This is a genomic window from Cohnella lupini (genome assembly GCF_003386205.1).
Classification (GTDB): Bacteria; Bacillota; Bacilli; order Paenibacillales; family Paenibacillaceae; genus Cohnella; species Cohnella lupini.
Window position 1 is genome coordinate 1 of sequence record NZ_QRDY01000006.1, and the last position, 57671, is coordinate 57671.

The window sequence follows — 57671 nt, forward strand, 5'->3', positions numbered from 1 at the left end:
TCACCCTCTCAGGTCGGCTACGCATCGTCGCCTTGGTGAGCCATTACCCCACCAACTAGCTAATGCGCCGCAGGCCCATCCACAAGCCACAGCTTACACCGTGTTTCCCAAGCTCGCCATGCGGCAAACTTGTGCATCCGGTCTTAGCATTCGTTTCCGAATGTTATCCCGATCTTGTGGGCAGGTTGCCTACGTGTTACTCACCCGTCCGCCACTAACCAAAGCTAGAAGCTAACTTCTATGTAAAGTCCGTTCGACTTGCATGTATTAGGCACGCCGCCAGCGTTCGTCCTGAGCCAGGATCAAACTCTCCATAATAGAGCGCCGTCGACAAATCGACTTTGCTTATAATAGAGCCTTTTGAGGCTCAATCTGTAGTGCTGGTTTGCCTTCCGCAGACTCGAAAGTCCGCCTCAGACGTTTGTTGTTTCTTACGCTCAATGTTCAGTTTTCAAAGAACAATTCGTGTTTCGTTTGTGTTTCCCGCTCGCCTCGTCGTCCGAAGCAAGAAACCTATCATACCCCGAATTATACCTAAGCGCAACAAGTAAAATATTCCAGTCGCCGAAAATCGACAAGCATGCAAAACGCCTTCGCGAGCCTCCCGACAAACCACTCGGAGACGCGAAGACGTTTTACATCATAAATACTTAGATAACAGATTCTCGTAAGCGGATTTCGGCCGCAGACCGATCAGCTTCTCTACCGGTTCCCCGTTATGAAACACGAGCACGGTAGGCATCGACATGATGCCATATTCCGAAGCGACGTGAGGCGATTCGTCGCAATCGACCTCGAGTACAGTAATCTTCTCGCCGTAGTCTCCGCCAAGCTCGTCCAAGATGGGCTTAAGCACCTTGCACGGAGGGCACCACGTTGCGCCGAAATCGACCAATGTCACTCCTTGCTGCCTAACGTTATTGCGAAAGGTCACGTCGTTCACCGCGAGCATAATTCGAACCACTCCTTCTGTAAATAGATTACCGTTCCTCCTGTATCGACCGGATGCGATCCTGCAAGTTCGTCTTAATCTGGCTAAGCAACAGAAGCTGTCCGTCTATTTCCTTCAGTTTTTGCTCGAATATCGGGAGAACTTCTTCGCAGAAGGCCTCCTTGTTCTTAAGCACGCAAGTCAGGAAACTGGCGATTTGCTCCGTCGTCAAGCCTAACGATAGATAGAATTGGATCGTCCGAACTTGCTCTTCGGCAAGAGGAGAAAATTCCCGATACCCGTTGTCCATCCGAACGGAGGTCAGCAATCCCTGTTCTTCGTAATAGCGTAGCGAGCGGATACTGACTCCCGTCATACTGGATAACTCTCCGATTTTCATTGGATATCCTCCCCCCGTCGATCGATACAAAACAAGTATAAACCCTGACATTAATGTCAGGGTCAAGCGGAAATCTAATCTCTTTCGTAGATGGAGCCCGAACGGCTCGCGAAAAATTCGGCATACACTTTCTCGGCGTATGCATCCGTCATCCCCGAGATGTAATCGGCCGCCAGCCTCTCCCAGGTCCACTTTTCCTTCTGTGCTTCGTAGCTCTCCAGCCAATCCGGGGGAATAATGAGCCGGCCGTTCTCGTAATTCTTGAAGCTTCCCCACAACCGCTCGATCATCACTTCGCTTCTTTTATGAAGCCGCTGAACGCGAAAATCCTTGATCAAGGTCACCCAAGCCAGCTTTTTCAGAATTTCCATCGTGCGAAGCAGCTCCAGATTTTGCTTTCCTTCCCGTACCAAGGTTACTTTCTTCCAACCCGCGTCCGAGTCATCGATGATACCGACTTCATTAGCGAACTTCCGCACCCAGCGAGCTTTCATCTCGCGCCTCGTCCGCGAAGGCTCGCGATCGCACTCGGCATAGATTTCTTCCCATTGCTGCAAGTAATGAATCAGAACATGTTTAACCATAGCCGCCTGGTCGACGTTCACCCAGTTCTCTTCGGAATAGCTCGGATCCTCCGTGATTTCGTGAATGACGTGCGCGACAAGCCGATCGTCCTCGAAGAATCCGCGATCCATCTGAATTTTTCCAGCGCGTATCCCGTCCTCCAAATCATGCGTGGAGTAGGCGATATCGTCGCAGAGATCCATGAGCTGGGCTTCCAACGTCGCCGAGTGTCCGGGCATCCCCCAAGCTTTGCGAAGGAAATCGATTCCTTCCCATTCCTTGCTGTACACGCCCTTTAACCGACCCGGTTCATCGATGCAAAAAGGATACTTGTTGATGGCTAACAGTACCGAAGCCGTTAGATCCAAGCCGCTTCCGCTTCCGGCGCGTTTCTCGAGGAACATCAGGATACGAAAATTCTGAGCATTCCCCTCGTATTTCAACCCGTGCTCTTCCAATAGAAGACGATTCAGCACTTCTTCGCCTTTATGACCGAACGGGGGATGGCCGAGATCGTGGGCGAGCGAAGCGCATTCCACGACTTCGGGATCGATCATCAAGCCGGGGTGCTCCTTGCGCGACAAAGATTCGTATTGCTTCACCAACCGGCGCGCGACCTCGCGGGCGATCTGCGACACCTCGAGCGAGTGGGTCAGGCGCGTCCTATAATAATCACCGGAGCCCGCGCCGAACACTTGGGATTTCCCCTGCAGCCTGCGAAAAGCCGGAGACTGAATGAGCCTGGCGTAATCCTTCTCGTATTCGTCGCGGTCTTCTCCAGAATGGATGTTCTCCGTATCGTACAGCCTCATCTTCCTCACGTTCATGCGGCAACCTCTTTTCTGCGAAGCTAAATCCCGAAAATATTCGTCTTTTTCTCCATAAACTGATCCTGAATAAGATAAGTCCACGTTCTGGACGGACCTTTAAGCCCTTCCTTCTCCCAATCGACTTGCTCCTTGGACCCGTTCGTTCCGAGCTTCTTCAATGTTTTCGCCGTTTCCGACTCAATTTTCTCCGGCAATTGCTCGAACGCATGGATGATCCGGTTGTGGAATTCGTCTACGGGATTCCGATTCGCCAAGCTTTCCAGATGAATTCCTTCCCGTATATAGGATACATATGCCAGATGATCCGACCAGGTGCGGTCCATGTGATAAAGTCTGACGTATCTTTCCGTCGAGCTTAGGGAGTCTTTGTTCGTCAGTACCTCTTCGCGCTTTTCCTGTTGAATACGGCGCTGTTCTTCGACCATATCGGAGTATTTGTTCAACGTTTTACGCATTTCGAAGTTTTGCCCCATCACGACGCGCTGGATGTGCTCCATCTTCTTATTGAACACAGAGGCTTCAAGAGGCTCGTCCTGCTTTAAATTCCGATGAGCCGAGGGCAGAGCTTTCTCGATGCCGAAACGGTTGATCAGCTCGTCTTCCAAGCATACGTAGAAACGGGAAGATCCCGGATCCCCTTGCCTGCCCGCACGGCCGCGCAATTGATTGTCGATTCGGGCGCTCTCGTTCATATGCGTGCCTATAACATAGAGTCCCCCGAGCTTAGCGACTTGATCGGCTTGCACCGGGTCGCCGCCTCCCAAGCGAATGTCGACTCCGCGTCCGGCCATGTTCGTAGAAACCGTCACCGCGCCGAGTTCCCCCGCTTTCGCAATGACTTCGGCTTCCTTCTCGTCGTTCTTCGCGTTTAAGACGTGACAAGTCACGCCGGCTTTGCGCAATTCAACGGCCAACAGATCCGATTCTTCGACGCTGCTCGTTCCGATCAAGATCGGACGATTCGTCGCATGGACTTGCGCGATTTCTTGAACCAATGCTTTCAGCTTGGCTTCCTTGTGGGTGAAAATACGGCTATCGTGATCGATGCGAATTCGAGGACGGTTAGGCGGAATCTCGACGACGCTCAAGCCGTAGGTTTCCTCGAACTCTTCCGCGGAATCCTGCGCGGTAGCCGTCATTCCGCTCACTTTCGGATACAGGCTCAAGAGATGTTGTAACGTGATGGTTCCGAGAATTTTGCCCGAAGACTTGGAAGTCATGCCTTCTTTGGCCTCGACCGCCGCTTGCAACCCGTCCGGCCAATGCCGATTTTCCGCTACGCGGCCGGTGTACAAATCGATCAGCTCGAGCTTGCCGTCCCGAATCATATAGTCTACGTCCCTCTTCAGTAGGGACTCCGCGTGCAAGGCACAATTTAACGACGTTAACAAATGACTATTATGGGACTCGTACAAGTTGCCGCTTCTCAATATTTGCTCGGCTTTCTCCGCGCCGGCTTCCGTTAAGAATACGTTTCTCTTGTTTTCGTCGAAGTCGTAATCTTCGCCGAGCTTCAGCTCGCGCGCGAGATTAGCCATTCGGCTTCCGTCGCCGCCGGTCGAAGCCACTTCTCCGGCAATGACGAGCGGAACCCGGGCTTCGTCGATGAGCAGGGAATCCGCTTCGTCCACGATCGCATAATGAAACGGACGATGAACGATGTCGCTCTCTTTCATCGCGATCGTATCGCGCAAATAATCGAAGCCGGCTTCTTTGGCCGTCACGTAAGTGATATCCGCGGAATAAGCTTCTTGGCGCTCGGCGGTAGACATGCCGTCCTTGACGAAACCGACTCTCAGCCCTAGAAAGCGGTAGACGGGACCCATCCATTCGGCATCCCGGCCGGCCAAGTAATCGTTAAACGTGAGCACATGTACGCCTTTGCCTTGCAATGCGTTCAAATATGCGGGCATAACCGCGGCCAACGTCTTTCCTTCGCCGGTCTGCATCTCGACCAAATTACCCTCATGCAGCGCCGTGCCCGCCATGTATTGAACGTCGAAGGGACGCATGCCGAGCACGCGGCTCGCCGCTTCGCCTGCAATGGCATAGGCTTCTACAAGAATATCGTCCAAGGAAACGCCGCCGCGGACTCTTTCTTTAAGCTTTAACGACTCGGCTTTCAACCGATTATCGTCCCAAGCTTTCAGATCGACGAGTCCGATCTCCGTTAATTTATCCATATAGTACTTAAGCTTATGTTGAACGAATCGAGCTTTAACCTTCTGAACAAGCTTGCTAGCGAAATTCATCGGTAAAATCCTCTCTTTAAAAATCCATAATGATTCTATTATAGGGATTACGAACGAGAAATCATAGTTGTTTCATCCTCTGGCACGTTGAAGGATGCGGCCTCGTTTTCCAGCCAAATGTTTTTGAAGTCCATCCAGCCGAGTTGATTCAATCCGACTCCCTTGACGGTTTCATGGACGTAAGCGTTTTGCTTGCGATGAGTGAGGAACAAGACGTGAGACTGTTCGCGAAGCCGCTCCTCGATTCCGTTCAAGAGCGTACGCCGTCGTTGCGCGCTGTCGCTGGCAAGCGTCGAGCTTACTTGCTCCATAGCCCATTCGCGGACTTCCGGATGCAGATGCTCCCTCAGAAAATTACCTGCCTGCTCGTAATTCTCGATCTCGCACACCTCTTCCACCGCGAACACTACGCAGAACAGGATCCCGTCAATTTCGCTTAACAAATCCGGAGCCCGAACGGATAAAGTCGTCTCCCGGCGAATCCGAATGTTGATCCCGAACTCCGAACAACGCTTTTGGATCCAGTCGGCGTCCGCTAGAAGGCTGCCCTTCGAGCAGATAACGATTTCTTCGCCCGCATAACCGGATTCGCGAAGAAGTCGACGGGCTTCTTCGATATCCATCTCCTCTTCCAGGAACGGGGTTTGTTTGGTTGGACGGAATCCCCGAGAAGGGTAAATCCTGTCTTCGCCTAGTTCGCGGATCATCTTCTGGCGATTGATTAACAACTCCATCGCCTTGCGAACGCCGTATTTCTGATGCGCGCCTTCTTTGCCCATATTCCAGGTGATCAGCGAAGTGCCGTGGCTCAAAGCTTCGTGGGTATTCCAGGTTTCGACCTTATTAAGACCGATAAGCTCTTCATCACGGATCATTTGTTGCCACGGCGCGTCTTCCCCTAGTTGGGCGGTCTCTGCCGGCATAAAAGCAATCACGATGCGATCCAGATGCGCGCGCCCTTGAAAATAATCGGGGTTCGCCACTAAGTCGCAACAATCCGCCGTCCAATTCGAGATTCGAAAAGGCCCCGTCCCCGCGGGTTGGCGCCAGTAAGCCGTTTCGTCCGCGGCGATCAAGTCGTGGGGAACGATGGACATTCCCGCCGAGCTCGCAAAACGAAGAAAAATATAGTTCGGTTCGTTCAAGAGGATGCGAACGGTACGGGCACTGATGCACTGAACCTCCTTAAGCGACCTGACGAGCCAGCTATGGGCTTTGTCTCCCCGCATTCTCTCCAGCGTGAACCGAACGTCCTCGGATTGCAATTCTCTTCCGTTCGGGAACCGGATTCCCTTGCGAAGATGGAAGGTCCATATCGTCGCGCTGGCATTCGATTCCCAGGAATGCGCCAGACTAGGAACGATTTCGCAAGTACGAGGATCGTATTCCACGAGACGATCGAACACTTGTCTGATCATGTGCGCATCGAACGCGCAATACACTTGCGATGGATCCATCGTTATGATCGGAACGTAGACGGGGAATCTCAACGTATCGGCAGATTCGACTCCGCTCGTCGCTTCGGCTTGGTAACCGAAATGGTCGTTCAGCCAATGAGCGAATCGATCCGTCAACGCCGTCCCGTAACTATTGCGCTGAAGCAGCTCGAATGCTTGTTTGTAATCGCCTTTACGCGCCATCTCTTGCGCCCAAACCAATAGAAGCGAATCCTTATCCGCTAAGAAAGTCAGCTTCGATACGTGGCCCCGACCTCTGCCGGAATGCCACGAGATTAAGCCTTCTTCCACGAGTTTGTGCGTGATGAGCTTCGCGTTGCGTGTGGAACAGTACCAGGCGAGCGCTAGTTCGTCCGTGGAGACTACTATTTCGGAGCCTTTTTCGGCGAGCGGCCCGAATTTGCTTAATAGCATTAAATATTTCTCAGCCGTGGCATTCATTGCGTCCCTGCCTCCTCGAACATTGTGATAAGGGGTTTTTGTGTAAAAGGGGAAGTGGAAAAAATAAACTATTCACTTTTTTACCTCTTTTATCTACAGCATAATAAAACTCATAGCAGATGACAAGGAGGCACGACAAAATGTTAAATCATGATCATGATCTGAAAAATTTATCCAAACAGCGCCAAGCGGAGTGGGAACAGCGCATTACTAATGAAGCGGAGGTTATCAATCGCCCGTCTTCATCGCGTTGGTATCAACGTCTTATGAGGAAGTCGTCGCAAAAAAAGAAGGGATGCGAGATCCCCTCTATTCTCGAGTCGATTTCCCGACCTTAATGGCGGCAACTCCCACACTCGGCTTATACCCGATACCCTCCGCTCACCCATTTTCAATCCGCGCTATTTTTACCCTGAAAATGCTCCAGGACGCGTCCTTCGATCGCATCCTTAAATTTCATTAGCTCTTCATAGAAGGGGTCGTCATTGGAGTTATCGGCTTTGGGAATATCCTTGGCCGCACGAAGGACGAACTCTACGTATTCTTTCGTCAATTCCCCCGTATAAGTATCCGGAAATGAAGCTATCAATGCGTTGTAAGACGCCTGAATCTTGGGTTCCAGCTCTCTTTCCGGATTATACATGTTGCTATTGCTCGCACCCATAAAAAAGCTCGATATAACGCTTAAGTATTCACCCTTTACACGGTCGTATCTCGGGGACATTGGATATTCATTTAAATACTCCTCGATATTCAAAGCGCGTTTCCCCAGTTGCTCCCAGGGTATAATAATGCTTCCATCGCCGCGTGCGGGATTGTCAGATTCGATAGCCATCAACTCCAAATACTCTCCCATGGCAGGTGTTAAATAAGCTTTATATTCCACCAACGCTCGGTAATCCAACATCGGAACGATGACGCCCTCTCCTGCTACGAACTTATACTTACCCGCGATCGCATCCGTTACAGCCTTCTTAACGCCTTCATCCGCAAAGCCGGAAATGGATTCGAGCGACACCGGATTGCGCAACGTACCGAACGTATTCGCCTCGTTCGCTTCCGATAAAGCTTCTTCCACCTCCTCTCTATTCGCGCGACAATAGTCTTCAAGCTCCATTAGTATCCTATCCAATTGATCAGGCGAGAGGATTGGCAGATTACTTTCGAATATAGCTACGGCTTCCTTAGCGGATGCAGCGGCCTGTATCGCGGCCGGCAGGGTTTCCATATAATCTTCGGTAACGGCAGAAGTCTCCTTTTGTACCGATGGTTCATCCCTTGTTTTCGCCTCTGGCGAGCATCCTGTTGCTATAAGAAAGGCAATGAAAAGTATAATCATCTTCCTCATTTAGCACCTCGCTGCTTGCGTTTTATTTTCCTATATGATTATTAGATTCACTTAAGTATAGCTTTCATTCACGTTGAATTGGAATAAAATAGGACAATACGTGCACGCCGAAGACGAAAAAAGCCTAGCAACGGATTAACTCCATTACTAAGCTTTCATACGCTGATTTCTTCTACTTCTCATATATACTTCGTCAAAATGTTCTCTACGTGCTGAAGATGCTGCTTCATCCTCTGGGCTGCCAGCTCGGAGTCTTGAAGCCGAACCGCCTCGAATATAGCCAGATGCTCCGAATACAACCGCTCCGCAACCGTTTGATTGGCATAAAGCTCCACTCTGCGAATTTCGCGAATCGCCGTCTCCAACTGGTTAGCGATGGATTCGAACAGTCGCACCATGATGGAATTGTGGGTGGCCTTGGCCAACGTAAGATGGAAGAAGAGATCCGTCCTCTCTCCTTCGATGTCCTGCCCTACGGAACGCTCCATCGTGGAGATTAATGCCTGGAACTCCGCGATATCCGCGTCCGTTCTCTTCGCCGCAGCGATAGAGGCGTTAGATACTTCCAACGATTGTCTCGCTTCGAGCAATTCCAATAAGGTCGCTCTGTTCATCCGAAGAGAGTCCAACTCGGGAATGGCGATATCCGCGGGTATGTTCCGTATGACCCGACAGCCGCCTCCTTGGCGGATCTCGATCAGTCCCATCGCCTTCAGCGCGCTGAGCGCTTCTCTCGTCGTGGAACGTCCGACGCCGAAGCTCTCCGACATCTCCTTCGTCGAAGGCAGCTTGTCGCCGACCTTAAGCCTGCCGTCCATGATCATCGCTTGAAGCTGATCCTTGATTTCCTCGTAATGGTTACGCTTCGTTAAACGGGTCATCTCCATCGCTTGCACGCTCTCTTTCATCCTAACCGACAATCAAAGCATAGACGACGCCGGGTCCGTGAACGCCTATCGTCAAGTCGTTCTCGATGTCCGCGGAACGGCTCGGACCCGAGATGAAATGAATGCCCGCCGGAAGACTCTCGCGGCCGCCTTCGTCGAAATGCACCATGATTTCGCCAAGCCTCGTTACCAAGCGTTCTACGGGGATGATCGCCATAAGCACCGTTGGCAGCAAACTTACGGAACGCCCCTTATCCTTGGAAGACAGCACGGTGATCGAACCCGTGTAGGCTGCCGCATAATCCGCCATCACGACTCCGAAATCCGCTTCGGCCGCGCGCGCTTTCCAGTATTGCTCGGGGTCGCTGTTCCATACCGATATTCGCGCTTCCGGTATCGCTCCTTCCAGATCTAAATCATCCAATTCCGGTTGATTCTGGCGGATGACGTACTTAGCGCCGAGTTCCTTCGCCTTATCCGCGATAAAACGTTGAACGTCGGACATAGAAGCAAGTCTTTCCACGTGTCCGCCTACGCTCTTGAAGTTAGAGGTAAAGCGTTCGATCCGCTCTTGCTCGCCCCACTCGTAAGCATTCCAGAAGTCAGGCGCTCCGCGATAGGGATGGCGAGGAGGCTCGGTGACCATCGGGCGTCTCAGCTTTGCGGAAATGCCGTTAATGAACCTTGTTTGCTTGGAGCGGGATTCCGCTTCCATCTCGATCAGCCATTCTTGGTGCGCTCTAACCGTGTCCATGTCCATGACCTCCACCTTTCGCCCGATCTTTCACGATTTGTTCCATACGCGCCCTCGCTTCGGGAGCGATTTCTTGCAGACCGTGCCTGAGTTCGGCCTCTAGCGTTCCCCATCCGTCCCGGAACGATTTCTTCGGCAGGCTCGGCGTAACCCGATAACTATTCCAGCCCTTGAGCGGCCCGACTTTGATGCGAATCTCGCCATTGCGGGCGACTAGCTTCTGCCCAAGCTTTCCTAGCTTCAGAACGGTCTTGAATCGGCCCGATTTCGACATGATGGCCGCGAATCCCTTCATCCCCGCCGCCTCGACCTTATCTCCGTGCCCCTGCTCGATCTTGCGTCTGCGCAAGTAGATCAGCATGTCATGCAACGGAATCTTGACCGGACACGCTTCGTAACATGCTCCGCACAAGCTGGATGCGTTCGCGATATCGTCCCACTCGGCTACGTTTTTCTGCAACGACGGCTTGAGCACGGCCCCGATAGGTCCGCTATAGGTTCCGCCGTAGGCGTGTCCTCCGATATGACGGTACACCGGGCAGGCGTTCAAGCAAGCTCCGCAGCGAATGCAATTGAGCAATTCCTGGAACTCGGGATCCCCCAGTTGCAATGAGCGTCCGTTATCGACGATAATAATGTGCATTTCGTCCGGTCCGTCCGCATCCTCGCTACGGCGAGGCCCCGTAATACCGGACATGTACACGGTTAGCTTCTGACCCGTCGCCGAGCGCGGCAGCAACGTCGCCATCACTTCCAGATCCGCCCAAGAAGGGATGATCCGCTCCATGCCCATGAGAGTAATCTGCGTTTTCGGAACCGTTGTAACCATCCGAGCGTTGCCTTCGTTCTCGAACAAGACCATCGATCCCGTCTCCGCGATCGCGAAGTTGCAGCCCGTCATGCCGATATCGGCTTCTAGGAATTTCGTTCGCAATTTCCTCCTGACGTAACCGGCAAGCACTTGCGTATCCGGCTCAAGCGTCTCTCCGGCATCCACGGACAATAAATCCGCTATCTGATAGCGGTTCTTATGAATAGCCGGAATGATGATATGAGATGGCGTCTCGCCCGCGAGTTGAATGATGTATTCTCCGAGATCCGTTTCGATCGGATCGACGCCTATCGACTCCAAGGCATGGTTAAGATGTAATTCTTCCGTGACCATCGACTTGGACTTCACGACCGTTTTCGCTTTCTTGCGTTCCGCGATAGATAACGAGATATGAACGGCTTCTTCGGCCGTATCGGCAAAATGAACATGGACGCCGTTCGCGCGCGCGTTATCCACGAATTGGTTCAAGTAATAGTCCAAATGAGCGACGGTATGAAGACGAATCTGCTTGCCTCTTTCCCGCCACTCCTCCCAATTACCATGCTCGTCCGTAGCTTTCAGCTTGCCGCCCTTCAGTCTTTCCGTCGTGAACTTAACCGCTTTGCGAAGGAAATCGTTGTTCAGCGCGATATCCGCTCGTTCCTTCACCGTCGCCCCGTTCGAATGTCCGTGTCCTCCGCCGCTCATGCTTGCTTCACTCCTTCGTATAACAGCTCCGCCAAATGCATGACCCGCACCGGCTCGTTCCGATAACGCAAGTTGCCCGCGATGTTCAGCAAGCATGCCATGTCTAGACCGACCAGCACTTCCGCTTCCGTTTCCTTGACGTGATCGCTCTTCTCGGTGACCATCGCTCCGGATATTTCCGGCATTTTCACCGCGAATGTTCCGCCGAATCCGCAGCAGTCTTCCGCGAAAGGCAATGGAACGAACTCCAAGCCTTTAACGTGGTTAATTAAAGCGAGCGGCTCTTCCTTCACGCCGAGCAAACGGCTACCGTGGCAGGAGGGATGATAAGTGACTTTATGCGCGAAGGTCGCTCCAACATCCGTTACGCCGAGAACGTTCACGAGGAATTGGGAGAACTCGTAGGATTTGCTTTGCAGCTTCAGCGCTTTCTCGTGCATGACAGGGTCTTCTTCGAACAGCTTCGGATAATGATGAATCATCCCCGTGCAGGATCCCGAAGGAGAGATTACGAAGTCGCAATCCTCGAACGATTCGATGATCGTCCTCGCGGTTACCCGTGCTTCCTTCCAATATCCACTGTTGAAGGCCGGCTGACCGCAGCAGGTCTGAACGCTAGGAAATTCGACCATAACGCCGTATCGCGCCAACAGTCGAACCATGGCTTCGCCGACGCGCGGGTAGATGGCATCGCTTAAGCAAGTAATGAATAAGGAAACTTTCATGCTGCACCCCATTTTCTGGCTTCTCTTTACATAATATCAGGTTATCAGACAAGTTGGAACGAATTGAACTTATCTTTAAGCAAATCATTTATCTTGCTCGGTGCCGCAACCATACTTTTTATGGTTAGAGCCGTACCGCTCGATTCAATGAACGGTGCGCCTCTCTCTCCCATACCAAAGCCTTGATTAGACCGTAATAACGGTGATGCCCCGGTCTTCTAGCTGCGCGATCGTTTCCTTCGCCATGCGGCGATCGGTAATGATCACGTCCACTTGAGACAAGTCCGCGACGTGCGTGAACGCTTGAACGCCGAACTTGCTGGAGTCGGCCAACAGGATGACTTCATCCGCCATTCCGATCATTCGTTCCTTGATGCGGGCTTGCAGTTCGTTGGATTCGCTGATTCCGCGTTCTAGGTGAACGCCTTTGCAAGACAGAAATACTTTATCGACATGATACGCGTCCAATGATCGTTCGGCGAGCGGCCCGACGAAGGACAACGATCGCTGCGCGAGAATGCCCCCCGTCGAGATGACCTCGATCTTCTCCTTGTGGCTAAGCTCCGTTGCGACTTTGATCGAATTCGTAAGCACGGTGAGCGGAACATCCGGAACATCGGACGCCATATACCAAGCGGTGGAGCTTGCATCCAGCAATATCCGATCCTTGGGCGCAATACGCTTAATAGCCTCGAGAGCGATTCTCTTCTTCTCGTCCGCGTTCATGATCTCCCGAACGGCATACGGAATCTCGGGATGAAGCGTTGTATCCTTGACGCTTACCGCTCCGCCGTGGGAACGGCGCAACCGGCCCGATTGCTCCAAGCGATCCAGATCCCTTCGGATCGTCTCTTCCGTCACTTGGCACAGCTCGCTAAGCTCGGATACCCGTATGCTTCCTCTCTCGTTCACCAGACTTACGATCTTCTCGTAACGTTCCGCAACTAGCATATTTGCTTACCCTCTCTTTTCACGAACGCGTTTTATATCTCTATTCCCGTCAGCACGCAGAACCTGTCGTACGCGTCTTTCCAGGCTTTCGACTCTTCCGGTTCGTAGACCGTCATCGGAAAAGAATCGCGAATGGCCTTGCGGGCTTCCCAAACATCCGAGAACTCCCCTTGGGCGATCCACTGAACGATCAGGTTTCCGATGGCGCTTCCTTCGGATGGCCCCGCCCATACGGTCTTGCCGATCGCATTGGCGGTCCATTGGCATAACAGCGTATTCTGAATTCCGCCTCCGACCATGTGCAAACCGGACATGCTCTGACCCGATAGTTTCTCCGTCCATTCGAAAGCGTACCTGTATTTCAAAGCAAGGCTTTCCAAGATGCAGCGTACGATCTCCCCCGTCGACTCCGGAGCTTGCTGACCGGTCCTCTGGCAATATTGCTTAATTCTAGCCGGCATATCTCCCGTAGGCAAGAACAACGAATCATCCGGATCAATGAATACCGATAACGGATTCACCTCTCCTGCCAACTGTACCAATTCGGGAAAAGAATACGATTTCCCTTCTCTTTCCCATTCTCTCCTGCATTCCTGCAAAATCCACAGGCCCATGATGTTCTTAAGCAATCGGTATGTGCCTGCTACTCCGCCTTCGTTGGTGAAGTTCATAGTCTGCGCGAGCTCGTGAATGACGGGTTGATTCACTTCTGTCCCAATAAGCGACCAAGTGCCGCAGCTTAGATAAGCGAACGACTTATCCGTCGCGGGAACTGCGGCGACGGCGGAACCCGTATCATGCTCGGCGACGGCATAGACGGGAATAGACGGGACGCCTAGCTCTTCGCATACGGAAGCTTGCAGCATACCTGCTTCCGTTCCCGGCTTCAGCACGTCCGAGAACCAGCTTCTAGGGAAATCGAGCTTTGCCAACAGCTCGTCGTCCCAATCGCCCAAGGCGGGATTGAATAATTGCGTAGTCGTCGCGTTCGAGAATTCGTTGTGCATGTTTCCCGTCAAAAAATAGCGAAGCAAATCCGGAATCATGAGAAGCCGCCCGCCCTCGAGGAGCATCGGAGAATTCGCTTGTTTAAGCGCATGAAGCTGGAAAATCGTGTTGAACGGCTGAAACTGGATACCCGTTTTCGAGAAGATAACGTCGGCCGGAACGATCGAGAATACGCTTTCCATTGCACCTTCCGTATGGGGATCCCGGTAATGATAAGGGTTGCCGGTCAATTCGCCGTTCTTCCCAATGAATCCGAAGTCCACGGCCCAGGAATCGATCGCCATGCTTTGCAATTCGATGCCTCGATGCTTGGCTTTCAACAATCCTTGTTTAATCTCATGGTATAGCCGCAATATGTCCCAATGCAGGCGGTTGCCCACCTGAACCGGGTCGTTGGGAAAACGATGCAGTTCCTCGACCTCGATCTTCCCGTCCACCAAACGGCCGAGTATGGCCCTTCCGCTGCTCGCTCCAAGATCAAACGCGAGAATGTTAGTCAACCTGCATCACCCTTATGTTAAGTTAGACGCCGCGTTTCAGCAGCACTTCGTTCTCGTAGGTTTTTACTTCGGCCAGCCAGTCCTCGCGTACCGGAACGCCCATTTTATCGCAATAATAATCCCATACCGCTCCGAACGGATACGATTTGAACTCTTCCGTTAAAGCAAGCCGCGTCGTGTAGTCGCCTTCGAGCTCGGCTTTCTTAAGAGCTTCGATCGGGTCGAGCATTCCGCGAAGGAGCGCCTTGATCGTATTGCGCGTACCGATTACCCAAGCCGCTACCCGGTTGATGCTCGCATCGAAGAAGTCGAGGCCGATGTGCGTTTTGTCCAACAAATCGCCGCGAACGAGCTCTCTGCCGATATCGATTAGTTCATCGTCGAGCGTAACGACATGATCGCTGTCCCATCTCATCGGACGGCTAACATGCAACAGGATTCCGTCCGCGAACAAAGCAAGAGACGATAATTTGTTGGAGATAACCTCCGTCGGATGGAAATGTCCCGCATCCAGGCAGATCAGCTTGTTATTCTGAATTCCGTAGCCCATGTAGAACTCGTGCGAGCCGACGACGTAAGCTTCCGAACCTAATCCGAACAGCTTGCTTTCCACGGCGTCCAAGTTGTGAGCCGGGTTAAGCGGTTCGGCGAATACTTCGTCCAATGAATCCTTCAACCGTTGTCTAGGAGCCATGCGATCCGCGGGAACGTCCTTGAAGCCGTCCGGAACCCACACGTTAGTGACGCAAGTTTGTCCGAGCTGCTCTCCGATATAGGCGCCGATCTTCCGCGATGCTTTGCAGTGGTCGATCCAGAACCGGCGAATTTCCGGATCCGGATGGCTTAGCGTAAATCCGTCCTTCGATTTCTCGTGGGAGAAACAAGTCGGGTTGAAATCCATGCCCAGTCCTTGTTCCTTCGCCCAGTCTACCCATTTCTGGAAATGCTTCGGTTCTATCCGATCCAATTCTACCTTCTCATCCGTATCCGCGTATATCGCGTGCAGATTGACTTTGTGTTTGCCCGGAATCAAGGAGAAAGCCTTCTCCAAGTCCGCGCGCAATTGCTCCGGTGTCGATGCCGCGCCCGGGTAGTTTCCCGTTACCGAGATTCCGCCGGTCAAGGCTTGATCCTTGTTCAGGAATCCCCGTACATCGTCACCTTGCCAGCAATGCATCGATATTTTGATTTCTCCCAGGCGGCTTAGTATTTGATCAACGTCGATTCCATGCCGGGCGTACTGTTCTTTCGCAGCTTCGTAATTTCTCAGAACCTTCTCTTGCACGTTCGTTCCTCCTCCGGAGCTTCTATTTAATAGGATGAGCCATGACGGACATAAGCGCGTTCTCCGCTTGCGTCGAATCCAAACGGCTGTATTGCACGATGATCGGAATATCGCTTTGGACTTCTATCGCGTAAGGAACGCCGACCGGAATCGGCATCCCTCCCTGATGAAGCGTGCTAGTTCGAATATGCTTCGTGCGTCTTCCCGCTACGACGACCATGATGTCTTCCATCGGTTCGCGGTCTTCGAAGTAAATCGTTATTTTGATTAGCGCATCCTCGGACGAGGTGTTCAACACGCAGATGGACTCATGGCTCGTCAATTCGCCCGAACTGCTCTCGGGAATATAACCGTCGGGAATATACCAAAGTTTCTCCCCGCGTTGTTTATGCATGGACGATTCCTCCGAATTATCGAGTAAATGCCGCCGGAACGCCGCCGTCTATCGTCAGCATGCAGCCCGTCGTTTTGTCGGATTTAGAAGAAGCGAAGAATGCGATGCCTTCCGCGATGTCTCTTGGGAAAATATTAACGAGCAGCGTCGTGCGTTTGCGGTAGTATTCTTCCAATTGATCCGGCTCGATTCCGTAAGCGGCGGCGCGTTCGTTCCTCCAGCTGCCGTTCCAGATCGCGGAGCCTTGAAGAATGGCGTCCGGAAGCACGGTATTCACGCGAATGCCGAACTCTCCGCCCTCGGCCGCGATGCAACGCGCCAGGTGGGCTTCCAAAGCTTTAACCGAGCTGTATGCCGAAGCGTTCTTGCCTGCGTATACGGAATTTTTGGAACCGATGAATACCATGTTGCCGCCGATCGCTTGAGCTTTCATCAGCTTGAACGCTTCGCGCGCGACTAAGAAGTAGCCCGTTCCGAGTACATTCATATTCAGGTTCCATTCTTTCAAAGACGTCTCGTCGAACGGACTCGAAGTCGCAAGACCCGCGTTGTTAACGATGATGTCCACTCCGCCGTAGGCAACGGCCGTCTCGGCGTATGCCGCTTGTACCGCCTCTTCGTTCGTTACGTCCATTTTAACCGCTAACGCGCGGTTCTCGCCATACTTGGCGTTGATCTCGGCCGCTACTTTCTGAGCGCCTTCCAAGTTCAAATCCGCTAGAACGACGTGCGCTCCTTCGGATACGAGCTTGCGAGCCGTTTCGCTTCCGATTCCGCCTGCTCCTCCGGTAATGAAAGCAACTTTGCGTGAGAATTCGGCTTCCGCCGGCGCTAAGGATAGCTTATATAGCTCAAGCGGCCAGTACTCGACGTTGTACGACTCGTTTTCCACCAGGGAAACGAAATCGCCAAGCGCGGTCGCGCCTCTCATAACTGCGATCGCACGATGATAGAGCGCTCCGCTCACTTGGGACATCGCCCAGCTCTTGCCCGTATTGATCATCCCTACTCCGGGGATCAGGATGACGCGCGGAGCTGCTTCGAACATCACGTCTCCTTCGTTCTTGTTGGCTTCGAAGTAAGCTTTGTACATTTCTTTATAGGCGGCGACGCCTTCTTTCAGCTTAGCCTTCAAGCCTTCCACGTCGTCCGCGTTAGGCGTCCAGTCGATAAACAGAGGAACGACCTTCGTATGCACGAGGTGATCCGGACAAGCGGCTCCCACTTGGGAGAGCTTCGCGGAATCTTGCCCGCCGACGAATTGCAACACGTCGTCCGCATCGTCGAAGGACAGGATCATTTTCTTGATGTCGCTTACGGCGCCGCGAATCGTAGGCATCACTTGCGCCGCGATGCTCTTGCGAACGTCCGCTTCCAGCGTAGGATGCTTCGCTCCGCCGAATACTTTCGCTTCGTTGACGCGTGCTTCGATGAAGTCTTCCGCTTCCGTGATGATCTTGATCGTTTGCGCGTAACACTCCTCGGAAGTTTCTCCCCATGTCACCAGACCGTGCTTTTCCATGAGAACGAGCTCAGCCTTCGGATTGTTAAGCACGCCTTCCGCGATCATCTTGGATAACGTGAAGCCGGGACGAATATAAGGAACCCATACGAAGCGGTCTCCGAAAATTTCCTTCGCCAGAGCCTTTCCGCTATCCGCGCAGCAAAGGCTGATGATGGAATCGGGATGCGTATGATCGACGTGTTTGTATGGCAGGAACGCATGGAGCAACGTTTCGATGGAAGCGCGCGGATGCTTGGAATCGATCATGCAGTTCGCCAAGTAAGCGACCATATCTTCGTCGGACATTTCCGGTTTCTCGAACAACGGTCGGATATCGTCCATGCGCAAGCCCGTAAAGTTGCTTGCTTTCATCGAAGCAAGGTCGGACCCGCTACCTTTCACGTACATGACTTCCGTATCGCGACCGCGAAAATCCTTGACGATCGTCTTCGTGGAGGTGTTACCCCCGCCGAAATTGCAGACGCGGCGATCCGTGCCGATGATGTTGGAACGGTATACGAGTTGATCCAAACCGGATTGTTGCTCAGATGCCTTCGATGATTGCCATAAGCTTTGTACCATGATGAAACCTCCGAATAATTGATTTGTTTGATTTTGATTTCATCTTAGCACACCCGTTTATGTTTGAATATATTAATTTCGGAAACAAACAAAGAATAACTCAATAATAAACGGGTAATGTGTATTCTCGCACATACCTCCTGCCTACAACTGGAAATACTTCTAACAAGAGGGAGGATGACTTACCATGGCGGCAGATACGGCTCAATCTCGGCAAACGGATTTTTCTCCCACGCTTCGACTTAATATTGAACGCCTCCGCGCTCTTTTCGGCAATAGCTCCGACTTCGTCGTCCGGGAAATAACTATTCGGTCTGGACAGAATGTCGCGCTATTCTATCTCGACGGCATGATAGATCAGAAAATGCTACAGGAGGTCGTCATCGCCTCCTTAATGGATCGTTCTCCTCCGGAAATGACTTCGTTAGTTGAAATCGGGAATACCGTTTTGAATGTCGGAGCAGTTACAAGCCCGGCAGATATGGAAGAAGCAGCGTTATTGATAATGTCCGGTAGTCTCTTGCTCTTAATGAACCAAGAGAAGGATGCTTTGTCGATTGCTCTTCCGGGCTGGGAAGAACGGAGCATTACGGAATCCAAGACGCAGACGGTCGTACGGGGTCCTCAGGATTCATTTACTGAAACCCTTCGCACGAACACGACGCTCGTCCGCAGGAGAATCAAGGATACGCGAATACGTCTCACGGGGATGAAGGTCGGCAGAATAACGAAAACGGACGTAGCCCTTATGTATTTGGAGGGGGTTGCGGACAACCGGCTGATCCGTCAGCTCGAGGAACGTCTGGGAAACGCTCGCTTGGATCAAGTTCTCGAGGGGCAATACTTAGAAGAATTACTGCTTGAACAACGCCAATCAACGATTTTCCCGACCCTGTACAACTCGGATAGGCCGGATACGATCGCCGCCGGCATCATGGAGGGCAAGATTGCTATCTTCATCGACGGGACCCCCTTCGTCCTGCTCGTCCCGTCCTTGTTCGTCGATTTCCTTCAATCCGCCGAGGATTATTATCAACCGATCCTCTATAGCAATTTGATTCGAATCATGCGTTATATAGCCGTAACCATTTGCATTCTTGCTCCCGCCATCTATATCTCATTAACAACCTTTCATCAAGACATGCTGCCGACGCAGATGTTGTTAAGCCTAGCGGCTCAACGAGAAGGCGTCCCCTTTCCCGCTTTCATAGAGGCGCTCATCATGGAAGTAACCTTCGAGATATTAAGGGAAGCGGGCGTCAGAATGCCTCGCACGATCGGACAAGCCGTATCCATCGTCGGCACTATCGTCATCGGACAAGCCGCCGTCGAAGCCGGAGTCGTATCGGCCGTCCTGGTCATCGTGGTTTCCATAACGGCTATTACAAGCTTCGTCATTCCGGCTTACGCAATGAGCATACCTATTCGGATATTACGATTCGCGTTTATGTGTTTGGCTGCTTCCTTCGGAGCATTCGGAGTCACGATCGGAATTCTCGTGCTTCTCGTCCATCTTTGCAGCTTGCGATCCTTCGGAGTGCCTTATATGAGTCCGATCGCTCCTTTTGACAGTAAGGAACAGAGTGACGCCATCTTCCGGTTTCCTTTCCGTAAATCGGCGAACTTGAATCCGAAACGGAGGTCGTCAAGATGACGCTTTATCGGCGGCTTCTAAATTTGACCGCGCTGTTGGCGCTGCTTACTTTTTTATTGTCGGGTTGCTGGAGCCGTAAAGAGCTTAACGAACTGTCCGTTGTTATCGGTTTGGGAGTCGACAAACTGGAAGACGGTTATGAAGTATCGTTGCAGGTCGTGGATCCGTCGCAAATGTCCCGAAACCGGTCGGCGGAACGCTCGGCGGTAATCGTCATTTCCGAGAAAGCGCCGACGCTGTTCGAAGCATTAAGAAAAGCGACGACGAAATCGCCGCGCAAGCTTTATTTATCTCATATCCATATGCTGCTATTCGACGAGGAGGCTGCCCGTACGGGAATCAACGAACCGTTGGATTTCCTTCTGCGAGACCATCAGGTAAGGCCCGATTTCTATATCGCCGTCGCCAAAGACTTTAAAGCCAAAGAAGTGCTTGGCTTCGTAACGCCGTTCGAAGTATTGCCTGCGCTCGAGTTATACAAGTCGCTTGAGGTATCCGAAAAATTGTGGGCCCCGACGTCGGCGATCAAGGTGACGCAATTAATGAAGATATTCACCGAACAAGGCGTTCAGGCCGTATTGACCGGAATCACTTTGACCGGGGACGCGGAAAAGGGTAATACCATGGACAACGTTAAGCAGCCGACGTCGTTAGCGGAATACAGATACATTGGGATCGGCGTCTTTAAGCAGGACCGTTTGCTTGGTTGGCTTAACGAATCCGATAGCAAAGCCTGGAGCTACGTGACGAATAACGTGAAGACTACGGTAGGAACTTCGGAATGCCCCCGAAGCGACGGGAGGTTCGCCGTGGATATAACCCATTCTTCGTCCAAAATGATTCCCTACTTGCTTAACGGCCAACCTGCTATTCGACTAAAAACCGTAATGGATGCCAATATTGGAGAAATGCACTGCAAGCTAGACTTAGAAGATGAAAGCAACTTGCTCCAGCTTCAAAATACCTTAAACCGAACGCTGGCCGAGCTCATTAGCACCGGCATTCGTAACGTTCAACAACAATACGGCGTGGACGTTTTCGGGTTCGGCGAGGAGTTCCATCGGAAATACCCGAAACTCTGGAAGACGTGGAGGAACGATTGGGACGACCGATTTAAGACAATGCCTGTCCAGGTCGATTCGGAATTCAAATTAAATAAAATGGGCGAATCCATTAGCCCGATGGATTACAAACAAGCTCCGAAGGAGTGAAGGTATGCTTCTCCTCGTTATTATGGCGATTGCGATCGGATTCTCCTTCATGGAATATCGCAGCCTTAAGGAGCAAGGCGATTATCGCGATATTACCATAGCCGCATCCTTGCTTGGGATAGGAATTCTCATGGGTTGCTTACAGTTGTTCAATGTCGGCATGCCTAATCCAATGAGCTTGGTCATCAAGCTGCTGCAACCGACAAGTCAACTCGTAAGCAAATGGTTATCGTGACGGTGGAGGGATAACGTGATCAATCAAACGATAACGCCAAGGCAAGCGGTTATGTGGTTCTGCCTCTATCAGACCGGAAGCGCAATGCTTATTCTCCCTTCTTCGCTCGCGACGATCGCGAAGCAGGATGCGTGGATGTGCATCCCGCTTGCTATCGTAATGTTCTTGGGAGTATCGACGTTCTATCTGGCGATTGCCAAACAAATGAACGGGGCTTCTTTCGAGGATTATTTTCAGAGGATTCTTGGATCGTTACTGGGGAAAATCGTTCTATTCCTCTTCGTGCTTCTGTTTCCTTATCTTATCTTTATTCTGGTTCTTCGCGATCTGGGAGACTATCTCACCACTTCGGTCATTCCGGAAACACCGCAAGCGGCTATTTACGCTTTGATGTTAGCCGCCGTTTATTACGTCGTTAGACTTGGAGCAACAGTAATCGGCCGTATAGCGGAAATATTGTTTTTCGTCGTCATGACATTGTTCCTCGTCGGCTTTCTGTCGTTGTTCGTTAACGCGGACTGGAGAAATCTCTTGCCAATGCTGGAAGACGGACCGAAGCCCGTCTTCCATGCCTCCATTCATCTGCTTGCCTTTCCGTATCTGGAAAGCGTCCTGTTCCTTTTCTTCGTCAATCAATTCGATCATGCCAAGAAATGGAGAAGGATAATCGTAAGGAGCGCTATCTTAAGCGGGTTCGCCTGCTTCATCGTGACGATGATGTCGCTTCTGGCTTTAAGCGCGGGCGTGATCTCCAATTTGACCTATCCCAGTTATTTCGTCGTCCGAACGATAAGCATCGGCGATATTTTCGAGCGCTTCGAGGTCGTCATTTCCATCATCTGGTATATATCGATTTTCTTCCGCCTTGCGTTGCTGCTATACGTGTCCGTACAAGGCTTCGCCGGCGTATTCCGATTGAAATATCCAAGAGCTCTTCTTATCCCGCTTTCTTTAATCGCAATAATGATGGCGAAAGTCGTTTGGCCTAACATGGCGTTCCTTATTACTTTGTTACAGGTATGGCCATATTACTGCATCATCTTCGGCCTTCTGTTTCCTATCGCATTGTGGTTAGTGGGCAAGGTCAGATTATCGGGCTCCAGTGACGCCTAAGTCTCCAACCAAGTTAATGCTTATTTAGAAAAGCCTTGTTAGGCAAGTAGTGCAATGCCCTGATGAACCGTATCGTTCTCGTCTTCGCGCGCATCACGATCGAGTGAGTTTCCGCGCGGTCATCCGGCAAGTATCGAACGCCTCCCAGAAATTCACCAGGGGTGACTCCGGTCGCCGCGAAAATAACGTCCTCGCTTCCGACCATATCCTCCATCGTCAGAACCTTGTAAGGGTCGTCGATGCCCATCTGCAAGCAACGGGCATATTCATTCGCATCGGATGGCATCAGCCTACCTAAGATTTCTCCTCCGAGACACTTTAAAGCCGCGGCGGCCAGCACGCCTTCGGGAGCACCGCCGGAGCCTACGTAAAGATCGATTCCGGCTTCGGGAAACGCCGGTGCCATAGCTCCGGCTACGTCTCCGTCCGATAGAAACTTGATTCTGACGCCGACTTTCCGTAACGACTTGATGATCGACTCGTGCCTAACCCTGTCCAGTATCATCACCGTTAGTTCGGATACGTTTTTATTTAAGGCCTCCGCCGCTTTCGCCAAAGTGACCTCGATCGGATCGGTTAGTCTAAGCTTGCCGACGAGCTGCGGACCGACTGCCAGCTTCTCCATATACATATCCGGAGCATGCAGCAGATTTCCTTTGTTGGCGATCGCGATAACGGACATGGCGTTATTCAATCCTTTCGCCACGATTTCCGTTCCTTCTAACGGGTCTACCGCGACATCGACCTCGGGTCCGTTCATGCTGCCTACCTCTTCGCCAATGTAGAGCATCGGGGCTTCGTCCATTTCTCCCTCGCCAATAACGACCGTTCCTCTGACCGAAATCGAATCGAACATCGACCGCATCGCGGATGTCGCGGCTCCGTCGGCGTTGATTTTGTCCCCCCTGCCCATCCACGGAGCGGAAGCCAATGCTGCTAATTCTGTTACGCGAACAATTTCCAATGCTAGTTCTCTCTCCATATGTAAGCCTCCTAATGATGATTGTTTAATTATATTGTATAACATATATATAATTATGACACAACATAAAACACGAATTGATCTTTATTATGACACAATAAAAAGTCCAATTCCTTCATCGTTTAGATGCGGAATTGGGCTTTATACATTTGTTCATTAAAGAGTGGCGCTAAGCTTAATATTGATTTTAATGATTTCGCTTCGGCTTCCGATCCGAATCGCCGGTCCCCACGTACCGAAACCAGACGAAACGATGACGTGCATGGCGCTTTTTCTCATATAGCCCCAATCGAGCTCGAATATTCTGCGCGTGAACAAGTGGTTGGGAGCGAACTGGCCTCTGTGCGTATGGCCGCTGAGCAGAACGTCGGCTCCGGCTTCGGCCGCTTGCGCGAACATGGTCGGCTGGTGATCCATCAGGATCACGGGCTTGGACAGATCAAGCGATCGAAGCAACTCGCTCGCGCTGAGTCTCCGCGAAGGGTCGGCCGACTCCGCCGTTTTATCTTTCCGTCCGGCTACGTAAAGCTCCCCTGCAATATCCACCGTCTCGTCCCGCAACACTCTAATGCCGATTTTACTCATTTCTCCGATATACTGTTCCGCATGGCCGCCGTAATATTCATGATTGCCGAGAATGGCGAACACTCCGCGCTTCGCTTTCAATTGTCCTAGCAATTCGCTCATCTTATTTCGAAGGAAGGGCTCGATCGAATCGTCGATGATATCCCCCGGCAATAAAATCAGATCGGGCTGCATCGCGTTCATCCGTTCGATCAGACGGCCCAGATGCCTGCGCCCGACAACGTTGCCTAAATGAATATCCGAAGCGACCGCCACCGTCCAATTTGTCTGCCCGCTTTGGGTCGGCTTGTCGATCTCGATATCGTATTGACGAACGATCGGGCTCCAAGCGTTGCGGGAGCCGACGGCGAGCAATACGACGATCGCCGCCAAGATTACGATACCGGAATACAGCGCATAATCATCGATATTCCCATCGGCCAAACGTACGAATAACCCGACCAGATCGCCAAGCAGAAACAACAATAAACCGGCCTCCATAATAAATATATAATAAGAGCCGATAACTTTAAGCAGTCTTCCCAACGGCTTGATCGCAGTCGGCAGCGGCACTCTCCCGAGGATGTATCCGTAAACGAGGATGGCGAATGGCAGCCAGAATGCCCATGGATTAAAGACGATGCCCGCGGAATCGAACCAAACCGTCAGATGCCAACCGATGTAGAAATTAATGCATGAATAAAGGGCAAGAAAAAAAATCACCGTAATAACGAACCGCGGATTTATCTTCATTTGTGTGGCGTGCTCCCTGCTCATCTCTGTATGATGTGTCGCTATTCTATTTATCAATCGATTATAACATAGAAAACACCCCGAACCGTAAACGGCTCCGGGGTGCGCGAATCTATCCTTCCGATAGGATACCTTGCGGCTTGTCTAACATGATAGCTCGCGACCAACGTTCGACGTCGAGATGAATGATTTTGCGTTTCTCGTTCGGCTCTTGCCGGTTTCTCAGCATCTCCCTCGTTCGGAACAGGATCGATTTCACGGCCGAGATCGAACAATTCATTTCATGCGCGATCTCTTGCATCGCATAACCGAAATAATTGAAGAGCAGCCAAATATCGATATTGCGCCTGGGAAATCTCTCGGCTAGCCATTCGATTACGCTTCGAACTTCGACGTAATCGCTGTCCGTATAATAGCCTTTCGAATATTCGCTTACCGCCAGTCGCCTTCTTTGCCTTTTACGGCAATCGTCGATCCATAGATTTCGGGCTACGCGGATAAGGAAAGGCTTCACGTCCATATAAGGCTCCGTATGAAGGAAGAAAACCAGCGATTTCAGCAGCGTAGTCTGGTATAGATCCTCTCCGTCCCATTTCGATTTCGTCAGATAATTGCAATACTTCCTCAGATCTTCCAAGTGCGGAGTAACCAAACGTTCGTATTCCGGAACGATGCCCACTCGGTTTCCCTCCTTCCCTATCACTGCAGCGGTTGCCGCATCCAATTGCTTACTCAAAACGCAACGCCTCGATTGGCTTCAGCTTAGCCGCTTTGTTGGCCGGGAACATTCCGAAGAGGACCCCGATGGCGACGGAGAAGAAAAACGCGACTCCGATGACGTTCGCGGAGAATACGATATCCATATCGAACGCGGAGGAAGCGCCTTGCGCCGCCCCAACTCCGATGCCGATGCCGAGCAAACCTCCCAGGCCGCTGAGAACCATCGCTTCGATAAGAAATTGGATGAGGATATCCCTCTTCTTGGCTCCGATCGCTTTACGAATTCCGATTTCCCGCGTCCTTTCCGTTACGGAAACAAGCATGATGTTCATGATCCCGATGCCTCCGACGAGCAATGAGATCCCGGCAATACCGGCAAGCGCGAGCGTAAGCGTATCGGACACAGAGGTCAGCGTCGATAACGCATCGCTTTGATTGAATACCCGGTAGCTATTCGTGTTCCCTCGAAAATGATCGCTAAGCACATTCTCCAGTCCGGCGACAACGGAATCGATCTTATCCGTCGTCTCAACCTGTACGTAGATCGTGCGAACTCCCTTGGATTTGAACAAACGCTCCGCGGACGTTTCCGGAATCATGACGACCTCGTCGTTCGAGCCCGTCGTCGAGCTGCCTTTCTCCTCCAAGACGCCGACGACTTTGTAACGAGTGCCCTGGATAAGAACGTATTCACCGATCGGGCTGGAGAACCCGAATAGCTCCGTCGCCGTGCTAGATCCGATAACGGCAACCTTCTGATAGACGTCCAGATCGATCTGAGCTAGAAAACGGCCGGATGAAACCTTGTAATCCTTAACGAGAGCGTAATCCGCGTTCGTACCGACTACGCTTACGTTAACGCTTGTCGTGCCGAATTTAACGGAGGAGTTCTGCGAGTTGAAGGGTGCGACATAGCGTATTCCATCGACCGTATCTCCGATCGCGACGGCTTCTTCGGCTTTCATCGTACTCGTCGTTCCTCGGCCGACGATGTTGACCGTCAATAAGTTCGTCCCCAAGCTCTCGACTTGTTCGGTTACGGATTTCGTCGCCCCTTGTCCCAATGCGACCAACGCAATGACGGCCGTCACGCCGATGATGATCCCGAGCATCGTCAACAGAGAACGGAGCTTGTTGGACAGAATGCTCTTGATAGCCATCTTAAACGCCTGTATGAAGTTCATTCCGTCCCCCCGCCTCTTCGTTCAGTTTGCCGTCCATAATCCGAACCACCCGTTTGGCTTGCTCCGAGATGACCGGGTCATGCGTGATCAGCACGATGGTATGGCCGAGGCCGTTCAGCTCCTTGATGAATCCCATGACCTCTTTCCCCGTTCTCGTATCCAGCGCGCCCGTCGGCTCATCCGCGAGCAGGATCGGAGGATTTCCCGCTAAGGCTCTTGCGATCGCCACGCGTTGCTGCTGTCCGCCAGACAACTCGACCGGACGGTGATGGATTCTTTCTTCCAAACCGACTTTCCGCAATGCCTCCAATGCGTGCTCCCGTCTTAGCTTGGAGGGAACTCCCCGGTAGATTAAGGGGAGCTCGACGTTCTCGATCGCGGTTAACCGCGATAACAAGTTGAAGCCTTGGAAGATGAAGCCGATTTTGCGATTGCGAATCTCCGCGAGCTTGTTCTCCTTGAGCCGGCTGATTTCTTCCCCGTCCAACCAATATTGTCCCGAGGTCGGAGCATCCAAGCATCCGATCACGTTCATAAGCGTCGACTTTCCTGAGCCGGAAGGGCCTATAATCGCGATAAAATCTCCTTTGTTGACGACTAACGATACCTCGTCCAGCGCTTTAAGCGTCTCTCCGCCCATCTTGTATTGCTTGCTAAGCTGTTGGATTCGAATCAAGGGCTCGGCTGCTATTATTAACGATTCCGCCGCCATTAATTTCCACCGCCAGCCCGGCCTCCGCCGGTGAATTGACGGCCTCCGCCGTTGCCTCCGGTAAAACCTCCGCCACCGCCGCCGAAGCCGCCGGCGGTAAATCCTCCGCCGAGACCCGGGAATCCGGATTGCGCGTTCGCGTTTGAATTCGAGCTCACGACCGTCGGCAATACGACGGACTCGCCTTCCTTAAGCCCAGAGACGATCTCGATATTGTCTTCGTTATTGATGCCCACTTCGACTTCTACGCGGCTAGTCGATGTAACCGTAGCGCCCCTTGCAATATTGCCTCTACCGGTATTGCCACCCGCGCTGCCGTTTCCTCGCGAAGCCGCGAATTGCTCGCGCATTGCGGCACGTTCCTCCTCGGTCATATTCTGGAAACGTCCCCCGTTACCGTTCGGAGCCTGTCCGCCTTGAATTCCGCCTCGCGGTTGGCCTTGCGTTCCTTGGCCGGTTTGGCTTGTCGGCCCTGATTGACCGACTTGTCCAGCTTGTCCGGTTTGACCGGACGGATTCCGCGAAATGCCTTGCGCTGCCGAAGATGGCGAGTCGCCCGTTGCTGCCGGCACCATAACGTAATACTTGCCTTGGGACGATTGAACCGCTTCTACCGGGACGTACAATGCATCCGTCTTCTTCGCCGTCATGATGCTCGCTTCGGCGGACATGCCTACCTTCAGGTTGTCCGCGTCCGCGAGCACGATCGTCACGTCGAACGAAGCGACGCCGTTGCTGGCCGTTCCTTCATCCGCGATGGACACGACTTTCCCCGTGAACGTCGCATCAGGCAAGGCTTCCACTAAGATCTGCGCCTCTTGGTCAATAGCGACCTTGGGAATGTCCAGCTCATCGATTCCGACGACCATTTGCAATTGAGCGAAATTGACGATTTCGCCCAATTCTCCGTTCGGATTCAGCGAATCGCCCGCTTGCACGTCGAACGTCGATAATACGCCGCCGATTGGCGCTACGATCGGATCGATGCTCTTGTTCGTCCGCAACGATTTGATATCTTCTTGCGCCATCTCGATATCCAACTGCTGCTTCTGAATGTTCAGAACGATCGATTCGCGAGTTTCGTCGTCGGTGGCTTCCTTGTATTTTTTCTGCAGATCGGCCAGCTCCAATTGCTTCTTCTTCAGATCGATTTCCTTGCTGCGAATTTGGTCCGCATTGTCTTCCTGCTCGTAAGTCACGAGTATGTCGCCCTTCTTCACCGTATCTCCTTCCTTGAAGTTCACCTTCAGCGCCGTCCCCGCGCTGCTTGCTTTCAGCGTCTCTCTTCCCGACGGTTGAATGCTTCCCGTTCCGCTGATTTTCACTTCGATCGTCCCTTTGCGCACTTGAGTCGTTATGTAACTAGCCGTCAATTGCGTATCCTTCTTACCGTAGATCCGCATTCCGCCCCAAGTTCCCGCTGCCACCACGATGACTAGCGCGGACGTCCATACGATACTTTTCTTCATCCGTCATGCTCACCTTCGCTTTTTATCGTCTTGGGGTCATTATGCAAGCCTAACCTTAGTTCAACATGAGCGTCCGCTGAATGTTTGCTGAACGTCGGATTCAGCTTTCTTTCAGTTTTCTCTCAGCCAGGGTTAAGCTTGTTCCTGCATAATAGAGCCTACAGGGCTGAACAGGGTCACGTTAACCCGAACATTCCGTTAACCCGTTGGAGGAACCGCTATGGCTAAACAAGGCAAAGGAATTAAAATATTGCTCGTTGACGACGAACCGAATATCCTGCATTTTCTTGAGCTTGGACTCGAAAAAGAGGAATTTACGGTGATGACTGCGTTGGACGGTCCGGAAGCCCTGCAGATCTCGCAACATTTCGCCCCGCATATCGTCATTCTGGACGTAATGATGCCGGGAATGGACGGATTCGAAGTATGCCAATCGCTTAAGCTCGGGAAGCCCGTAGCGGTCATCATGCTCACGGCCAAAGAAGAGGTCGAAGACCGGGTAAAAGGACTGACTCTAGGCGCGGACGATTATATGTCCAAACCGTTCAGCTTCGGTGAGCTCCTTGCAAGAATACAGGCAAGAATTCGCAATCAATTCCCCCATCTTCTGAGCGAGGTTACGATCGGTCCGTTCTCGATCGACGCTTCGCGCAGAGAGCTCAGGTATCACGATCGGGCGTTGGAGCTCTCCCCGACGGAGTACGAACTACTTAAACATCTGATTCTGAATTACGGGCACGTTCTAAGTAAAAGCGTCATTTTGGATCAAGTATGGGGATACGATTTCGGCGGCGAGGAGAACATCGTCGAGGTGTACATAAGATCGTTGAGAGATAAGCTGCAGGATCGCGATCACCTAGTTATCCGGACGATCAGGGGAGCCGGTTACAAGGTGGAATTGATATGACTCCCGACCCGAGTTTTCTGCGCGGAAGCCGCCATCTTCTTTTTCCGAGGTCTCTTCGTTATCAGCTTCTGTCCCGTATTTTGCTTATACTGGCAGGGCTGCTGCTTGTTATCGGCTTATTTCAATTCCTGCTCATGGAAAGGTTTCTATATCAGAACAAAGCGGAAGGCATACAATCGCAGATCCGTTCCATACCGGGCGACATTTGGGAAAGATTTAATCCTTCCATGCGACGCGGACCGGCTGCCGCTTTCATTTTCTTCCCCTCCTCTTCCGTGGCATTCATTAACGCGGAAGGCAAGACCACCGTTCTGTCCGTTCAGAATTCCGCTACGAAAGAGTCCGTCCCTCGAATGGATAAGCAGCTATATATGGATGCGCTCGCACTGACGCGACGGGACAAGCCGCTGTTCCGAATCGTCAACGATTCCGAGCACGGAGAGCAGCTGGTCGTTCTTCAACCTGTTCGGTCCTTCGGCGGCGCGCCGGGAGTCGTCCAAGTCAGCTCGGGTACGAAGCCGCTAAAGGACGAGTTGTACCGGCAATTGCTGTTATTTCTGTTCCTAGCTTTCACGGCTATGATCGGAGGAATGTTGGCTTTCCTTCCGGCCATTCGCAGGACGTTGAATCCTCTGTCCCGGATGGTCTCGACCGTAGAACGGATCGATTCAGGGAAATTGAGCGAGAGGCTGCCGGAAGAACGACAGCCGATGGAGATCGATCGACTGTCCCACTCCTTCAACAGTATGCTGGAACGACTTGAATCCTCGTTTCTCGCCGAGCAGGAAGCCCGCGAGCAAATGCGGCGTTTCGTCTCCGACGCATCCCATGAATTGCGGACTCCGCTGACCTCCATTCACGGATTTCTCGAAGTTCTGCTTCGAGGCGCGGCGGAGGATCGGGAGCAGTTGAACAAAGCATTGCGGAGCATGTACGGCGAATCCGAACGTATCAATAAACTGGTCTACGATCTGCTTCAATTGGCACAGCTCGATAGATCTCCGCATATTCGGCTTGAACCCCGCGATCTGTCCCAGATCGTGGAAGAGATGGAGCCTCAGCTGCGAATATTGGCCGGCGAGCGCAAGCTGATCATGGAACTGAACGGTCAAATCGTTATCCCGATGGAGCAAGACAAGATGAAGCAAATCGTATTGAATTTGTTTCACAATGCGGTTCAGCATACCGACCCGATGGATGGAAGAATTCGGATCGTAACGAATACAACCGAATTAGGCGCGGAGCTTACGGTTGTAGACAACGGATCGGGAATCGCGGAGGAGCATCTCCCCCATCTATTCGATCGTTTCTACCGAATCGAAACTTCCCGAGCGCGGAAATTCGGAGGAGCGGGACTCGGGTTATCGATCACCCGGGCGCTCGTCGAGCTGCACGGAGGGTCCGTAAACGTGAAAAGCCGCCTTGAAGAAGGCAGCTCGTTCACCGTGTTTTTTCCGAATCCATAGTCAGGTTTTGTTATTCGGTCCATCCGTTAATGTCGTTCGATTCGTTGTATTCCCTCGAATAAAGTTGCCAAGTACAGATAACGATCGTCCGCGTCCACATCCGTCACTTGGTGACCCAATTTCAGTGCCATCAACGAAGTTCGATTGCCGATATGACTAACGCGGTACAATCCGCGGTCCGAGCATGCGAATATTTCGTCGTTCAGAACGACGACGGAGAACAAAAAGGAATTGCCCATTCTGTACCTCTCGAATTGTCCTCGTTTGTTGCCGACTAGCAAATCGCCATGCTCCGTCACGCCGATGATTCTGCCATGATGTATGGCCAAGCTAGTTACCGCGGAGGCGTATTTGAAGTTCATCCAAGTCGAAGTTAACCTATCCAGTATGGATAATCCCTCATTCGTTCCTAACACGACATATTGCGGCAAATAGAGAAAATCGTAAACGATAACGTCGGAACGCATCATCAAATGCCACTCGGAGTCCTCCGTAAACCATAAACCGCATGAAGTTCCCGCCAAGCCGACTTCCCCGAACTCTTTATATTGAAAGCAGCCGATTGCCAATTCCGTCGATGACCACGTTTCATCCGTGCATAGAAATAATCCCTTATTGGAGCAAGCGTATAATTGATCATCGTACACCTGCAATCGGTTGATATGCGTCCGATCCGGCAAGCCCTCGTTAATCTCGGTCCACTCGTCCGCCATAGCTTGCTTATGTACGATTCCTTGGCCTAGCGGAGCGGCAACCAGACCATTCGACGAAAGCAGCTTGATCGAGGAAAAGTGAAACGCAAGCTCGCCCGGATTTGTTGAAATGGTCATCGGGTATAGTCAACTCCTTCGGGTTCTATGTCTAGTCTAATTGATAATGATTATCATCGTCAACATATATCGTGATCATTTGTACCAAAATAAATAGAAAAGCCGTTCCGGTACAATAGCTGAGCCGGAACGGCTAATCGATTCTATGAAATTAGTGAGTTGGCAATGGATATAATACTAGATTAATAGGCAGCATCATACCGGCGGCAGGCGTAAAGGTAATGATTACCGACTCCGTCATATCCCCCGTCTTGTAGAGCATGCCTACTTCGTTCGGGTTCGCTAGAATGCTTGAATTCGTAGCGTACACGACTTTCCCGTTGACGATAAACGCCCCCGCGTAGTGTCCTCCTCGAGGATTCAAGGTTATCGCGGTGTGCGGCGCTACATTATTCAATCTGAGCGTGTACAATACGCCGTAGTTACCGGCATTCAGAACCGGCGTATTCGTCGTTTTGTCAATCCCGCTGATCCTCGTATCTTTAACGTTATCGGCCAGAATGATGCGGCTCTTCTCGAATCCGATCGTCTGATTGATAACAATCGTGCGGTTCGCTTTATCGAACGTGCCGCGAATGTGTCTATCGTTGCTAGGCAACACTTGTAAGGATGGAAGCGAACTCGTCAGATCGCGGCTCGCATCGATTGCGACTACTTGAACCTTAAGATTCGAGTCCATCTGCACGTCGGCAAGCATGGAATAGACTTGACCAGGTTTAACGGCCTTGTTGCTGAAATCTTGGAAGAGAAGACGACTTTCTCCCGCTGGAATCGTCACGTACGAATACTTGGGATTTTGCAATGCTTCCAAGTATCTCCCCGTGCTTGCGCGGCCTACCGTCGAAACGTATACGTTAGGACCGCCGATGCCGGTAGCTCCGATCTTCACGGTAGCCGGAGCAGCGTTCTCATTCGTAACGCGTACGTATACTTTAACCGGCGTCGTGCGTCCGTTGAGATTATGAAGCAGGAATCTCACGTTGCCGGTTACCGTATCTTCGTAGTAAATTCCTTCGTCAATCATCGTCTCCGGGCTGTTGGCCCGAATAAAGGTTTGTTCGCGATCGTTAATCGTGTAGTTAATCTCGGGATATTGCAACACGGACGATCCGACGATTCCGAACTTCTCTCCCGGCTCCGTATAGAGCAAGTCGAACTCTTCCTTTGTGTACAGCGTTTCGTCCAAGATCGTAATGGTCTTGTAGTATTCGCTTGTGGCGCCGTTAGCGTCCGTTACGTTCAGTTTAATCAATTGCGGGCCGGGAACGAAAAATCCGCGTTCGTTATTCGTCCACAACGAGCTTTCGATCCGGTTCTCGTCATCCGTGCTCTGATCCGTATATTGGATGAATTCCCCCATCTTATACGTATCCTTATCCGTCGTAAACGAGGCGACCGGCGGTTGATTCGGCGGTTTGACCGTTATCGTCACCGTGTAAGGATCGCTCCACGTTCCGCTGGAATCCTGAACCCAATGGGATATCGTATACGTCCCCGCTTGGTCGAAAACGGCGTTATTGTTCTCCCACCGCTCGTCGATAATCTCCAGTCCTCTCGGATGATAGGACAGATTCGTATAGTTGACCTGCGTCTGAGTGGCGTAAGGATTCAAGTCGGACACGGAGAATTTGGCTACGGGCTTGGAGCCCCAGCTCAATTCGATTTTCTTCTCCGCCGGAATCGACTTCAAATCGAGCTCGAAGTTAAGCGCTATCGTGCGTAGCGGAACCATCAGAGTCCCTTTTAACAAATACGGAGTACCGACTCCGTTAATCTCCGAATTTCCGTTCAGCAAGTATGCGGAGCTCCCGACTTTGAATCTGAGCTCCGTCTCCCCGTTGCTCAGAACATATTGTTTGCTCTTCGAATCGTAAACGGTCGTGCCGTAAACCTCTTGCATGATGGATCTGGCGGCAACGTAACTCACGCCTTTGACCGCCGTTAACGGTTGCGTAGCCATTACCGTCGTTCCATTGTGAATCATTTGCTTCGAATTTTGGATAAGAACGAGCTTTTCCATTCCGTCCGCGATGCCCTCGGCATGAACCGGGAGCGCTATCGTGCCTATCAGCAATACGGCAATGAATAATTGCATAAACCTCTTCTTCATAATCTGCTCCTTCTGATCTGGGTGTTGATCGTACAACCGTTTTTTTAATCTATAGTATTAACGACACTTTCGGACAAAGGTTGCTATATTCATAGAAATAAAAACAAAACAGAGCACCGACGGCGATTACCCGCGGGTTTAGAGCGGCTTGACCATCCGAACATGCAAGATATCCGCGTCCAGGAACGGCTCTTCCGAAATCGTTCGATATCCTAACCTCAAATAGAAGGCTTCCGCCGAGCATTGCGCGTCAAGCAAAGACGTTTTGAACCCTAACTCTTTGGCTGCTTTTTCCATCCCAAGTACTAGGTATTTCCCCACTCCCGAACCCCGAAGGGATTTCATTACGGCGATCCGTTGCATCTTCGCCACTCCGGGTTCATATTCCTTGAATCTGCCCGTAGCGACGGGCAACTCGCCGTCCAATACCAAAAAGTGATGGCACGCGTCCGGCGAAGCATCGTATTCATCCATTTCAAGCTCTCTTGGGACTCCTTGCTCGTTCACGAATACTTCGACTCGGATATCGAAAGCTTGATTTAATTGTTCTATGGATTCTACGCGCACGATTTTCATAGGATATCTATCCTTTTCTATTAGATTTTTCTCCCCCATGGAGGAATAGACATCTTATCAGCATAACCGAGTCGGTCGAGATGTTCAACGAGATAATTCCGATCTAATACAACGATAATTATGGAAACCAAGAGAGGAATGGAAGCGTCCATGCGCAAAAAAAACGCGTTTACGCAACATTCGCGTGAACGCGGGGAATCGATCAAATCATGAAGCCGTCGTATCTATCTTTTCCAGCCGTTCGATTAATTCGGACTCCGAGAAGCCCTCTCCGATGAATACCGCGACGTTATTTACTTGCTTCTGCGGCGTTATGCGGAGAAAGTCGATCTCTCGATAGGCGTACTGGAATAAGAACAAACTAGCCGTATCTTGAAAAGCGACGATTCCTTTGGCACGGTATACCTCGTCGGGTAATCCCCTTAGCAATTGCTCGAACGCTTCGCTATGAACGGTACCTTTGAAAAAATAAGTCACGACGTTCACGTGGTCGTGCGCGGAATGATGGTGAGCATGATGATGCTCGTGAGCAGAAACGCGCGGCATTTGTTCCGATTGATTCGATTGGTATTCCGCATAAAGTAGTGCCGTATCCAGCTCGCTTCTCGTCGTCGTCACGATTCGCGCATATGGATTCCAATCGGCTAAAGCTTCTTGGAGCTCCGACAGGTCCGACTCTGCTACCAGATCGATCTTGTTCAGCACAAGAACGTTCGCAACGCGAATTTGCTCCTTCATGAGCTTGAAGGTCTTGCCCGAACCGATTCTCATCTTGTCGAGCAGAAGTCGACCATCCACGACGGTGACGACATTCTTAAGCTCGAGCTTCGCGTACAGCGAAGCTTCCGTTACACCGTCCATTATCTCGAGAGGCTGCGCGACGCCCGTGGACTCGATCCAGATGACATCCGGCTCATGCTCCCGGGCTAGCTGAACAAGCTCAAGCCCGAGATCTCCTCGGCTCGTGCAGCAGATGCAGCCACCCAGCATTTCGGACATCGGGATGTCATTGTCGATCAGTACTCCTTCAACGTTCGCGTCTCCTACCTCGTTCAGAAGAATGGCGGGCTTACGATTATGTTTCTTAGCGTCCTCCAGGATTCTGTTCAGTAGAGTCGTTTTCCCGCTTCCGAGGAATCCTGTCAGCACGTATACGGGAATGATTTTGCGATTCTCGATGTCCTACTCCTCCATTCTTAAACAAGCCGACGCGTAAGTCTTAAGCGTCTTGAGGATGGCCATCTTCCACGAGCTCGACAGCTAAAGCATTCGCTTCGACTTGAGCAGGATCCTTGCAGCCGGGAATGACGGAAGTGACCGCGGGATGTTTCAAGCACCAAGCGAGCGCCCAAGCGGCCATATCCGTCCCTTCCGGCACTTCGTCACTGCGTATGCCCTCGGCTTCGCGAATTAAGGCATCCAACTGCTCCGAATCCCGCCTCGATCTCACGTCGTTGGCTTCGAATTTCGCGCCGGGCTTGTATTTGCCGCTTAACAATCCGCTCGCTAACGGTACTCTCGCAAGAACGCCGAGGTTTTGATCTACGCAAGACGGGAATACTTCCTTCTCCGGATTGCGGTCCAGCCGGTTGTAGACAACCTGAATCGCTTCCGCATTAACGGCGGTCGCGCGAGAGGTCTGATGAATGTTCTCGTTGGAGCCGATGGAAATGCCCAAGTGCCGAATCTTGCCGGCTTTGACCTGTTCGTTAAGCGTATCCCACAATTCGTCTTGATCGAACGAAGCGTCCGGACCGGAATGGAATTGATACAGGTCTATGTAGTCCGTCCTCAGCGATCGAAGGGAACGTTCTAATTGCGCAATGACTTCCTTAGGGTCGTATAAGTCCGTTCTTTCGAAATTGCGGTGGAATCGATGTCCGAACTTGGTGGCCAAGATCCAATCTTCGCGATTGTTATGGATATATCCGCCGATAAGAGATTCCGACAAGTGATCTCCATAGCATTCCGCCGTATCGATTAAATTGATTCCCACTTCCTTGGCTTTGCCTAAGATAGCATCGACCTCATGCTGCTCGTACGTTCTGCCCCACTCGCCGCCAAACTGCCAAGTTCCCACGCCGACAACGGATACTTTGAGTCCTGTTTTGCCTAAAGTTCTGTATTTCATCGGATTCCCACCCTTTACTTTTCAGATTCGATACGTACTGCCGTTCCGCTCACGGCTACCATCAACATGCCGTCCCTGATGACTTCGTAATCAACGTCGACTCCGACGACCGCGTTCGCGCCTAAGCGTTGCGCTTGACTCGTCATTTCGGAAACCGCGATATCCCTGGCTTCCTTCAGCTTGCTTTCGTAAGTTCCGGATCGTCCGCCGACCACGTCGGTAATCGAAGCAAGGAAATCACGGAAAATGTTGGCTCCCATTATCGTTTCGCCAGTAACCAAACCGTAATAGTCGGTAATGCGAGAACCTTCTACGTTAGGCGTTGTCGTGATCAGCATTCCATTTCCTCCTTGGATGGATCGTATTTGCCCCTCATTCTACCATAGGGACGGAGACGAACCAAATCATCAGGATAAATACCGGCTGTTGCCGTAAACGAGTAGAAATTGTTCCTTAGCCCGTTCCCTCATCTCGTCGTCGAAGCCTCGAATTTCATTCAATAGCTCGAATCGGTCGCCTTGCGATTTCTCCCCGCCGGCATAAAGCAGCCATTGGGCCAGATCGTCCGTAGCCCGCATGCGGTCGAAGGCATGATGATACCAGATCGTCGCCCTCTCCAAATAAGCGGGAGCCTCGAAAGGACTCAATTCGATCACCTTTGAGAAGGCGGCGATCGCATCGTCGTTACGATCGAGATGGCTATAGATTAAGCCTAAATTGTAGTGACCTTGGGAATCGTCCGGCAATAATTCGGAGTAAGCGATCGAATCGGCCAACGCTGCTTCATGATCGTCCAAGCGATAATGGATGAGCCCCCTGAGCCACAATATTCTTGCATTGTTAGGATCGATCTGCAGTCCGCGATTGCAATCCTCCAAGGATTCCGCCAGACGATCGGCGGCGAAACGGCAGCGCGCCCTTCGATCATAGATTTGGGGATTTTCCGGTTCTTGAGCCAACGCTCTGGAAAATTCGGCTTCAGCCAACTTCCAATTTCCCATCCCCATATACAGCTCTCCCAATGCATAAGCCGTCTTGCTTTGCTTCAGAAGACTTTCATCCAGCTTGATCGCCGATTGAACGTCCATCATCGCTTCCTCGTAACGATCCTCCATGTAACGCGAGAAGCTGCGCCGCATATAGAAATCGGCCGATTCTTCAAGTTGCAGAGCTTTCGTATAGGCTGCGTCCGCGTCCGGATATCGATCTTCGTCGATAGAGATTTCCGCCCTTTGCTTCCAGTTCAAAGGGTCCTCCGGTTCCATATCGGTCAATTCCTCGTTTTCCTTGCGGGAATTCTCTAACTGTCCCGCCTCCCGATAAGCATCCGCCAACCAGAAACGGACGACCGTATGATCGGGAAAATGCTTCTTGGCTTCTTGAAGCACTTGAATCATTTCCGCATGCCGACCCTTCGTCCGATAAGATGTGCTTAGCTCCATGTATGCGGGAAGCCATAATGGATTAGCTTCTCTTAATCGAATCATCGCATCGATCGCTTCGTCGTTGCGGTCAAGCTGCCTTAACAAGGTCCCTCTCCGGAGCTGCAGCTCCGCCGATCCGGCAAACGATCGTAGGGCGATCTCGACGGAAGCTAGCGCTTCTTCGATTTCGCCCCTGGCCTCGTAAAGCTTGGATTCGAATAATCGAAATCCGAATTCCTCTTGCGCGCCTTTAATGAAGCTAGCAACGGCGGCATAGGAATAATTGGTTCTTTCCTTCAAGATCGAGCCGCCTTGATCTCCCGTTTCCGACCATTGCTCTTGCAGCTTAACGGCGACCGAAAGAACCGCTTGGGCTTCGTCCAGCCTGTTCAACTGCTCTAAAGCTTGAGCTTGTCGGTAATAATAATGAGGGATCGCTTTAGCGGGTACGCTCGCGGCTTGCCGATAACAGTTCTCCGCTTCTTCCACTTTACCTAGCTTCATGTAGACGTTGCCTAATTCGTAGTACGTCGAAGCTTTGGAATCTTCCCGTCTCCCCAACGCTTCCTTGAAATCGCGTACGGCATATTCATATTCGCCTCTGTCGTGATGAGATATCGCTCTTGTATACCAGTAAATATATGGTTTCGAATCCAGGTGAATCGCAGCATCCAAATCCGCGATCGCTTCGTCTTCCTTCCCCATCTCGTTGTAGATGTGGGCTCGTCTTTCATAAGCATGAGGGTGATTCTCCAATCGAAGAGCGGCGGTCAATACGTCGACAGCCTGTTCGGACCGCCCGCAGTCGTGAAGAAGCCCCGCGTAGTCGACTCGTTCGTTCGTCGACATTTTATCGGTTCCCCATCTTTCGTACCAGCGGAGAGACTGCTGCAGCTTCTGCCTTTTGTGCAGTCTTTTCGCCATCCAACGGGCTAATAAGTGAACCAAAGGCATTCCCTCCTCCAAGACAATTATGATTTGTCAGTAGAAGCAAAAGCTGCCGATATTATCGGCAGCTTCGTTATTCGGTGTACTCTCCCGTCGATTCCGTTCCTTCTTCGACGGCGAATTCGAAATCGTCGATATCGAATAGCTGCACTGGAATGCTATTCTGGACAACCTTGTCTTGAAACTCGATTTGATCCGTCAATACCGGACATTGCAAACGAATCGTCATTAGAATGATTTCCGTTTCGATCGGATCGAATAACTCTCCATACTGCATGTTCTCGGCTGCGTTAACGATGACTAAGCTGACGTTCTCGTTAATAGGCAGCGGCGGACTCTCTCTCCATGGAGCCATTAGCGCGCGCTCTATCTTCTTCTTATTAAACGGATCTTCGAAATAACTAATCATTTCGCCGATCTTCAATTTCACGTACGCGTCGTCCTCCGATTCCGGCATGACCGGATCGGGACTATCTTTCATATCGTAGAGCTCCATCACCGAAGTATACGGAATCCTGTATTCCACAGGACGTTTCGGCAGCAGCAACTGCCCGTAGATGGCGATCATAACAGCCTCGATGACAAAACGGCGACTCATCTTGTAATTCCCTCCTATAAAGCTTCCGCGGTCTTGCGCATTGTTTTTCATTATATCATAAAAAGCCGGGCGTAATGACACACCGTACGGTATAATATTCGAAGATTGTTTCCATATTATCTCTGTTAAGGGGCTGTCGGGGATGAGCGAGTTGACCTTTCTCCATTATATGCGAATCGACAATCGGGAGTCGGAACAAACGTTCAGAGCGGAGATGGAAATCGCAGGTTATTTTTCCTTTTACGCATTCGTGGAAGACTTCCGCGGCGGATTGAAAACTTATTCGGACGAAGATCGGTTATTGTATGGACGGAAACTGACGGAAGCGCGCGACCTATTCCCAACTCCGGAACGCTTCAGCCCTTCTTGGCGCGAAATATGGAACGAATTCGACCTGATCTTCGAATGCAAGAACGAAGCTCTGGATAAGATTGCTCGTTCGGAGAGAAACGGGGAGTGGCAGATCGTTCTGGACAATCCGTTCTCCCATCAACCGGTCATCTGTTACCCAAGTCTAGCCTTTCTGGAAGCCGCTTACATGTACGGTTACTTTCAACGGGAGCTTAAGCCGCACGAGTGCTTGCGCTTGCAGAAAGTCACGCAGCTCTTAATGAAGCATGGCCGCAAGGAAGCTTCGATCTTCCCGGATGCATAATTTCTTCCAGCGCCTGATAAACAAAGCCCTTAATCAGCATAGCCAGGAGCGCTTATGCTGGTTAAGGACTTTTTGACGATAAGTATTATTTCAACCAGGCAGCTTTCCGAGATCGAATGACATCAGATCCCGTCCAACCGTGATTTTCCCCGCATAGATGTCCCGCATCCCCGCAATGTAATCCGTTTCCGCTTCCTCGTTCTCAGCCGGAGGCGGTATATGATGAGTAAGTACCAGATGGAGAACATCCGCTTCCTTAGCGATTTGGGCGACTTCCAATGTCGTAGAATGGTACTTTGCCGGATTCCCGAGACCGGTCGCTTGCGCCGGGAATTTCTCTATAAGCGCGTCCAACCACTTCTTGTTATACGACTCATGCACGAGCAGGTCTACGCCGCGACTGTGTTTAACCATGTTCGCAACGGGCACCGTATCGCCGGATATAACGACGGACTTGCCGTTGTATTCGAATTTATAGGCAATGGCGGGCATTACCGGCCGATGATCCACTTCGAAAGCGGTGATTTTAATTCCGCCCTCATCGTAAATAACGCCCTCGTTCGATTCGAAATACAAGATATTCGCCCCTTGATCGGCCGACTTGTTGTAATTAACCCGCAAATTGACGTCAAACTCGAATGAATCCCGCATTTTTCCTATGATTTCCTTGGTGCTGGTCGGTCCGTATACGCTCATAGGTACCGAGCGGCCTTCGAAAACGCGTTCCGTAACGACGTGCGTCCGCCAGCTTGAGATAAAGACATCGAAAAATCCGGAGTTGTGATCGCTATGATGGTGAGTGAATAGTACGTCGGAAATTCGCTGCGGCATAATACCCGCTTTAATCAACTGATCGACGACCGCTCCGCCGCAATCCACCAAGAACGTCTTTCCGGCAGCCAGAACCGCGACTCCCGATTTCGCTCTGCCTGGAAACGCTCTAGGCGTTCCCGTTCCCAACAATACGATCTTCATATGCTCATGGAAATCAGGTAGTAAATGATCTTGTGTTTGTATATGCAAGTCTTCATCCCCTTGGAAAATTACTTGTTTTGCGTGACTTCTTCCAGCAAGCTCAAATCCAGCATCGGGCTTAAATCCAGTTCCTCTTCCTTCACGTCTTTGATATAACCCGCGTCGAAGGAAACCTTCGCCATGAGATTAATCGCGTCCGCGTCGACTTCATGCGTCAGTTTCAGATGATCCAATGCCGATTTAATAAGATCGGTATCCATGCCTTTGCCCGTAAGCTCTTTAAGCTCATTGCTGACGAGTTCGTAAGATTTGGTCGGGTCGTCTTGTATAAACCTAATAGCTTCAAGGTTGGCTTCGATCGCCGCTTTCGCGAGATCTCTATGATCCTTAATGAACTTATCGTTTGCCGCCATGAGAGTTAACGGATAATCTCCGTTATTCGGCGGAATTTTGTCCCAATCGACGAGAATTTGAGCGGTACCTTCTTGCACCATCTGCGTTCCCCACGGCTCGGGCACGAGAGCGGCGTCGATTTCCTTCTGCCGCATGGCGACCAACGTATCCGCCGGGGCTCTCGTAATGATCTCCGCGCCGGAAGAATCCGTCGTCACTTTGATCCCTTCTTGCTCCAGCAGCAGACGCAATGATATTTCGTTCGTACTCCCCTTCGTCGGAATCGCGATTGTTTTGCCAACTAGATCTTTAACGGCGTTAATTCCCGCATCCGTTCGCGCAACCAGAACCGCTCCTCCGTTATTGGAGCCGGAAATGATCCTGAAATTTTTGCTTTTAAGGAACTGATTAATCGCCGGACCTGGGCCAACGAAGCCCATGTCGATTTCGCCGGTCGCAATAGCTGTAGAGAAGTCCGAGCCATTGTCGAAAGCCATCACGTCGATTTTGGCGTTCTCTCCGAATTTTTCTTGAAAATATCCGTTTTGAAGAGCGATGAATGCCGGAGCATGCGTAACGTTTTTTAACAAGCCGATCTTTACGGTAATGTTATCCGAAGACGATGCGTCTTTGTTACCGCAGCCTGAAGCTACTAGACCTAAGATCAGAAGGAGGCTGATCGCCAAAGTGGTTTTTCTCATATTTAGAAGTCTCCCGTTATTTGATATTTCCGAATCTAAGCATTATTCGATCTTCCAGCCGCTTGAAGCACAAGTGATCCGATAACGTTCCAATGATCGCGATAACGATGACGATGCATAGGATCGTCGCCGTGTCCCCGATATCCCGGCTATCTTGGAGCATTTGCCCAAGTCCGACTCCTCTCGCGACTAGCTCTCCGGCAACTAGCGCCCGCCATGCGAACGCCCAAGCTACGCGGATGCCCGTCATCAGATGGGGAAACGCGGCGGGGACCATGACTTGATAAAACATGCGAAACCCGTTGCCCGCCCCCATCATCCGAGCCGCTCTCAAGTGGATCGGGGAGATATTCATGATACCGGTTCGGCTTGCCATCGACATTGTCCAAGTCGCGCCTATCGTCGTGATAAAGATGACGGCCGTATCGTTCAAGCCGAACCAGATGATCGCGAACGGCAACCAGGCGATACTCGGAACGGTCTGCAGGGCGACGACCAGAAATCCGAAGGTCTGATCCAAAAACCGGTACCGCGCGAACAAGAAACCGAGCGTCGTACCGAGCGCGATGGAAATAGCGAACGAAATGAGCAATCTTCTAAGGCTGGCTACGATCGCCCCCCATAGAGGCCCTTCCGTAAATCCGTCGTAGAAAGCTTGGAATGTTTGCTGCGGGGAAGGAAACTTCCACCCCCAATTAAAAATTCTATATCCCAAATCCCATGCTATCAGAAGAAGGACCAGAAAAATGATTCTTCTTAATGCGATAGTCATCGCCCATTTCCCCTTTCACGACCTTTTCAAGCTCGTCCGCGAGCTCGTCCGTGATTTTTCTTTCCAGATGGTGGATCAGGGGGTCGCCGATGCTATGGGGCCGGGAAGCCTGAACATTAAATTCCTTCTTGATCGTGCCCGGCTGCGTGGACATGACGATAACGCGGTCGGACAGCATGACCGCTTCGCGGATATTATGGGTAATGAATAGAATCGTTTTGTGCGTTCTTCCCCATATCTCTTCCAAGTCGCTCTGCAAAATGAATCTCGTCTGTTCGTCTAATGCGGCAAAGGGTTCGTCCATGAGCAATATAGCCGGATCCATGACCAATGCCCTTGCGATAGCTACCCTTTGCTTCATTCCGCCGGACAATTGGTGCGGGAAGCTAGCTGCGAATTTGCTAAGATGCACGGCTTTGATCTGCTCGAGAGCAAGCTCGTGCCGTTCCTTCTTGCGCATTCCCTTCTGCTTCAACCCGAACGCCACGTTATCCAGTACGGTTAACCAGGGGAATAGTCCGTGTTCTTGGAAGACAACCACGCGGTCGGGGCCGGGTCCTTTGACCTTCTCCCCGTTCACCTCGATCATTCCTTCTTCCGTCTTCTCGAAGCCCGCGATCATATTTAACAGAGTCGATTTCCCGCATCCGGAAGGGCCGACCAATGAAACGAATTCACCTTTTTTAACATGCAAGGATACCTGATTGAGCGCGTTATATCGCCCTCTATTGCGATCGTCGTAGGTTTTGCTTACGTTTTTGATGTCGATCATGCTGTCACCCCCGGTTCTCTCTATAAGTCCTCGAAGAAGCTATTCGGATTGAAAATCAAGATTTTTTTCTTCGTGTAATCGATTAGGTTTTTCTCGCTCCATTTATTCAGCGTTTCGGTTATCGTTTGCCTGCTGCATCCGATAACGTACGAAATTTCTTCGTGACTGAGCTGGAGCTGGATTTCCAATTGTTCGTCCCTTGGCTTCCCCATCTGCACAAGAAACCACGCAAGCCTCCAGGAGACCGGTCGGCTGATTAACGTTTCCACGATTTTCTGCGTTTGCAGCAATCTTCGCGCCCCGATAACGGCTAAGGAATAGGAAAAATCTTTGTTTTCCCTAGCCAGTTCCGTAAACTTTCGAGCGTCCAGGGAGACGACCTCGCTGTCCGTAAGACACTTCGCATAGCGCTGGCGATGAAGGTTCGACAAGATTTCCGCGTTGCCGAATATTTCTCCGGCATGGCGAAGGAACAAAGTAATCCCCTGACCTTCTTGCGAGGATTGCGAGATTTTGATTAGACCGGACTCCACGTAATAAGCGCTGTTAGGAAGATCATTCTCGCGAAAAATGAACTCGTTTTTGGCGCATGACCTCGAAACCCCGTATTTATGAAAGGAATCGACGATCACATCCATGACGGTATCCTTATCGCCGACGATCAATTGATCGTTATTATCGCTCATGCAGCCAATCACCTCTTCATATCCTCCAACTTAATACTTTACTATTCCGATGGGATATGAGAATTCTAACACAAACGTTGGACTCATAATGTCGTTCAGATGACATTTTCTTTAAATAATTTTAGCGGGTCCGGAAAAACGGACGATGCAAAAAAAGCGGTTCAGCAGAATATTCCTGCTCAACCGCTTTCTTGAAGGTGGTTCTATAGATTAATACACCCCAACCCCCTCGGATTCCATCTCCTTGGGGGTTGGATCAACTACCTTATAAATGGCTGGCGACGATGACCCCGTCGCGATAAGCGACGACTCTTGCCGGATCGTTACGCAGCTTCACGTTAGCCATCTTCGCGTCGTGTTCGCTTAGCATTAGAGGCTCCCAATCCGCGAGATTGCCCGCCGGATCTTTCGGTTCGATTCCGGCTTCAGCCAATCCTTCGGACATTTGCGCTGGACTGGGATCGTTCTCCCAGAGGAGCAGACCGTAGTACGCCAACTTATAGCCATTGCGCTGCACGCAGGCAAGCAGCGTGCCCGTAGGCGAATGTCTCATTGCGTAAGGCATGGGGACGGGCACCCTTTCTTATAAATAAGGATTCTCGTGCTTCGCCTTCAGCATGTTCCACCGGCGTTCGATCTCGTGCTCGAACTCTCTTAGCGTGTCGGCGTATTCCGGCTTGGACAGATGCTTCGTCTTGCCCATCATCTTCAGCCAATCTCCGACCGGAACCCTTTTCCCCTTTTCTTCGGGGTTATAGGTAATCGTCGTAACGCCTTTCTCCACCTCGTACAGCGGGAAGAAGCAAGTATTTACCGCGTAATCGATGATGTCGGCGCCGTCCTTATCTTCGGATAACCAGTTCAATGGACATGTAATGAGTATTTTACCGTAAACCATGCCCACGTTCTGAGCGTACCATTGCGCTTTGGCGCCTTTGCGCACGAGGTCTATCGGGCTAGCTTCGCTGCCGGTGAACACGTAAGGAATATTCGTCGCGGCCATGATCTGCGCGGTATCCTTATGGTGGAACACTTTGCCCCCTTGGTGCTTGCCAACGTTGGACGTAGAAGTCCGATGACCCATCGGCGTCGAGTACGAAAGCTGGGCTCCCGTATTCATATACCCCTCGTTATCGTACTCGAGGATAATCATCCGGTGATTGCGAAGCGCGGCTCCGATCGCCGGCCCCATCCCGATATCCATACCGCCGTCGCCCGTGATCATGACGAATGTAAAGTCGTCCTGCAGACCGTACTCGTCAAGCTCCCCGCGGCGCTTGCGCTCGTGGAACATCTCGACGACGCCCGACATCGTTGCGGCTCCGTTCTGGAACAGATTATGGATGTAAGTCGCTTTATGCGCGGAGTACGGGTACCCCGTCGTGACGACCATCGCGCATCCGGTATGGAACAGCGCTACGATGTCTCCTTCGATCCCCTTGAAGAATAATTCCAAGCCGGAGAAAATCCCGCAGCCCGGGCAGGCGCCGTGTCCCGGAGCGATCCGCTTGGGCTTCTTGGTCAGCGCGCGAAGCGGCGGAACTCGTACGTTGATTTTGCCGGTGGCTTCGTCTTGGGTTACGGTGATGAGCCCCGTTTTCAAATCTTCGTATTTCATCGGTTCGAGCACCCGCTGCGGCGCTTTGGACGGATCCCCCGCCGTAATGCCGTGATAATCGAACGGCTTCTCCACGAAACCTTTGGCCATCGCGTCGATCGCGAACTCGAACATTTTCAGTCCGTCCTCGGCATAGAAATCCTTACCGCCCAAGCCATAGATCCGGCTGATGACCATCGTTGTCGAATTTCCGTACTGCTGCAATGCCGCGCGCACTTCCATGACCATATTGCCGCCATGTCCGCCATACGAATCGGAGCGATCACCGACGGTTACCGCTTTGACGTTCTTAAGCGCTTCGGTAATGGCTTTAGCCGGGAAAGGACGGATGATATTCGGCGAGATCGCTCCCGCTTTGATCCCTTGGGAACGGAGCTGGTCGACGACGTCCTTGATGATCTCCGACGACGAATTGAGCAAGAATACGGCTACATCCGCATCGTCCATTCTGTAAAGCTCCAATATCGGATAATCCCTGCCGGTCAGCTCCGCGTATTCCTTCTGTATCCGGTCGAAAACGGCTTCCGCGCGATACATGGCCAAGCTCTGTTGGTAGCAGTTATTGATATAATCCGGCTCGTTCATGTAAGGCCCGACGGTAATGGGATTGTTGCGGTCCAGCACGTGCTTGAAGCCTTCCGGCGGACGTTCTCCGACGAACTTCTGGACGTCTTCCCGATTGGCGAACGTATTAACCCTGCGCTTCTGATGGCTAGTGAAATATCCATCAGAGGCAACGAGCACGGGCAATCGCACTTCCGGATCCTCGGCCAGCTTAAGCGCGATGATGTTCATATCGTAGACGGCTTGCGGATCGCGGCATAGCACGATCGGCCAGCCCGTGTTCAAGGCGAAATATAAATCCGAATGATCCCCGTGGATATCGAGAGGACCGGATACGGATCGGCATACGAGGTTCATGACCATCGGGAATCGGGTTCCCGATTGGACGGGCATTTGCTCCAACATGTACAAGTAACCGTTTGCAGAAGTCGCATTGAATACGCGTCCTCCCGCGGCCGAAGCACCGTAGCATACTCCCGCTGAGCCGTGTTCGCCGTCTGCGGGGATCAAGACGATGTCGTGTTGGCCGTTCGCTTTCATTAAATCGAGAAATTGCGCGACTTCCGTCGACGGGGATATCGGAAAATACCCCATGACGTGATAGTTAATCTGGTGTGCGGCGTATGCGGCCATCTCGTTGCCTGATTCATAGACGATTCGTTGTTCTACGGTACCTTGCCGGCCCATTTCCTTGCGAATGTCAACTGACATGTCAGACTCCACCTTTCCTATCGGTTTCTCGTTGAACGAACACGTGACGTTCTCTCTATCCCATCGCTAGCTGGAACTTGTGCGGTACTCGGTTGCCGTCGGCATAGCCGTCTTCCTCTAAGTGAGAGGAAAGAGCGTCGGTCGGACAAGCCTGGACGCATTTGAGACAGCCTTTGCAATATTGATAATCGATGCCTTGCAAGAACATTTGCGGTCGGCCTTTCTTGTCCGCTTGCTCCTCCCACACGAAGCAAAAGTCCGGACAAACGTTATCGCATGCCGCGCAGTGGATGCATTTGTCGTCCGCGAAGTGTGGCATCATTCCCGCTCTCGAGATACTCAGATCTTTCAGGATGCTGTTGCCCGGGTTCGTGATGATTCCTCCGAGCGGCTGCGTCTCGTAGCCGAGCACCGGCGTGTCCATGCGGACGAAATCGGGCATTGCGTCTCCTTCGGCCAACGAATAGGACTGGAACTTCACCTCGTCGTAGCCGCGTTGGAAAGTGTTCAAAGCCGGCTGTACGGCCGCGGGATATTTTTTCTCCAGCGATTTGCGAATGACGCCCTTCATGAATTCGGCATCCAAAAATCCGCATAATCGGAATAGTCCGCCCAACATGGCCATGTTCGCGCGATTGTTCTCCGACATGGAGATGCCGGTCGCGTCCACCACGGCGATGATGCCGCCTTTGAGTTTGAGCTGGTCTTTGAGCTGTTCTGGCGATTTCTTGGAGTTGACCAGCACGATGCTGTCTTCATACATCCCGGAAATAACGTTGATCGTCTTGGAGAGGTTTTCGTGGAAAATGCCGATGACGTGAGGTCTTTCGACCGGCGAAGTGTCCCTTATCCGCGTATCGATATCGCAGAATCGGATGTGCGCCTTAACCGGCGATCCTTTCTTCTCGGATCCGTAGGAACTGAAGCTAACGCCGTTCAAACCTACTCCCATAACTCCTGCTTCCGCCAACATTTTACCCGCCAGATTGGCGCCTAGCCCTCCGATGGATTCCAGACGAATTTCAAAAAAACCGAGCTCGTTAACCTTGGGCAACATGACCATGTCGTTCTGCAATCCCCTTTCGCGTTGAGTTGGAGGATAATTCAGAAAATTGGTAATACATAAACATTAATTATTTCGCGATAAAACGCTGAAATCCTTCCGACTCTGTTAAAAAACGGCAATTGCTGCCGATAAATTCACGCGGAGAGGGTCGATTGCAGCTCCTGCAGCTCTTTCCAGCCGATTAACCTGATCTGCTCTTGCGCGAGGATCGCACGAACTTCCTCGTCCCTCCAGAAGACGACCTCCATCCCCCGTTTGTCCGGATGGCCATGGAACGAGCGAAGCTCTTCCGTTACGCTTGCGGGATGTGCGATCCATTCCGTCACCCCGGGCAACAGGTGGCGGATCAAGCTTACGCCTTCCGCCTTCATTGATTCATAGCTCTCTCCAGGATTAAGGCGATACTCCGGTCCCAGAACATAATCCGGCAACACGATTCCGCGGTCGTCCGCTTGCCGCACGCGAATCTTGGCGCGATCGTGGAGCTCGGTCGGAATCGACCTTCCTCCGACCGGCATCAATCGCCGCGGCAGCCGAAAGGGAAGACCATAGCTGGCGCACACGTCGAAGGCAACCGGAAGCAGATCATTTCCGGAATGAAACCCGTACAAGCTACCCATGTGATTATCGGCGTGAGATAAAGTGAGTCCGGCTTGAATGGCGGCTTTCGCCTGGGCGATCAACTCTTGGCGAACCTCCTCGGGATCCGCCCTCTGCTCCACTTCGGCTATCGTCTCGGGGAACCAACCATCCGGTCCCGCTAGCGTTATCGTTGGCCGGGTTCGGCATAGCGCTCCCCATTTATAAGAAGGCCATTCGCTCGTTAACGTCCAATGAACGCCGACATCGGCGTTAGGGTCAGTTGCCAGGATCATGCCGACCGCGTCCGCGGACCAAGAACAGTTCATCATGATCGTCGTCGAGCTGACCGCCTTATCGGACAGCATGGCAGTTACCGTCTCGTTCACGCTTCGACACAGGCCGAAGTCGTCCGCATTCACGATTAACAGCCGTTCCTCTTTGCCATACCCCAATCGCTGCGCCGTATTCACGTCTACCGCCTCCCTTCTTCATTATATGTTCGAGGAGCGGAAGCATTGACCTTTGTTCACCCATTAAGATGGAAATTTTCAGGAAACTGCTTTCGTGAAAAATAGGGCGACTACCAGCGATCAAAGCTCGGACTACTTATATAGTCAACTTTGTGTAGCTGGTTAGAAGCACAATGCCCGGAAGACACGGTCCTCTCACCCCTTAAATTTTCCAAGCATGATGATTGGACTTACCCAACAGTACCGCAAGACCGTTCTCCGAGATCGTGAATTCGTGACACCTTCGCTCTCCTCCGCCGACTTTGGTTAGCAACTCCTTTTTCTCAAGGCTTTTCGCGAATCTGCCGCTCGCCTCATTCTTGATGTGAAGCCACTCCGATAATTCCGTAAGATTAAAGGAATGTGGATTCGCCGCCGCTGCAAAGCGAAGTACCTCTCGTTCGAGAACAGGAAGCGCGGCAAAATCGGACGCCTTACTGGTCATTTTCAGACTTATCAAGTCTTGCAAGTCTCTACGACAAACATCCGGCTGCTGTTCGAGTTCATCTCTTCCATATGGATAATATGTAAAACCTAATGCTCCGACCGAGCGCATGCGTGCGCGTTCAAAAGTAAATCGCTTCCGCGTAATACTCTCCGCATGAGTAATATAGTTTTCTTCCTCGATTACCGTTCTCAGCGACGAAATGAACGCATCCCCATAGATTTTAACACCGGACAAACCAACCATTTCATGCTCCAATATAATCCCCTCTAGCGTTCCGATGATCGGATGAATGATCTCAAGCATTTTTTTCGTTCCGGACAAATCGCGTTCCAGCATTTCCCTTCGTTGCCCTCGAGCCTCCCTCAGTTGTTTCTCGTATAACGCCGCATACTCATCTTCAAACACGTCGAACCCTCCTCTTGAAATCAAAAACGCCGCCCACTCCACATTGGGAGCAGACGGCGTGTGCTTCACGCATGAATTATCAATAAAAAGATTTTAACAAAAATTGTTAGTATGATCAACTTCTGAAGTATTAGTCGGTTTGGATGCGTAACTCCGTGCGAAAAGCCGCCATGACGAGAATTACCCGGTTTAGACGTGTAACTGCCTGCGAATTGCCGACAGCGCTGAGAATTATCCGGTTTCGACGTGTTACTCCGTCCGAATTGCCAACATTGCCGAGAATTACCCGGTTTAGACGTGTAACTGCCTGCGAATTGCCGACAGCGACGAGAATTACCTGGTTTGGACGTGTAACTCCGAGCGAGATGCCGACAATGTTGAGACTTACCCGGTTTAAACGTGTAACTCCGTGCGAATTGCCGACAGCGCTGAGAATTACCCGGTTTGGATGTGTAACTCCTTGCGAATTGCCGACAGCGACGAGAATTACCTGGTTTGGACTTGTAACTCCTTGCGAATTGCCGACAGCGCAGACGAATTCAACTATTTACTACCTATTTTCCTTGTAACCGCTCCAACCTCGCGTTAAACGTCTTCGTCCAGCTAGCCGACAACTCCTTCAAGTCGAGCAACCGGCGAATACCTTCCAAATCGTTCTTGTCTTTATGCATAACCCGATTCGCCTCTGCTACCGTTATTCCCGCCGGATGTGTTTGCTTCAACTTCAACGTATCCCCTTTCCAGACTTCGCCTTCCTCCAACACGCGGAAGTAAAAGCCGGTAGCCCCCCTTTGCGTCACCAATAACGGGAACTCGTCCAGCCCCCATCTCATCGCAAGCTTCCAGCACGGCTGACGAGGCTGGCTCACCTGCACGACAGCCGATCCGACCTCGAAAACATCTCCGATATGTACGACGGCTTCCTGCAATCGGCTCACCGTGAAATTCTCTCCGAACGAACCGAAGGGCATCGTGCGTTTAAGCACGGTTTCCCAATAAGAGTAATGTCCGTGATCGTACACGCATAACGCTTTATCGACTCCGCCATGATTGACCATATCCGCCTGTTCGTCGCCCGACAATCCCAGCTTGGACAAAGCCAATACGCGATCGACACTGCTTTTGCCAATGCCCGATTCCGTTTCCTTTCCTTTATAGGTTCCCGATTGAACGCTTCCGATATTAACGGAAAGTATCGGGAATACGAAATCAGCGACGTTTTTGTCCATTAAAAAGCACACGCTCCTTCGGGTCATCTTCTCGATTAATCGTGAATAAGCGCGGTCCGCTAACGACACGATAACTCATGTAATCAATAATATATACGAAAGGTGGAATCACATGCCCGCTTCCAAACGACGCAGGGAAAGCACATGGAAAAGCCGCAAACAGAACCAGCAGCCACACGGTAAAATCCCTTCCTTGCACGAACTGGCGAATGAGCCAAATCCGGAAAGCAATACCGATAATACACAGTAAAACAGCAATTTGTTATCCAACAAAACCAGACGTTCGCGTTGCTCCCTCTTGGAGGCAATCCGAACGTCTGGTTACACGCGACTGGGTTAAGACTAATCTAGATTAAGTCAGCCTTATTTTCTCGGAAGCGGTCAATCGCCTACCCCTGATGTTGATCACGAGCCGACCATCCTGCATTCCCCATATTTCGTCGGCGAATTTCTCCGCCAACTCCACCCGGTGCAGCGCGGCCACGATCGTCGTACCCTTCTCATGGCAAAGCTTTTTAAGCGTTCTCATCATCTCTTCCGCGGAGTGCGGATCCAGACCCGATACTGGCTCGTCCGCAAGCACAAGCCTGGCACCGTGCACGAGAGATCGTGCAATCGCGATCCGCTGACGCTCGCCGCCGCTCATTTTCTCGACGGGCTGCTTCGCCCTCTCCATCAAGCCGACATGCTCCAGCATCTCCATCGCGCCCATATGATCATCGCTTCTAACCATGCCCGTAATCCGGCGCCATAAAGGCGTCTGTTCCGCTGCGCCGATGAGAACGTTCTTCAGCGCGGATTTTTTCTCGAACAACAAAGGCTTCTGTTCCAGAAATGCGACCTGCCTGCGGAATCTCATCTTGGCGAAAAATCCGGCTTCCATCAAATCCTTGCCGTCTACTCTATACTCACCCTTGGTCCATACTTCCTTCAATGCCAACGCTTTAAGCAACGCGGACTTTCCGCTGCCGCTGGAGCCTACGACGGCAATAAAAGTGCCCGGCTCCAACCTCGTCGTAACATGATCGAGTATCGTTTTCCCTTCGGGAATTTTCCGGGTCAAACCTGAAATTACGATCATAGCTGCCCTACCCCTTCAATCCAATATGAATCTAGTGTAAGGCATTATGTAATCCCTTGCCATACGAACAAGTGTTTGGTATAATAAAGAACAAGAACATACGTTCTAATTTTGTTTCTATAGGTGGGATAATGGATGGTGAACTGTGAACATCTCCGTTACCTGGAGCCTCCTAGAGGATCCAGGCCGTCTCGAGACTTAACTTTCAAATTTTACACCGACGGGAAGCTCGTCATCATTGATAACGACACAGGGAATACAATGAGCCCCCGCGATTTAAGCGGAGGCAGCTACGACTTCTATGTTCGTCAACGCATTAGATTCATCAAGCGAGACCTCGCCGAGAAAATAATGAAATACGCATGACGCAGGAAGGAACCGGGAACGGGATAGCGGACGAAACGACGTTGCGGCTAGGGATAGGATACGGAGACGTTTAATCAGGGTAAATTTTTATTGATCCCGTTTAAGCTCGGCGGATATCTCTGCATCTTTTGGATCTGAATATCCTGTTCCTTGTCTTTAGCCTTCATGTTGTTCCGTTGCTCGATTTGACTTTTGCCTTTAGTCATTTCTCATCACCCCCCGCCCTTCGTTTTCGAAGGGTTTCTTCCTAGTTTTCCTCTTTCCTCTCATTTACAAACCTGTTTTCACCCGCCATAATGAAAAAGGACGAGAAAATTGGTCTAAGCTACCGACACCATTATGCCGATCGAACGATATTCTGAATACGGTCGGACTACGCATTCGAGTTAGGAGCACCGCATACGTATGAGCCAAAAAATTATGTTCGACCTTGACGATACGCTTGTCTATTGCAATAAATATTTTAACTTTATCTTGGATCGATTCGCGGACGAGATGATGGATCGGTTCGGTACCGCCGGAATTTCAAGAGCGGACATCGCAGCGAAGCAAACGGAAATCGATATCGCCGGCGTGCAGATCCTCGGCTTCAAGAGCGAGCATTTCCCGCAATCTTTCATCGATACCTATCGTTACTTCCAGCAGTTAACCGGTCGCGCTCCATCCCCTTTAGACGAAGAAAAGCTTTGGAAGCTGGGCAATAGCGTCTATGAACTTCAGGTTGAGCCCTACCCCATGATGGAGGAGACGTTGGAATCCCTCGCCGGCAATGGACATGAGCTTCATCTGTACACAGGCGGTGACGTGCTGATCCAATACAAGAAAATCGAAAGCATGAGACTTGAACGTTATTTCGGGGATCGGATATACGTCAGGCAACATAAAAATACCGAAGCGCTGGAGCAAATCCTAACCGCCGGAGCATTCGACAGGGCTAATACCTGGATGATCGGAAATTCGGTTAGAACCGATGTCCTGCCCGCCGTTCGATGCGGCATTAACGCCGTCTATATGAAGCAGGAAGCAGAATGGACTTATAACGTGCTTCCTATCGACGCGGAGCCTAGCGCCGCGCTGCTGACGCTAACGGCTCTCCCTCAAGTCCCTCCCGCGATCCACGACTATTTGCATGGCATCGCAATGAAAGAATCAGGCTAAGTTGCCTGCCCTTATACACCACAAAAGCCGGGCGAACTGCTATGTTGGGAGCAGTTCACTCGGCTTTTATCGATGTTATCGTCTGCATGCTGTTTAATTTATCGAATATTTTCCTGACGCCGTCGGACCACAATGGATCTTCCGCATACGTTTTGTTAAACCATTTGAAAGGGTCGTGCCCTTCCGGCCTTGATGCGGCAAGTTTCACGAGTAATCGGGATGCAATACCGACGGAGTTATGAATATCCGTATTATACTCCATCCAGCTATGCCCTACGTTAAAGGGATTATTGGCGATCGTCTTGGCATCCTTACCCGATTTCGGAACGAATCCTTGCTCTTGTCCGGTAATCGCGAACAGCAGCAGCGGGTGGATGTCGTACTCTCGAGCGGTATCGACGATAGCACCGAAGTAAGGCTCCTCAGCCAACAAAGAATCGCGCGACTTGAGATAATTCTTTAAGCCCTTCGCATCGATATCCGCATACTTCAACCGATCTGGCATCCCGATATCCGGTAGCGGCGGCGCTGGATCTTTTAAGATGATCGGAGGCGCATCCGCTATCCCTGCATCCGATGACGCCTTAGGCTTGTCCGCGAATAGAGTTATGCTTATTGCGGCGATAACGACGACAGCTCCGATAGACTGTGCAGGTACGGTCGTTCCCCAATTGCGTAAAAAGCTTAAAGCCTGATGCATCTTCTTCCTAATCAAGACTTGCTGGTGCGCTTGGTTCTCATTGCTATCGTGCAAATCGAGAACTTCGGCAAGCGAATAACCTTTTCTTCTATCTAAACGGGTTTCAATCTGCTCCTGATTCCATCTTCCGGGGGATCTCTCGTTCACCCACTTCAGTACCGGCTCCAGTACCCTCTCCCGCAAGTGAGTTTCGTCGAGCTCTAACTCCGCGCATAAGTCCAATACGTCATCCGGCTTGATTTCTCTTTGCTCTCCAAGCAGGCAACGACTGATCAGCTTATCTATCATCGGATTTTTTATTTCATCCGGAATATTCGGAAGCCTCTGCTGCAGCGTTCTTCGGATCGCGTCGGCCACGATCTCCGCGCGACGATTGCCGGGGAGCGGCGCATACTTCGTATGAACGTACCTTCTGATCGTGTTAATATCCGTCGGCGATAGTAGTACAGCGTTATCCACGGCTAAGCCTCCCCCTGCGCTCCCGTTCAGTTTACCATAGTGGAAAGTTTTGGGGGAAGCCTGTCCTTCGAACCACTTAGTAACAACGAGCGTTATTCCTCTCGTTATTTCCTTAGGATTCGACTGTCGAAGCGGCGGAGATAATGGCTGCTTGTACCTTGTCCGTGCGGATGAAGGCGTTAATCTGATCGATCTCCCACTCCGTAAGCTGGTATTCGCAGTCGCAGTCCTCATCGAGCGTAACCAATTGTATCGGGTGACCATTGTGCGTACAAATCGCCATAATCGAAAAATCGATCAAATCAAGCGGTAGCGGGGTATCCTCCTCGGTTTCCGCTTTTAGCGTGACATCAACCCATTGATCGTCCCGTCTCACCGCTTCATAGCTAAAGCCCTTGAATTTCAGTTCGGTCCATAGTTCGTCCCCGTAACGAATCATTTTTATTGCTCCCTTCCGTACTCGACCAAAGAGGCCGTTCCCATTCGTTCGGAACGACCTCTTCTCAAATATGTTGAACCCTATTCTTAAGGCAATAAAGTCGTTCCCATCAGGTACTTATCGACTTCGCGAGCCGCTTCGCGTCCTTCGTTGATCGCCCAGACGATCAAGCTTTGACCGCGTCTCATATCGCCTGCCGCGAATACCTTGTCCACGTTAGTCGTATATTTGCCGTAACGAGCTTTAACGTTCGTCCGACGATCCGTTTCCAACCCGAGCTGATCGATAATCGTGCGCTCGGGTCCTTCGAAACCAACCGCTACGAGAACCAGATCCGCCGGCCATACTTTCTCGGTGCCGGGAATTTCTTCGTAAATTTTGCGGTCTTGCTCGTCCACGTAACGGCGGATTTGCACGGTGTGAAGCTCCTTCACGTTTCCTTGCTCGTCGCCGACGAATTTCTTCGTCAGAACGGAGAAAGCGCGCGGATCTTCGCCGTACAGAGCCTTCGCTTCTTCGTGAGCATAATCCAACGTATAGACGTTCGGATATTCAGGCCAAGGATTGTTGTTCGAGTCGCGTTCCATCGGAGCCTTAGAATGCGTTCCAAACTGAGTGACGCTCTCGCAGCCATGACGCAAAGCCGTAGCGACGCAATCCGTTCCCGTATCTCCGCCGCCGATAACGATGACATGCTTCTTATGCCCGGAAATATAGGTACCTTCTTGCAAGCCGTTATCCAAGTAGCTCTTGATCGTGCTGTTCAAGTAATCCATCGCTTGGTAGATGCCTTTAAGCTCATGACCTTCTACGTTGCCGATCGGACGAGGCTTAGTAGCGCCTCCGCAAAGAACGACGGAGTCGTACTGCTCGAGCAGCTCTTGCGAGGAAATATCTTTGCCAATTTCCGTGTTGACTACGAACTTAACGCCTTCCGCCGCCATCAGATCGACGCGACGTTGGACGATATCCTTCTCCAGCTTCATGGAAGGAATGCCGTAAGTCAGCAATCCGCCGATGCGATCCGCTCTCTCGTATACCGTCACGGTATGGCCGGCCTTGTTCAACTGAGCAGCCGTGGCGAGTCCCGCGGGGCCTGAACCTACGACGGCAACCTTCTTGCCCGTACGAGTCTTAGGCGGTTGAGGAACGACCCAACCTTCTTCGAACGCGCGGTCGATGATTGCTTGCTCGATCGTCTTGATCGTTACCGATTCCCCGATCAGGCCGACCGTGCAAGATCCTTCGCATGGAGCCGGGCAGACTCGGCCCGTGAACTCCGGAAAGTTATTCGTCTTGTTAAGCCGCTCGTACGCTTCCTTCCAAAGCCCGCGATAAATCAGGCTATTCCACTCCGGAATCAAGTTATTGATCGGACAGCCTGACACGCTTCCCCCAAGCTCGATCCCGGTATGACAATAAGGGGTTCCGCAATCCATGCAGCGCGCGCCTTGCGTGCGAAG

54 protein-coding genes and 1 rRNA gene (1 of these 55 running past the window's edge) are annotated in these 57671 nt (G+C 51.4%); 9 read left to right on the forward strand and 46 right to left on the reverse strand.

Going from position 1 to position 57671, the window contains the following annotated elements; translation table 11 throughout:
• From DFP95_RS12320 to DFP95_RS12400, 16 genes are all read right to left on the reverse strand, one after another.
• A 16S ribosomal RNA gene (locus DFP95_RS12320) occupies nucleotides 1–318 on the reverse strand; the annotation flags it as partial.
• A gap of 322 nt (nucleotides 319–640) precedes the next feature.
• Nucleotides 641–952: a thioredoxin gene (gene trxA / locus DFP95_RS12325; RefSeq protein ID WP_115992942.1), complete on the reverse strand. Its 312-nt coding sequence runs from the start codon at nucleotides 950–952 to the stop codon at nucleotides 641–643.
• A 28-nt stretch (nucleotides 953–980) separates the two neighbouring features.
• Nucleotides 981–1331 carry a MerR family transcriptional regulator gene (locus tag DFP95_RS12330; protein WP_115992943.1) on the reverse strand — a complete coding sequence of 117 codons (351 nt, stop codon included), beginning with the start codon at nucleotides 1329–1331 and terminating at the stop codon, nucleotides 981–983.
• A gap of 74 nt (nucleotides 1332–1405) precedes the next feature.
• Nucleotides 1406–2722 carry a deoxyguanosinetriphosphate triphosphohydrolase family protein gene (locus DFP95_RS12335; protein WP_115992944.1) on the reverse strand — a complete coding sequence of 439 codons (1317 nt, stop codon included), beginning with the start codon at nucleotides 2720–2722 and terminating at the stop codon, nucleotides 1406–1408.
• Nucleotides 2723–2745: 23 nt separating this feature from the next.
• The gene (locus DFP95_RS12340) at nucleotides 2746–4977 is read right to left on the reverse strand and encodes a preprotein translocase subunit SecA (protein ID WP_115992945.1); all 2232 of its coding nucleotides are present in this window, start codon (nucleotides 4975–4977) and stop codon (nucleotides 2746–2748) included.
• A 47-nt stretch (nucleotides 4978–5024) separates the two neighbouring features.
• Nucleotides 5025–6875, reverse strand: coding sequence for an ABC transporter substrate-binding protein (locus DFP95_RS12345; RefSeq protein ID WP_115992946.1), 1851 nt, complete (start codon nucleotides 6873–6875; stop codon nucleotides 5025–5027).
• A gap of 391 nt (nucleotides 6876–7266) precedes the next feature.
• The gene (locus DFP95_RS12355) at nucleotides 7267–8223 is read right to left on the reverse strand and encodes a hypothetical protein (protein ID WP_115992948.1); all 957 of its coding nucleotides are present in this window, start codon (nucleotides 8221–8223) and stop codon (nucleotides 7267–7269) included.
• Between the two features lie 179 nt (nucleotides 8224–8402).
• The gene (locus DFP95_RS12360; protein WP_115993198.1) at nucleotides 8403–9110 is read right to left on the reverse strand and encodes a FadR/GntR family transcriptional regulator; all 708 of its coding nucleotides are present in this window, start codon (nucleotides 9108–9110) and stop codon (nucleotides 8403–8405) included.
• 22 nt (nucleotides 9111–9132) lie between these two features.
• Nucleotides 9133–9864 (reverse strand): LutC/YkgG family protein, encoded by a 732-nt coding sequence (locus tag DFP95_RS12365; RefSeq protein ID WP_115992949.1) that lies wholly within the window; start codon nucleotides 9862–9864, stop codon nucleotides 9133–9135.
• Nucleotides 9851–11383, reverse strand: a complete 1533-nt coding sequence (locus DFP95_RS12370; protein ID WP_115992950.1) for a LutB/LldF family L-lactate oxidation iron-sulfur protein — start codon at nucleotides 11381–11383, stop codon at nucleotides 9851–9853. Before DFP95_RS12370 ends, DFP95_RS12365 begins: the two co-directional genes overlap by 14 nt.
• A complete protein-coding gene (locus DFP95_RS12375; RefSeq protein ID WP_115993199.1) occupies nucleotides 11380–12108 on the reverse strand; it encodes a (Fe-S)-binding protein in 729 nt (242 codons plus the stop codon). The genes DFP95_RS12370 and DFP95_RS12375 overlap by 4 nt, the downstream gene beginning before the upstream one ends.
• Nucleotides 12109–12294: 186 nt before the next feature.
• Nucleotides 12295–13059 (reverse strand): DeoR/GlpR family DNA-binding transcription regulator, encoded by a 765-nt coding sequence (locus tag DFP95_RS12380; protein ID WP_115992951.1) that lies wholly within the window; start codon nucleotides 13057–13059, stop codon nucleotides 12295–12297.
• Nucleotides 13060–13091: 32 nt separating this feature from the next.
• Nucleotides 13092–14567 (reverse strand): rhamnulokinase, encoded by a 1476-nt coding sequence (locus tag DFP95_RS12385; protein ID WP_115992952.1) that lies wholly within the window; start codon nucleotides 14565–14567, stop codon nucleotides 13092–13094.
• A 22-nt stretch (nucleotides 14568–14589) separates the two neighbouring features.
• Entirely contained in the window at nucleotides 14590–15852 is a 1263-nt protein-coding gene (rhaA, locus tag DFP95_RS12390; RefSeq protein ID WP_115992953.1) for an L-rhamnose isomerase, read from the reverse strand.
• Between the two features lie 22 nt (nucleotides 15853–15874).
• Complete coding sequence (locus DFP95_RS12395; protein ID WP_115992954.1) at nucleotides 15875–16246, reverse strand: sensory rhodopsin transducer; 372 nt, start codon at nucleotides 16244–16246, stop codon at nucleotides 15875–15877.
• 16 nt (nucleotides 16247–16262) lie between these two features.
• On the reverse strand, nucleotides 16263–18332 hold the full coding sequence (locus DFP95_RS12400) for a bifunctional aldolase/short-chain dehydrogenase (RefSeq protein ID WP_115992955.1): 2070 nt from the start codon (nucleotides 18330–18332) through the stop codon (nucleotides 16263–16265).
• A gap of 187 nt (nucleotides 18333–18519) precedes the next feature.
• On the opposite strand from DFP95_RS12400, the gene DFP95_RS12405 reads away from it, so the two are divergent.
• Genes DFP95_RS12405 through DFP95_RS12420 form a run of 4 tightly spaced genes read left to right on the forward strand, consistent with a single transcriptional unit; the run spans nucleotide 18520 to nucleotide 22545 of the window.
• Complete coding sequence (locus DFP95_RS12405; RefSeq protein WP_115992956.1) at nucleotides 18520–19986, forward strand: spore germination protein; 1467 nt, start codon at nucleotides 18520–18522, stop codon at nucleotides 19984–19986.
• Complete coding sequence (locus DFP95_RS12410; protein ID WP_115992957.1) at nucleotides 19983–21197, forward strand: Ger(x)C family spore germination protein; 1215 nt, start codon at nucleotides 19983–19985, stop codon at nucleotides 21195–21197. Before DFP95_RS12405 ends, DFP95_RS12410 begins: the two co-directional genes overlap by 4 nt.
• Nucleotides 21198–21201: 4 nt before the next feature.
• Nucleotides 21202–21432, forward strand: a complete 231-nt coding sequence (locus DFP95_RS12415) for a hypothetical protein (RefSeq protein WP_115992958.1) — start codon at nucleotides 21202–21204, stop codon at nucleotides 21430–21432.
• A gap of 15 nt (nucleotides 21433–21447) precedes the next feature.
• Nucleotides 21448–22545, forward strand: a complete 1098-nt coding sequence (locus DFP95_RS12420; protein WP_115992959.1) for a GerAB/ArcD/ProY family transporter — start codon at nucleotides 21448–21450, stop codon at nucleotides 22543–22545.
• A 13-nt stretch (nucleotides 22546–22558) separates the two neighbouring features.
• Here the strand turns inward: DFP95_RS12420 and glpX are convergent, their stop codons facing one another.
• The 6 genes from glpX to DFP95_RS28880 form a co-directional block, all read right to left on the reverse strand.
• The gene (glpX, locus tag DFP95_RS12425; protein ID WP_115992960.1) at nucleotides 22559–23527 is read right to left on the reverse strand and encodes a class II fructose-bisphosphatase; all 969 of its coding nucleotides are present in this window, start codon (nucleotides 23525–23527) and stop codon (nucleotides 22559–22561) included.
• A 156-nt stretch (nucleotides 23528–23683) separates the two neighbouring features.
• The gene (locus DFP95_RS12430) at nucleotides 23684–24844 is read right to left on the reverse strand and encodes a metallophosphoesterase (protein WP_181907380.1); all 1161 of its coding nucleotides are present in this window, start codon (nucleotides 24842–24844) and stop codon (nucleotides 23684–23686) included.
• Between the two features lie 112 nt (nucleotides 24845–24956).
• Nucleotides 24957–25523 carry an RNA polymerase sigma factor gene (locus DFP95_RS12435; RefSeq protein ID WP_181907381.1) on the reverse strand — a complete coding sequence of 189 codons (567 nt, stop codon included), beginning with the start codon at nucleotides 25521–25523 and terminating at the stop codon, nucleotides 24957–24959.
• A gap of 49 nt (nucleotides 25524–25572) precedes the next feature.
• On the reverse strand, nucleotides 25573–26748 hold the full coding sequence (locus DFP95_RS12440; RefSeq protein ID WP_115992962.1) for an ABC transporter permease: 1176 nt from the start codon (nucleotides 26746–26748) through the stop codon (nucleotides 25573–25575).
• Complete coding sequence (locus DFP95_RS12445; RefSeq protein ID WP_115992963.1) at nucleotides 26726–27460, reverse strand: ABC transporter ATP-binding protein; 735 nt, start codon at nucleotides 27458–27460, stop codon at nucleotides 26726–26728. Before DFP95_RS12445 ends, DFP95_RS12440 begins: the two co-directional genes overlap by 23 nt.
• Nucleotides 27460–28929, reverse strand: a complete 1470-nt coding sequence (locus DFP95_RS28880; protein WP_181907382.1) for an efflux RND transporter periplasmic adaptor subunit — start codon at nucleotides 28927–28929, stop codon at nucleotides 27460–27462. Before DFP95_RS28880 ends, DFP95_RS12445 begins: the two co-directional genes overlap by 1 nt.
• A 220-nt stretch (nucleotides 28930–29149) precedes the next feature.
• On the opposite strand from DFP95_RS28880, the gene DFP95_RS12455 reads away from it, so the two are divergent.
• Both DFP95_RS12455 and DFP95_RS12460 read left to right on the forward strand, forming a co-directional pair.
• Nucleotides 29150–29836, forward strand: a complete 687-nt coding sequence (locus DFP95_RS12455; RefSeq protein ID WP_115992964.1) for a response regulator transcription factor — start codon at nucleotides 29150–29152, stop codon at nucleotides 29834–29836.
• Nucleotides 29833–31302: a sensor histidine kinase gene (locus tag DFP95_RS12460; protein WP_115992965.1), complete on the forward strand. Its 1470-nt coding sequence runs from the start codon at nucleotides 29833–29835 to the stop codon at nucleotides 31300–31302. The genes DFP95_RS12455 and DFP95_RS12460 overlap by 4 nt, the downstream gene beginning before the upstream one ends.
• 26 nt (nucleotides 31303–31328) lie before the next feature.
• On the opposite strand, the gene DFP95_RS12465 is transcribed toward DFP95_RS12460, so the two are convergent.
• The 8 genes from DFP95_RS12465 to DFP95_RS12500 form a co-directional block, all read right to left on the reverse strand.
• Nucleotides 31329–32132, reverse strand: coding sequence for a hypothetical protein (locus tag DFP95_RS12465; RefSeq protein ID WP_115992966.1), 804 nt, complete (start codon nucleotides 32130–32132; stop codon nucleotides 31329–31331).
• A 151-nt stretch (nucleotides 32133–32283) separates the two neighbouring features.
• Nucleotides 32284–34242, reverse strand: a complete 1959-nt coding sequence (locus tag DFP95_RS12470; RefSeq protein ID WP_115992967.1) for a stalk domain-containing protein — start codon at nucleotides 34240–34242, stop codon at nucleotides 32284–32286.
• Nucleotides 34243–34380: 138 nt separating this feature from the next.
• Nucleotides 34381–34818, reverse strand: a complete 438-nt coding sequence (locus DFP95_RS12475) for a GNAT family N-acetyltransferase (RefSeq protein WP_115992968.1) — start codon at nucleotides 34816–34818, stop codon at nucleotides 34381–34383.
• Nucleotides 34819–35025: 207 nt separating this feature from the next.
• On the reverse strand, nucleotides 35026–35967 hold the full coding sequence (locus DFP95_RS12480; protein ID WP_245987616.1) for a CobW family GTP-binding protein: 942 nt from the start codon (nucleotides 35965–35967) through the stop codon (nucleotides 35026–35028).
• A gap of 70 nt (nucleotides 35968–36037) precedes the next feature.
• Nucleotides 36038–36949: an aldo/keto reductase gene (locus tag DFP95_RS12485; protein ID WP_115992970.1), complete on the reverse strand. Its 912-nt coding sequence runs from the start codon at nucleotides 36947–36949 to the stop codon at nucleotides 36038–36040.
• 14 nt (nucleotides 36950–36963) lie between these two features.
• Complete coding sequence (locus DFP95_RS12490) at nucleotides 36964–37287, reverse strand: YbjQ family protein (RefSeq protein WP_115992971.1); 324 nt, start codon at nucleotides 37285–37287, stop codon at nucleotides 36964–36966.
• A gap of 69 nt (nucleotides 37288–37356) precedes the next feature.
• Nucleotides 37357–39321, reverse strand: coding sequence for a tetratricopeptide repeat protein (locus DFP95_RS12495; protein WP_181907383.1), 1965 nt, complete (start codon nucleotides 39319–39321; stop codon nucleotides 37357–37359).
• 73 nt (nucleotides 39322–39394) lie between these two features.
• Nucleotides 39395–39919: an ADP-heptose synthase gene (locus tag DFP95_RS12500; RefSeq protein ID WP_115992973.1), complete on the reverse strand. Its 525-nt coding sequence runs from the start codon at nucleotides 39917–39919 to the stop codon at nucleotides 39395–39397.
• 142 nt (nucleotides 39920–40061) lie between these two features.
• Between DFP95_RS12500 and DFP95_RS12505 the strand changes: the two genes are divergently transcribed.
• Nucleotides 40062–40574 (forward strand): hypothetical protein, encoded by a 513-nt coding sequence (locus tag DFP95_RS12505; RefSeq protein ID WP_115992974.1) that lies wholly within the window; start codon nucleotides 40062–40064, stop codon nucleotides 40572–40574.
• Nucleotides 40575–40664: 90 nt separating this feature from the next.
• Here DFP95_RS12505 and DFP95_RS12510 read toward each other — a convergent pair whose 3' ends face one another.
• The 11 genes from DFP95_RS12510 to DFP95_RS12560 all read right to left on the reverse strand — a co-directional run bounded on the left by DFP95_RS12510 (nucleotide 40665) and on the right by DFP95_RS12560 (nucleotide 52005).
• Nucleotides 40665–41597 (reverse strand): MBL fold metallo-hydrolase, encoded by a 933-nt coding sequence (locus DFP95_RS12510; protein ID WP_245987618.1) that lies wholly within the window; start codon nucleotides 41595–41597, stop codon nucleotides 40665–40667.
• A 20-nt stretch (nucleotides 41598–41617) separates the two neighbouring features.
• Nucleotides 41618–42643 (reverse strand): ABC transporter substrate-binding protein, encoded by a 1026-nt coding sequence (locus tag DFP95_RS12515; protein ID WP_115992975.1) that lies wholly within the window; start codon nucleotides 42641–42643, stop codon nucleotides 41618–41620.
• Nucleotides 42644–42659: 16 nt separating this feature from the next.
• Complete coding sequence (locus DFP95_RS12520; protein ID WP_115992976.1) at nucleotides 42660–43415, reverse strand: ABC transporter permease; 756 nt, start codon at nucleotides 43413–43415, stop codon at nucleotides 42660–42662.
• Entirely contained in the window at nucleotides 43348–44187 is an 840-nt protein-coding gene (locus DFP95_RS12525) for an ABC transporter ATP-binding protein (RefSeq protein ID WP_115992977.1), read from the reverse strand. Before DFP95_RS12525 ends, DFP95_RS12520 begins: the two co-directional genes overlap by 68 nt.
• A 20-nt stretch (nucleotides 44188–44207) precedes the next feature.
• Nucleotides 44208–44873: a Crp/Fnr family transcriptional regulator gene (locus DFP95_RS12530; protein WP_115992978.1), complete on the reverse strand. Its 666-nt coding sequence runs from the start codon at nucleotides 44871–44873 to the stop codon at nucleotides 44208–44210.
• 265 nt (nucleotides 44874–45138) lie between these two features.
• Nucleotides 45139–45438, reverse strand: coding sequence for a hypothetical protein (locus DFP95_RS12535; protein WP_115992979.1), 300 nt, complete (start codon nucleotides 45436–45438; stop codon nucleotides 45139–45141).
• A gap of 18 nt (nucleotides 45439–45456) precedes the next feature.
• Complete coding sequence (locus DFP95_RS12540) at nucleotides 45457–47766, reverse strand: thiamine pyrophosphate-dependent enzyme (RefSeq protein ID WP_115992980.1); 2310 nt, start codon at nucleotides 47764–47766, stop codon at nucleotides 45457–45459.
• Between the two features lie 55 nt (nucleotides 47767–47821).
• Nucleotides 47822–48829, reverse strand: coding sequence for a 2-oxoacid:acceptor oxidoreductase family protein (locus DFP95_RS12545; protein ID WP_115992981.1), 1008 nt, complete (start codon nucleotides 48827–48829; stop codon nucleotides 47822–47824).
• 137 nt (nucleotides 48830–48966) lie between these two features.
• Complete coding sequence (locus DFP95_RS12550; RefSeq protein ID WP_115992982.1) at nucleotides 48967–49884, reverse strand: polysaccharide deacetylase family protein; 918 nt, start codon at nucleotides 49882–49884, stop codon at nucleotides 48967–48969.
• Nucleotides 49885–50086: 202 nt separating this feature from the next.
• On the reverse strand, nucleotides 50087–50776 hold the full coding sequence (locus tag DFP95_RS12555) for a hypothetical protein (RefSeq protein WP_115992983.1): 690 nt from the start codon (nucleotides 50774–50776) through the stop codon (nucleotides 50087–50089).
• 554 nt (nucleotides 50777–51330) lie between these two features.
• The gene (locus DFP95_RS12560) at nucleotides 51331–52005 is read right to left on the reverse strand and encodes an MOSC domain-containing protein (protein ID WP_115992984.1); all 675 of its coding nucleotides are present in this window, start codon (nucleotides 52003–52005) and stop codon (nucleotides 51331–51333) included.
• A 112-nt stretch (nucleotides 52006–52117) separates the two neighbouring features.
• Here DFP95_RS12560 and DFP95_RS29135 point away from each other — a divergent pair, with 112 nt between their 5' ends.
• Nucleotides 52118–52255, forward strand: a complete 138-nt coding sequence (locus DFP95_RS29135; RefSeq protein WP_220376385.1) for a DUF6254 family protein — start codon at nucleotides 52118–52120, stop codon at nucleotides 52253–52255.
• Nucleotides 52256–52357: 102 nt separating this feature from the next.
• Here the strand turns inward: DFP95_RS29135 and DFP95_RS12565 are convergent, their stop codons facing one another.
• Both DFP95_RS12565 and DFP95_RS29625 read right to left on the reverse strand, forming a co-directional pair.
• On the reverse strand, nucleotides 52358–53086 hold the full coding sequence (locus tag DFP95_RS12565; RefSeq protein ID WP_115992985.1) for a phosphonate ABC transporter ATP-binding protein: 729 nt from the start codon (nucleotides 53084–53086) through the stop codon (nucleotides 52358–52360).
• 440 nt (nucleotides 53087–53526) lie between these two features.
• A complete protein-coding gene (locus DFP95_RS29625; RefSeq protein WP_281273413.1) occupies nucleotides 53527–53658 on the reverse strand; it encodes a hypothetical protein in 132 nt (43 codons plus the stop codon).
• A 199-nt stretch (nucleotides 53659–53857) separates the two neighbouring features.
• On the opposite strand from DFP95_RS29625, the gene DFP95_RS12575 reads away from it, so the two are divergent.
• Nucleotides 53858–54610: an HAD family hydrolase gene (locus DFP95_RS12575; RefSeq protein ID WP_115992987.1), complete on the forward strand. Its 753-nt coding sequence runs from the start codon at nucleotides 53858–53860 to the stop codon at nucleotides 54608–54610.
• Nucleotides 54611–54665: 55 nt separating this feature from the next.
• Here DFP95_RS12575 and DFP95_RS12580 read toward each other — a convergent pair whose 3' ends face one another.
• The 3 genes from DFP95_RS12580 to DFP95_RS12590 all read right to left on the reverse strand — a co-directional run.
• Nucleotides 54666–55769, reverse strand: a complete 1104-nt coding sequence (locus DFP95_RS12580; RefSeq protein WP_115992988.1) for a hypothetical protein — start codon at nucleotides 55767–55769, stop codon at nucleotides 54666–54668.
• Between the two features lie 112 nt (nucleotides 55770–55881).
• Nucleotides 55882–56208, reverse strand: coding sequence for a hypothetical protein (locus DFP95_RS12585; protein ID WP_115992989.1), 327 nt, complete (start codon nucleotides 56206–56208; stop codon nucleotides 55882–55884).
• Between the two features lie 86 nt (nucleotides 56209–56294).
• Nucleotides 56295–57671: the 3' portion of a glutamate synthase subunit beta gene (locus DFP95_RS12590; RefSeq protein WP_115993202.1), read on the reverse strand. The gene runs 114 nt beyond the window's last position; only the last 1377 of its 1491 coding nucleotides appear in the window; the start codon falls outside the window, past its right edge — the gene reads right to left on this strand; it ends in the stop codon at nucleotides 56295–56297.

Bases quoted from the DNA above. Each gene is read 5' to 3' on its own strand.
- DFP95_RS12490 (WP_115992971.1), bottom strand. From the start codon at position 37,287: ATGCTGATCACGACAACGCCTAACGTAGAAGGTTCTCGCATTACCGAC.
- DFP95_RS12560 (WP_115992984.1), bottom strand. From the start codon at position 52,005: ATGGACAAAAACGTCGCTGATTTCGTATTCCCGATACTTTCCGTTAAT.
- DFP95_RS12545 (WP_115992981.1), bottom strand. From the start codon at position 48,829: ATGGTCATGTTGCCCAAGGTTAACGAGCTCGGTTTTTTTGAAATTCGT.
- DFP95_RS12430 (WP_181907380.1), bottom strand. From the start codon at position 24,844: ATGAAGATAAATCCGCGGTTCGTTATTACGGTGATTTTTTTTCTTGCC.
- DFP95_RS29135 (WP_220376385.1), top strand. From the start codon at position 52,118: ATGCCCGCTTCCAAACGACGCAGGGAAAGCACATGGAAAAGCCGCAAA.
- DFP95_RS12375 (WP_115993199.1), bottom strand. From the start codon at position 12,108: ATGAAAGTTTCCTTATTCATTACTTGCTTAAGCGATGCCATCTACCCG.
- glpX (WP_115992960.1), bottom strand. From the start codon at position 23,527: ATGGAGAGAGAACTAGCATTGGAAATTGTTCGCGTAACAGAATTAGCA.
- DFP95_RS12525 (WP_115992977.1), bottom strand. From the start codon at position 44,187: ATGATCGACATCAAAAACGTAAGCAAAACCTACGACGATCGCAATAGA.
- DFP95_RS12440 (WP_115992962.1), bottom strand. From the start codon at position 26,748: ATGAACTTCATACAGGCGTTTAAGATGGCTATCAAGAGCATTCTGTCC.
- DFP95_RS12360 (WP_115993198.1), bottom strand. From the start codon at position 9,110: ATGGAGATGACCCGTTTAACGAAGCGTAACCATTACGAGGAAATCAAG.
- DFP95_RS12540 (WP_115992980.1), bottom strand. From the start codon at position 47,766: ATGTCAGTTGACATTCGCAAGGAAATGGGCCGGCAAGGTACCGTAGAA.
- DFP95_RS12405 (WP_115992956.1), top strand. From the start codon at position 18,520: ATGGCGGCAGATACGGCTCAATCTCGGCAAACGGATTTTTCTCCCACG.
- trxA (WP_115992942.1), bottom strand. From the start codon at position 952: ATGCTCGCGGTGAACGACGTGACCTTTCGCAATAACGTTAGGCAGCAA.
- DFP95_RS12415 (WP_115992958.1), top strand. From the start codon at position 21,202: ATGCTTCTCCTCGTTATTATGGCGATTGCGATCGGATTCTCCTTCATG.
- DFP95_RS12530 (WP_115992978.1), bottom strand. From the start codon at position 44,873: ATGAGCGATAATAACGATCAATTGATCGTCGGCGATAAGGATACCGTC.
- DFP95_RS29625 (WP_281273413.1), bottom strand. From the start codon at position 53,658: ATGACTAAAGGCAAAAGTCAAATCGAGCAACGGAACAACATGAAGGCT.
- DFP95_RS28880 (WP_181907382.1), bottom strand. From the start codon at position 28,929: ATGAAGAAAAGTATCGTATGGACGTCCGCGCTAGTCATCGTGGTGGCA.
- DFP95_RS12460 (WP_115992965.1), top strand. From the start codon at position 29,833: ATGACTCCCGACCCGAGTTTTCTGCGCGGAAGCCGCCATCTTCTTTTT.
- DFP95_RS12410 (WP_115992957.1), top strand. From the start codon at position 19,983: ATGACGCTTTATCGGCGGCTTCTAAATTTGACCGCGCTGTTGGCGCTG.
- DFP95_RS12485 (WP_115992970.1), bottom strand. From the start codon at position 36,949: ATGAAATACAGAACTTTAGGCAAAACAGGACTCAAAGTATCCGTTGTC.
- DFP95_RS12575 (WP_115992987.1), top strand. From the start codon at position 53,858: ATGAGCCAAAAAATTATGTTCGACCTTGACGATACGCTTGTCTATTGC.
- DFP95_RS12470 (WP_115992967.1), bottom strand. From the start codon at position 34,242: ATGAAGAAGAGGTTTATGCAATTATTCATTGCCGTATTGCTGATAGGC.
- DFP95_RS12500 (WP_115992973.1), bottom strand. From the start codon at position 39,919: ATGAGTCGCCGTTTTGTCATCGAGGCTGTTATGATCGCCATCTACGGG.
- DFP95_RS12505 (WP_115992974.1), top strand. From the start codon at position 40,062: ATGAGCGAGTTGACCTTTCTCCATTATATGCGAATCGACAATCGGGAG.
- DFP95_RS12455 (WP_115992964.1), top strand. From the start codon at position 29,150: ATGGCTAAACAAGGCAAAGGAATTAAAATATTGCTCGTTGACGACGAA.
- DFP95_RS12400 (WP_115992955.1), bottom strand. From the start codon at position 18,332: ATGGTACAAAGCTTATGGCAATCATCGAAGGCATCTGAGCAACAATCC.
- DFP95_RS12515 (WP_115992975.1), bottom strand. From the start codon at position 42,643: ATGAGAAAAACCACTTTGGCGATCAGCCTCCTTCTGATCTTAGGTCTA.
- DFP95_RS12565 (WP_115992985.1), bottom strand. From the start codon at position 53,086: ATGATCGTAATTTCAGGTTTGACCCGGAAAATTCCCGAAGGGAAAACG.
- DFP95_RS12355 (WP_115992948.1), bottom strand. From the start codon at position 8,223: ATGAGGAAGATGATTATACTTTTCATTGCCTTTCTTATAGCAACAGGA.
- DFP95_RS12465 (WP_115992966.1), bottom strand. From the start codon at position 32,132: ATGACCATTTCAACAAATCCGGGCGAGCTTGCGTTTCACTTTTCCTCG.
- DFP95_RS12585 (WP_115992989.1), bottom strand. From the start codon at position 56,208: ATGATTCGTTACGGGGACGAACTATGGACCGAACTGAAATTCAAGGGC.
- DFP95_RS12345 (WP_115992946.1), bottom strand. From the start codon at position 6,875: ATGAATGCCACGGCTGAGAAATATTTAATGCTATTAAGCAAATTCGGG.
- DFP95_RS12370 (WP_115992950.1), bottom strand. From the start codon at position 11,383: ATGAGCGGCGGAGGACACGGACATTCGAACGGGGCGACGGTGAAGGAA.
- DFP95_RS12380 (WP_115992951.1), bottom strand. From the start codon at position 13,059: ATGCTAGTTGCGGAACGTTACGAGAAGATCGTAAGTCTGGTGAACGAG.
- DFP95_RS12395 (WP_115992954.1), bottom strand. From the start codon at position 16,246: ATGCATAAACAACGCGGGGAGAAACTTTGGTATATTCCCGACGGTTAT.
- DFP95_RS12340 (WP_115992945.1), bottom strand. From the start codon at position 4,977: ATGAATTTCGCTAGCAAGCTTGTTCAGAAGGTTAAAGCTCGATTCGTT.
- DFP95_RS12475 (WP_115992968.1), bottom strand. From the start codon at position 34,818: ATGAAAATCGTGCGCGTAGAATCCATAGAACAATTAAATCAAGCTTTC.
- DFP95_RS12535 (WP_115992979.1), bottom strand. From the start codon at position 45,438: ATGCCTTACGCAATGAGACATTCGCCTACGGGCACGCTGCTTGCCTGC.
- DFP95_RS12365 (WP_115992949.1), bottom strand. From the start codon at position 9,864: ATGGACACGGTTAGAGCGCACCAAGAATGGCTGATCGAGATGGAAGCG.
- DFP95_RS12335 (WP_115992944.1), bottom strand. From the start codon at position 2,722: ATGAACGTGAGGAAGATGAGGCTGTACGATACGGAGAACATCCATTCT.
- DFP95_RS12330 (WP_115992943.1), bottom strand. From the start codon at position 1,331: ATGAAAATCGGAGAGTTATCCAGTATGACGGGAGTCAGTATCCGCTCG.
- DFP95_RS12445 (WP_115992963.1), bottom strand. From the start codon at position 27,460: ATGGCGGCGGAATCGTTAATAATAGCAGCCGAGCCCTTGATTCGAATC.
- DFP95_RS12520 (WP_115992976.1), bottom strand. From the start codon at position 43,415: ATGACTATCGCATTAAGAAGAATCATTTTTCTGGTCCTTCTTCTGATA.